This is a genomic window from Stenotrophomonas sp. STEN147 (genome assembly GCF_056757995.1).
The window spans coordinates 112,761-166,671 of record NZ_JBRRCG010000003.1 but is presented as its reverse complement, the minus strand read 5'-3'; the positions used below and the strand labels follow the sequence as shown (position 1 = coordinate 166,671).

At 67.6% G+C, this 53,911-nt stretch carries 60 protein-coding genes and 1 pseudogene (2 of these 61 only partly in view); 20 read left to right on the top strand and 41 right to left on the bottom strand.

Going from position 1 to position 53,911, the window contains the following annotated elements:
• Positions 1-64: the final stretch of an esterase/lipase family protein gene (locus ACVOKU_RS05660; RefSeq protein WP_481559357.1), read on the top strand. Its footprint begins 1,961 nt before the window's first position; the window shows 64 of its 2,025 coding nt (coding positions 1,962-2,025); its start codon lies beyond the left edge, outside the window; it ends in the stop codon at positions 62-64.
• 45 nt (positions 65-109) lie between these two features.
• Here the strand turns inward: ACVOKU_RS05660 and ACVOKU_RS05655 are convergent, their stop codons facing one another.
• Positions 110-1,477: an MFS transporter gene (locus ACVOKU_RS05655; protein WP_481559356.1), complete on the bottom strand. Its 1,368-nt coding sequence runs from the start codon at positions 1,475-1,477 to the stop codon at positions 110-112.
• Positions 1,478-1,558: 81 nt separating this feature from the next.
• Here ACVOKU_RS05655 and soxR point away from each other — a divergent pair, with 81 nt between their 5' ends.
• Positions 1,559-1,993: a redox-sensitive transcriptional activator SoxR gene (gene soxR, locus ACVOKU_RS05650; protein ID WP_253118890.1), complete on the top strand. Its 435-nt coding sequence runs from the start codon at positions 1,559-1,561 to the stop codon at positions 1,991-1,993.
• A 41-nt stretch (positions 1,994-2,034) separates the two neighbouring features.
• On the opposite strand, the gene ACVOKU_RS05645 is transcribed toward soxR, so the two are convergent.
• Positions 2,035-2,637 (bottom strand): short chain dehydrogenase, encoded by a 603-nt coding sequence (locus tag ACVOKU_RS05645; RefSeq protein ID WP_053519252.1) that lies wholly within the window; start codon positions 2,635-2,637, stop codon positions 2,035-2,037.
• Between the two features lie 100 nt (positions 2,638-2,737).
• On the opposite strand from ACVOKU_RS05645, the gene ACVOKU_RS05640 reads away from it, so the two are divergent.
• Positions 2,738-3,613, top strand: a complete 876-nt coding sequence (locus tag ACVOKU_RS05640; protein ID WP_481559355.1) for a LysR family transcriptional regulator — start codon at positions 2,738-2,740, stop codon at positions 3,611-3,613.
• 58 nt (positions 3,614-3,671) lie between these two features.
• Here the strand turns inward: ACVOKU_RS05640 and proC are convergent, their stop codons facing one another.
• Positions 3,672-4,493, bottom strand: a complete 822-nt coding sequence (gene proC, locus ACVOKU_RS05635; RefSeq protein ID WP_481559354.1) for a pyrroline-5-carboxylate reductase — start codon at positions 4,491-4,493, stop codon at positions 3,672-3,674.
• Positions 4,494-4,511: 18 nt separating this feature from the next.
• Positions 4,512-5,189: a YggS family pyridoxal phosphate-dependent enzyme gene (locus ACVOKU_RS05630; protein ID WP_128989763.1), complete on the bottom strand. Its 678-nt coding sequence runs from the start codon at positions 5,187-5,189 to the stop codon at positions 4,512-4,514.
• 87 nt (positions 5,190-5,276) lie between these two features.
• Here ACVOKU_RS05630 and ACVOKU_RS05625 point away from each other — a divergent pair, with 87 nt between their 5' ends.
• The 3 genes from ACVOKU_RS05625 (at position 5,277) to ACVOKU_RS05615 (ending at position 8,697) form a co-directional block, all read left to right on the top strand.
• Positions 5,277-6,314, top strand: coding sequence for a type IV pilus twitching motility protein PilT (locus ACVOKU_RS05625; protein ID WP_053519259.1), 1,038 nt, complete (start codon positions 5,277-5,279; stop codon positions 6,312-6,314).
• Between the two features lie 99 nt (positions 6,315-6,413).
• Positions 6,414-7,556: a PilT/PilU family type 4a pilus ATPase gene (locus tag ACVOKU_RS05620; protein WP_074900446.1), complete on the top strand. Its 1,143-nt coding sequence runs from the start codon at positions 6,414-6,416 to the stop codon at positions 7,554-7,556.
• A 157-nt stretch (positions 7,557-7,713) separates the two neighbouring features.
• The gene (locus ACVOKU_RS05615; protein WP_312554410.1) at positions 7,714-8,697 is read left to right on the top strand and encodes an aldo/keto reductase; all 984 of its coding nucleotides are present in this window, start codon (positions 7,714-7,716) and stop codon (positions 8,695-8,697) included.
• Positions 8,698-8,727: 30 nt separating this feature from the next.
• On the opposite strand, the pseudogene ACVOKU_RS05610 reads toward ACVOKU_RS05615, so the two are convergent.
• Positions 8,728-9,629: pseudogene (locus ACVOKU_RS05610) on the bottom strand (LysR family transcriptional regulator).
• A gap of 158 nt (positions 9,630-9,787) precedes the next feature.
• Between ACVOKU_RS05610 and ACVOKU_RS05605 the strand changes: the two are divergent.
• Positions 9,788-10,495: a YitT family protein gene (locus ACVOKU_RS05605; protein WP_053519265.1), complete on the top strand. Its 708-nt coding sequence runs from the start codon at positions 9,788-9,790 to the stop codon at positions 10,493-10,495.
• Positions 10,496-10,621: 126 nt separating this feature from the next.
• On the opposite strand, the gene ACVOKU_RS05600 is transcribed toward ACVOKU_RS05605, so the two are convergent.
• Positions 10,622-11,167: a DNA-3-methyladenine glycosylase I gene (locus ACVOKU_RS05600; RefSeq protein ID WP_481559353.1), complete on the bottom strand. Its 546-nt coding sequence runs from the start codon at positions 11,165-11,167 to the stop codon at positions 10,622-10,624.
• 89 nt (positions 11,168-11,256) lie between these two features.
• Between ACVOKU_RS05600 and ACVOKU_RS05595 the strand changes: the two genes are divergently transcribed.
• Genes ACVOKU_RS05595 through ACVOKU_RS05585 form a run of 3 tightly spaced genes read left to right on the top strand, consistent with a single transcriptional unit; the run spans position 11,257 to position 13,250 of the window.
• A complete protein-coding gene (locus ACVOKU_RS05595; protein ID WP_065182436.1) occupies positions 11,257-11,823 on the top strand; it encodes a YqgE/AlgH family protein in 567 nt (188 codons plus the stop codon).
• On the top strand, positions 11,816-12,283 hold the full coding sequence (gene ruvX, locus ACVOKU_RS05590) for a Holliday junction resolvase RuvX (RefSeq protein WP_074900459.1): 468 nt from the start codon (positions 11,816-11,818) through the stop codon (positions 12,281-12,283). The genes ACVOKU_RS05595 and ruvX overlap by 8 nt, the downstream gene beginning before the upstream one ends.
• A gap of 16 nt (positions 12,284-12,299) precedes the next feature.
• On the top strand, positions 12,300-13,250 hold the full coding sequence (locus tag ACVOKU_RS05585; RefSeq protein ID WP_074900463.1) for an aspartate carbamoyltransferase catalytic subunit: 951 nt from the start codon (positions 12,300-12,302) through the stop codon (positions 13,248-13,250).
• A 92-nt stretch (positions 13,251-13,342) separates the two neighbouring features.
• On the opposite strand, the gene ACVOKU_RS05580 is transcribed toward ACVOKU_RS05585, so the two are convergent.
• The 17 genes from ACVOKU_RS05580 to ACVOKU_RS05500 form a co-directional block, all read right to left on the bottom strand.
• Positions 13,343-13,834 carry an REP-associated tyrosine transposase gene (locus ACVOKU_RS05580; protein ID WP_065174527.1) on the bottom strand — a complete coding sequence of 164 codons (492 nt, stop codon included), beginning with the start codon at positions 13,832-13,834 and terminating at the stop codon, positions 13,343-13,345.
• A 101-nt stretch (positions 13,835-13,935) separates the two neighbouring features.
• The gene (locus ACVOKU_RS05575; protein WP_481559352.1) at positions 13,936-14,754 is read right to left on the bottom strand and encodes a carboxylesterase family protein; all 819 of its coding nucleotides are present in this window, start codon (positions 14,752-14,754) and stop codon (positions 13,936-13,938) included.
• A 70-nt stretch (positions 14,755-14,824) separates the two neighbouring features.
• Positions 14,825-15,091 carry a hypothetical protein gene (locus ACVOKU_RS05570; protein ID WP_481559351.1) on the bottom strand — a complete coding sequence of 89 codons (267 nt, stop codon included), beginning with the start codon at positions 15,089-15,091 and terminating at the stop codon, positions 14,825-14,827.
• A gap of 57 nt (positions 15,092-15,148) precedes the next feature.
• Entirely contained in the window at positions 15,149-16,510 is a 1,362-nt protein-coding gene (gene mgtE, locus ACVOKU_RS05565; protein WP_053519410.1) for a magnesium transporter, read from the bottom strand.
• A 460-nt stretch (positions 16,511-16,970) separates the two neighbouring features.
• Positions 16,971-18,740 carry a phosphoenolpyruvate--protein phosphotransferase gene (ptsP, locus tag ACVOKU_RS05560; RefSeq protein ID WP_481559350.1) on the bottom strand — a complete coding sequence of 590 codons (1,770 nt, stop codon included), beginning with the start codon at positions 18,738-18,740 and terminating at the stop codon, positions 16,971-16,973.
• 2 nt (positions 18,741-18,742) lie between these two features.
• Positions 18,743-19,012 carry an HPr family phosphocarrier protein gene (locus ACVOKU_RS05555; protein ID WP_053519412.1) on the bottom strand — a complete coding sequence of 90 codons (270 nt, stop codon included), beginning with the start codon at positions 19,010-19,012 and terminating at the stop codon, positions 18,743-18,745.
• Positions 19,005-19,397 (bottom strand): PTS sugar transporter subunit IIA, encoded by a 393-nt coding sequence (locus ACVOKU_RS05550; RefSeq protein WP_053519413.1) that lies wholly within the window; start codon positions 19,395-19,397, stop codon positions 19,005-19,007. The genes ACVOKU_RS05555 and ACVOKU_RS05550 overlap by 8 nt, the downstream gene beginning before the upstream one ends.
• A 136-nt stretch (positions 19,398-19,533) precedes the next feature.
• Entirely contained in the window at positions 19,534-20,418 is an 885-nt protein-coding gene (gene rapZ, locus ACVOKU_RS05545) for an RNase adapter RapZ (RefSeq protein WP_053519414.1), read from the bottom strand.
• A 27-nt stretch (positions 20,419-20,445) separates the two neighbouring features.
• Positions 20,446-21,396, bottom strand: a complete 951-nt coding sequence (gene hprK, locus ACVOKU_RS05540) for an HPr(Ser) kinase/phosphatase (protein WP_053519415.1) — start codon at positions 21,394-21,396, stop codon at positions 20,446-20,448.
• Complete coding sequence (locus tag ACVOKU_RS05535; RefSeq protein ID WP_053519416.1) at positions 21,393-21,845, bottom strand: PTS sugar transporter subunit IIA; 453 nt, start codon at positions 21,843-21,845, stop codon at positions 21,393-21,395. Before ACVOKU_RS05535 ends, hprK begins: the two co-directional genes overlap by 4 nt.
• A 21-nt stretch (positions 21,846-21,866) precedes the next feature.
• On the bottom strand, positions 21,867-22,184 hold the full coding sequence (gene hpf, locus ACVOKU_RS05530; protein ID WP_005415556.1) for a ribosome hibernation-promoting factor, HPF/YfiA family: 318 nt from the start codon (positions 22,182-22,184) through the stop codon (positions 21,867-21,869).
• A gap of 58 nt (positions 22,185-22,242) precedes the next feature.
• Positions 22,243-23,667 (bottom strand): RNA polymerase factor sigma-54, encoded by a 1,425-nt coding sequence (locus ACVOKU_RS05525; protein ID WP_481559349.1) that lies wholly within the window; start codon positions 23,665-23,667, stop codon positions 22,243-22,245.
• A gap of 40 nt (positions 23,668-23,707) precedes the next feature.
• Positions 23,708-24,427, bottom strand: a complete 720-nt coding sequence (lptB, locus tag ACVOKU_RS05520) for an LPS export ABC transporter ATP-binding protein (RefSeq protein WP_053519418.1) — start codon at positions 24,425-24,427, stop codon at positions 23,708-23,710.
• Positions 24,427-24,960, bottom strand: a complete 534-nt coding sequence (gene lptA, locus ACVOKU_RS05515; RefSeq protein ID WP_481559348.1) for a lipopolysaccharide transport periplasmic protein LptA — start codon at positions 24,958-24,960, stop codon at positions 24,427-24,429. The genes lptB and lptA overlap by 1 nt, the downstream gene beginning before the upstream one ends.
• 105 nt (positions 24,961-25,065) lie before the next feature.
• The gene (gene lptC / locus ACVOKU_RS05510; protein WP_053519420.1) at positions 25,066-25,641 is read right to left on the bottom strand and encodes an LPS export ABC transporter periplasmic protein LptC; all 576 of its coding nucleotides are present in this window, start codon (positions 25,639-25,641) and stop codon (positions 25,066-25,068) included.
• Positions 25,638-26,186: a KdsC family phosphatase gene (locus tag ACVOKU_RS05505; protein ID WP_053519421.1), complete on the bottom strand. Its 549-nt coding sequence runs from the start codon at positions 26,184-26,186 to the stop codon at positions 25,638-25,640. The genes lptC and ACVOKU_RS05505 overlap by 4 nt, the downstream gene beginning before the upstream one ends.
• Before the next feature lie 66 nt (positions 26,187-26,252).
• Positions 26,253-27,254 carry a KpsF/GutQ family sugar-phosphate isomerase gene (locus ACVOKU_RS05500; protein ID WP_481559347.1) on the bottom strand — a complete coding sequence of 334 codons (1,002 nt, stop codon included), beginning with the start codon at positions 27,252-27,254 and terminating at the stop codon, positions 26,253-26,255.
• 54 nt (positions 27,255-27,308) lie between these two features.
• Here ACVOKU_RS05500 and ACVOKU_RS05495 point away from each other — a divergent pair, with 54 nt between their 5' ends.
• From ACVOKU_RS05495 to ACVOKU_RS05485, 3 genes are read left to right on the top strand one after another with little or no spacing between them, the layout of a single operon-like run.
• Positions 27,309-27,539 (top strand): BolA family protein, encoded by a 231-nt coding sequence (locus ACVOKU_RS05495; protein ID WP_053519423.1) that lies wholly within the window; start codon positions 27,309-27,311, stop codon positions 27,537-27,539.
• A gap of 22 nt (positions 27,540-27,561) precedes the next feature.
• Positions 27,562-28,833 (top strand): UDP-N-acetylglucosamine 1-carboxyvinyltransferase, encoded by a 1,272-nt coding sequence (murA, locus tag ACVOKU_RS05490; protein ID WP_481559346.1) that lies wholly within the window; start codon positions 27,562-27,564, stop codon positions 28,831-28,833.
• The gene (locus ACVOKU_RS05485; RefSeq protein WP_053519425.1) at positions 28,830-29,141 is read left to right on the top strand and encodes a hypothetical protein; all 312 of its coding nucleotides are present in this window, start codon (positions 28,830-28,832) and stop codon (positions 29,139-29,141) included. The genes murA and ACVOKU_RS05485 overlap by 4 nt, the downstream gene beginning before the upstream one ends.
• A gap of 86 nt (positions 29,142-29,227) precedes the next feature.
• On the opposite strand, the gene ACVOKU_RS05480 is transcribed toward ACVOKU_RS05485, so the two are convergent.
• From ACVOKU_RS05480 to purM, 5 genes are all read right to left on the bottom strand, one after another.
• Positions 29,228-29,911: a DUF3108 domain-containing protein gene (locus ACVOKU_RS05480; protein ID WP_053519426.1), complete on the bottom strand. Its 684-nt coding sequence runs from the start codon at positions 29,909-29,911 to the stop codon at positions 29,228-29,230.
• A 2-nt stretch (positions 29,912-29,913) separates the two neighbouring features.
• On the bottom strand, positions 29,914-30,726 hold the full coding sequence (locus tag ACVOKU_RS05475) for a DUF3108 domain-containing protein (protein ID WP_481559345.1): 813 nt from the start codon (positions 30,724-30,726) through the stop codon (positions 29,914-29,916).
• Positions 30,727-30,793: 67 nt separating this feature from the next.
• Positions 30,794-31,453, bottom strand: a complete 660-nt coding sequence (gene purN, locus ACVOKU_RS05470) for a phosphoribosylglycinamide formyltransferase (protein WP_481559344.1) — start codon at positions 31,451-31,453, stop codon at positions 30,794-30,796.
• Positions 31,454-31,472: 19 nt separating this feature from the next.
• On the bottom strand, positions 31,473-31,961 hold the full coding sequence (locus ACVOKU_RS05465) for a hypothetical protein (RefSeq protein ID WP_053519429.1): 489 nt from the start codon (positions 31,959-31,961) through the stop codon (positions 31,473-31,475).
• A 19-nt stretch (positions 31,962-31,980) separates the two neighbouring features.
• Positions 31,981-33,039 carry a phosphoribosylformylglycinamidine cyclo-ligase gene (gene purM / locus ACVOKU_RS05460; protein WP_481559343.1) on the bottom strand — a complete coding sequence of 353 codons (1,059 nt, stop codon included), beginning with the start codon at positions 33,037-33,039 and terminating at the stop codon, positions 31,981-31,983.
• Positions 33,040-33,151: 112 nt separating this feature from the next.
• On the opposite strand from purM, the gene ACVOKU_RS05455 reads away from it, so the two are divergent.
• From ACVOKU_RS05455 to hda, 3 genes are read left to right on the top strand one after another with little or no spacing between them, the layout of a single operon-like run.
• The gene (locus ACVOKU_RS05455; protein ID WP_227255408.1) at positions 33,152-34,279 is read left to right on the top strand and encodes a DUF2066 domain-containing protein; all 1,128 of its coding nucleotides are present in this window, start codon (positions 33,152-33,154) and stop codon (positions 34,277-34,279) included.
• Positions 34,276-35,448 (top strand): AI-2E family transporter, encoded by a 1,173-nt coding sequence (locus ACVOKU_RS05450; protein WP_065174539.1) that lies wholly within the window; start codon positions 34,276-34,278, stop codon positions 35,446-35,448. The genes ACVOKU_RS05455 and ACVOKU_RS05450 overlap by 4 nt, the downstream gene beginning before the upstream one ends.
• On the top strand, positions 35,448-36,155 hold the full coding sequence (gene hda, locus ACVOKU_RS05445; RefSeq protein ID WP_053519433.1) for a DnaA regulatory inactivator Hda: 708 nt from the start codon (positions 35,448-35,450) through the stop codon (positions 36,153-36,155). Before ACVOKU_RS05450 ends, hda begins: the two co-directional genes overlap by 1 nt.
• Positions 36,156-36,594: 439 nt before the next feature.
• On the opposite strand, the gene murU is transcribed toward hda, so the two are convergent.
• The 4 genes from murU to ACVOKU_RS05425 all read right to left on the bottom strand — a co-directional run bounded on the left by murU (position 36,595) and on the right by ACVOKU_RS05425 (position 40,225).
• Complete coding sequence (gene murU, locus ACVOKU_RS05440) at positions 36,595-37,305, bottom strand: N-acetylmuramate alpha-1-phosphate uridylyltransferase MurU (RefSeq protein WP_481559342.1); 711 nt, start codon at positions 37,303-37,305, stop codon at positions 36,595-36,597.
• Positions 37,302-38,327: an aminoglycoside phosphotransferase family protein gene (locus ACVOKU_RS05435; protein ID WP_481559341.1), complete on the bottom strand. Its 1,026-nt coding sequence runs from the start codon at positions 38,325-38,327 to the stop codon at positions 37,302-37,304. The genes murU and ACVOKU_RS05435 overlap by 4 nt, the downstream gene beginning before the upstream one ends.
• A gap of 65 nt (positions 38,328-38,392) precedes the next feature.
• Positions 38,393-38,662 (bottom strand): GlsB/YeaQ/YmgE family stress response membrane protein, encoded by a 270-nt coding sequence (locus tag ACVOKU_RS05430; RefSeq protein WP_053516629.1) that lies wholly within the window; start codon positions 38,660-38,662, stop codon positions 38,393-38,395.
• Between the two features lie 69 nt (positions 38,663-38,731).
• On the bottom strand, positions 38,732-40,225 hold the full coding sequence (locus ACVOKU_RS05425) for a M20 family metallopeptidase (RefSeq protein ID WP_481559400.1): 1,494 nt from the start codon (positions 40,223-40,225) through the stop codon (positions 38,732-38,734).
• 198 nt (positions 40,226-40,423) lie between these two features.
• Here ACVOKU_RS05425 and ACVOKU_RS05420 point away from each other — a divergent pair, with 198 nt between their 5' ends.
• The 4 genes from ACVOKU_RS05420 to ACVOKU_RS05405 all read left to right on the top strand — a co-directional run bounded on the left by ACVOKU_RS05420 (position 40,424) and on the right by ACVOKU_RS05405 (position 43,547).
• Positions 40,424-40,750 (top strand): ComEA family DNA-binding protein, encoded by a 327-nt coding sequence (locus ACVOKU_RS05420; RefSeq protein WP_229765793.1) that lies wholly within the window; start codon positions 40,424-40,426, stop codon positions 40,748-40,750.
• A 338-nt stretch (positions 40,751-41,088) separates the two neighbouring features.
• On the top strand, positions 41,089-42,165 hold the full coding sequence (locus ACVOKU_RS05415; RefSeq protein WP_481559399.1) for a L,D-transpeptidase: 1,077 nt from the start codon (positions 41,089-41,091) through the stop codon (positions 42,163-42,165).
• A 16-nt stretch (positions 42,166-42,181) separates the two neighbouring features.
• Positions 42,182-42,907: a murein L,D-transpeptidase catalytic domain family protein gene (locus ACVOKU_RS05410; protein ID WP_346480717.1), complete on the top strand. Its 726-nt coding sequence runs from the start codon at positions 42,182-42,184 to the stop codon at positions 42,905-42,907.
• Between the two features lie 34 nt (positions 42,908-42,941).
• Entirely contained in the window at positions 42,942-43,547 is a 606-nt protein-coding gene (locus ACVOKU_RS05405; RefSeq protein WP_481559340.1) for a HutD/Ves family protein, read from the top strand.
• A gap of 54 nt (positions 43,548-43,601) precedes the next feature.
• Here the strand turns inward: ACVOKU_RS05405 and ACVOKU_RS05400 are convergent, their stop codons facing one another.
• The 9 genes from ACVOKU_RS05400 to ACVOKU_RS05360 all read right to left on the bottom strand — a co-directional run.
• A complete protein-coding gene (locus tag ACVOKU_RS05400; RefSeq protein WP_481559339.1) occupies positions 43,602-45,206 on the bottom strand; it encodes a sulfite reductase subunit alpha in 1,605 nt (534 codons plus the stop codon).
• A complete protein-coding gene (locus ACVOKU_RS05395) occupies positions 45,203-46,174 on the bottom strand; it encodes an FAD:protein FMN transferase (RefSeq protein WP_481559338.1) in 972 nt (323 codons plus the stop codon). The genes ACVOKU_RS05400 and ACVOKU_RS05395 overlap by 4 nt, the downstream gene beginning before the upstream one ends.
• Before the next feature lie 52 nt (positions 46,175-46,226).
• Complete coding sequence (locus ACVOKU_RS05390) at positions 46,227-47,030, bottom strand: DUF4198 domain-containing protein (protein WP_053516637.1); 804 nt, start codon at positions 47,028-47,030, stop codon at positions 46,227-46,229.
• Positions 47,031-47,145: 115 nt separating this feature from the next.
• Positions 47,146-47,664: a DUF2271 domain-containing protein gene (locus tag ACVOKU_RS05385; RefSeq protein WP_481559337.1), complete on the bottom strand. Its 519-nt coding sequence runs from the start codon at positions 47,662-47,664 to the stop codon at positions 47,146-47,148.
• A 31-nt stretch (positions 47,665-47,695) separates the two neighbouring features.
• Positions 47,696-48,334 carry a PepSY-associated TM helix domain-containing protein gene (locus tag ACVOKU_RS05380; RefSeq protein WP_481559336.1) on the bottom strand — a complete coding sequence of 213 codons (639 nt, stop codon included), beginning with the start codon at positions 48,332-48,334 and terminating at the stop codon, positions 47,696-47,698.
• Positions 48,335-48,449: 115 nt separating this feature from the next.
• Positions 48,450-50,870, bottom strand: coding sequence for a TonB-dependent receptor domain-containing protein (locus tag ACVOKU_RS05375; RefSeq protein WP_481559335.1), 2,421 nt, complete (start codon positions 50,868-50,870; stop codon positions 48,450-48,452).
• 147 nt (positions 50,871-51,017) lie between these two features.
• Complete coding sequence (locus tag ACVOKU_RS05370) at positions 51,018-51,416, bottom strand: hypothetical protein (protein WP_262100186.1); 399 nt, start codon at positions 51,414-51,416, stop codon at positions 51,018-51,020.
• Between the two features lie 164 nt (positions 51,417-51,580).
• On the bottom strand, positions 51,581-52,258 hold the full coding sequence (locus ACVOKU_RS05365; RefSeq protein WP_253118905.1) for a Fe2+-dependent dioxygenase: 678 nt from the start codon (positions 52,256-52,258) through the stop codon (positions 51,581-51,583).
• A gap of 51 nt (positions 52,259-52,309) precedes the next feature.
• Positions 52,310-53,911: the 3' portion of a catecholate siderophore receptor Fiu gene (locus tag ACVOKU_RS05360; RefSeq protein ID WP_481559334.1), read on the bottom strand. 723 nt of this gene lie beyond the right edge of the window; only the last 1,602 of its 2,325 coding nucleotides appear in the window; the start codon falls outside the window, past its right edge; the stop codon is at positions 52,310-52,312.

The following is a 53,911-nucleotide window of genomic DNA, read 5'->3' as shown; positions in this document are numbered from 1 at the left end:
GCTGGAAGTGCGCCGCATCCTGCACCGGGACATCGATGATGTGGGTGCGGCGGCCACGCCATGACCGCACTGATCGCCGGGCCACGCCCGGCCGAATCAACCGGTGGCGTTACACCCGGCGTGCAATCAGCGTGGACAGCAGAGCCAGGCCCAGGGTGATCGCCAGGCACAGCACGTAGCCGGTGTGCGGCCTGTCGTCCACGAACAGGGCAAACAGCGCGCCGGAGACGGCCAGTGCGGTGGTGACCGCCAGCGCCTCGCTCAACTGCAGCGCCGAAGTATTGGCTCCCTGTTCGTGAGGTGCCGAAAGGGAAAGGGTCAGTACCGAAAGACTGGCGTAGATCATGCCCATGCCGAAGCCGGTCAGCGTCCAGCCGATCAGGGCCACCGGCAGCGGTACCGTGCGGAACAGCACCGCCAGCGTGGCCGCGATACCGATCGCCATCAGCGGCGTTCCCGCGCGCAGCAGCTGCTGGCGTGACCAGCCATTGCGCTGGTGGCCCTGCAGCCACGACCCGGCGAACCAGCCCAATGCTCCCAGGCTCAACACCGCGCCGGCCCCGCTGGGTGACAGCCCGCGCTCGCGCTGCAGCAGCAGTGGCAGGTAGGCCTCGCAGGCGAAGAATGCCGCAGCGGCGATGCCGCGCAGGGCGATCACACTGGGCAGGCCGCGATGCAGGCGCAAGGTGCCGGCGGGCAGCAGCCGCTGTACGCAGAACAGCAGCGCGAGCATCGCCACAGCGATGCACAGCACTGCCGCCATCCCTTGCTGCTGCCCGCCGAGATACAGCAGCAGCGCTGCCAGCGACGCGCCGCTGGCCCAGCGCACCACCCGGCTGCGATTGCCGCTGTCGCCCGCAGGCGAGGGCTGCAGGCGTGACAGTGCAGGTCGCAGCAGCAATGCAGCGGGTAGCGCCAGCAGCGGCACGGCCAGGAACACCCAGCGCCAGCCCAGGTGCTGCACGATGAGCCCGCTCGCAGCCGGGCCGATCATCGACGGCACCACCCAGCCGGCGGAGAACGCTGCGAACACCTTCGGGCGCAGCGATTCGGGGTAGGTACGGCCGACCATCACATACAGCGAGACCGAGATCGCACCCGCGCCCAGGCCCTGCAGCAGCCGCCCGGCCACCAGTATCCCCATGTGCGTGGCCAGGCCGGCCAGCAGCAGGCCCAGCACGAAACACGCCAGGCCCCACCACAGCGGCCGCGCCGGCCCGTGCCGGTCGGCCCAGAGGCCAGCGAGTGTCATGCCGATGACGCTGGTGGCGAGGGTGCCGCCGAAGGCCAGCGCGTACAGGCGAAGCCCATCGAGCGCGGCGGCGACGGTGGGCATGGCCGCGGCCACCGCCAGCGCTTCGAAGGCATGCAGCGAGACCAGGGCGACCATGCCCAGGGTGGTCGCACGATAGCGCGCGGAGAGGATGGAGGTTTCGGCAGGAGGGGAGGCGTCGGCAGCGGATGGAGTCGGGGTCATGCGGAAAGTCTGGGAGGCCGCGCTTGTCATCCGGCGGCGAAGACCGCAGCATGACACCTGAACTATAGTTGAGGTCAAGCAATGGTGTCGCAGGAACTGAGTGTGGGTGAGGTGTCGCAGCGCAGCGGCGTGGCCGTATCCGCACTGCACTTCTATGAGCGCAAGGGCCTGATCAGCAGCCTGCGTACCTCGGGCAACCAGCGCCGCTTCAGCCGCGACGTGCTGCGCCGGCTGGCGGTGATACGCGTTGCACAGCGCGTGGGCATGCCGCTGGAGGCGGTGGCGCGCGCTTTCGAAAGCCTGCCGCAGGGCAGGGCACCGACCAAGGCCGACTGGGCCACGCTGTCTGCACGCTGGCGGACCGAGCTGGATGAGCGCATCCACATGCTGCAGCTGCTGCGTGACGAGCTGACCGGGTGCATCGGTTGCGGCTGCCTGTCACTTAAGCGCTGCCGGCTGGCCAACCCCGACGATGTCCTCGGGGAACGCGGTGACGGTCCGATGCGCTGGGGCTGAGGCCCCGGCACATCGGAGGGCGCGCCAGGCTGGATCATGCATCACCAGACGGTGATCGTTTCACCGCTCAGGATGCCTTCCACCGCGCGCTGGTACGCCAGTGCCGCGCGCTGGGCGGTCACCGCTTCAAAGCCGGGGAAGTAGGGCGCGTAGGCATCCATTGATTCGACCAGCACATTCGGGCTGACGACATTGATGCGCAGCCCGCGGGGCAGCAGCTCCAGGGCCGCTGCGCGCACGAATCCTTCCAGCGCGGCGTTCACCGAGGTTGCATTGACGCCATCGCGGATCGGCTGGGCACTGACGATGCCGCTGGTCAGGGTGATCGAGCCACCGGCGGTGAGGTGATGCTGGGCGGCCAGTGCCAGCCGTACCTGACCGAGCAGCTTGTCCTGCAGGCCGACGTTGAACCGTTCGGGCGTCATGTCACGCAGAGGACCAAAATGCAGTTTGCCTGTTGTGGAAATCACCGCATCGACCGCGCCGGTGCGGGCAAACAGTTCGTTGACGCTGGCATCGTCGGTCAGATCGACGCGCAGCGTGCCGCTGCTGCGCCCTGCGTCCAGGATCTGGTGCTGCTGGCCGAGCTGGCGCGCGACGGCCTGGCCGAGCGTGCCGGTGGCGCCCACGAGAAGAATCTTCATGACGGTTCCTTGCTTGGGGTAGATGAAGCGCAGTCTGCGCCGTGACGACGCGGTTTGGTAAGCCGCGTATGATTCGCTGATTACTAATCAGGAGTTAGCAATGGACATGCTGCGCTGCATGCAGGCCTTCGTCGCCGTGGCCGAGCGCGGGAGTTTCGCCGCTGCCGCCGAGCACCTGCAGGTGTCTGCGGTGATGGTGGGCAAGTACATCCAGCAGCTGGAAAGCCACCTCGGCACCGCGCTGCTGCAGCGGAACACGCGGCGGCAGCGCCTGACCGAAGCGGGCAGCGCTTATCTGGCCGGTTGCCGGCAGGTGCTGGAACAGGTGCAGCAGGCCGAGGCGGACGTGGCCGGCCTGCAGCTGCAGCCGCGCGGTGTGTTGCGGGTCAGTGCTCCCACCACCTGGGGCAGCTGCGTGCTGGCGCCCCGGTTGGCCGAACTGCTGCGTGCACAGCCGCTGCTGAACATCGAGCTGGATCTGAGCAATCGCCGGGTGGACCTGATCGAAGACGGCTTCGACGCGGCGATCCGGGTCGGTCCGCTGCCCTCGGCGGACATCGTGGCGCGTCCGCTGCCCCCCTATGCGATGAGCCTGTGCGCAGCGCCGTCGTACCTTCGCCGTCGCGGCACGCCGCGGACGCCCGCGGATCTGCAGGGGCACGATTGCCTGAGCCACCTGGCGTGGCGTGGCGGGCACGGTTGGCAGCTGGCCAATGGCGAGCATGTGGACTGGGAGGCACGGCTCACCAGCAATGACGGCTTCGCGCTGCGCGAGGCGGCCGTGGCGGGTGCCGGATTGATTCTGCAACCGACGGCGCTGCTGGCCACGGAGATCGCCGCGGGCCGGCTGAAACCGCTGCTGCGCGACCATCTGCCGGCGCCGCGGCCGATGCACCTGATCTATCTGCCGGACCGTCGCCCGCGCCCGCGCCTGCAGTGCTTCGTCGACTTCGTCATGACCACGTTGGGGCAATGAGCATCGGGGGAGATGGGTCAGATCCTTTACCCCGGCAGAGGGATCTGACCCCAAGGAATCAGTCGTTTGCCGCTGACAGTGCCTGGCCGCGCACCTGTGCGGCGCGCAGCGCGGCATCCACCAGTGCCTCGAAGCCGCCGGCCTGGAAGCTCTCGATCGCAGCCTGGGTGGTGCCGTTGGGCGAGGTCACGCGGCGGCGCAGCTCGGCGGGACTTTCGCCCGCTTCATCGAGCATGCGCGAGGCGCCCAGCAGCGTCTGCACCACCAGCGTGCGTGCGGCGTCGGCGGGAAGGCCCTGGGCGATGCCTGCCGCTTCCATCGCTTCGGCGAGCAGGAACACATAGGCCGGACCGCTGCCGGAGACAGCGGTGACCGAATCCATCAACGGCTCGCTGTCGATCCATACCGTGCGTCCGGCACTGGCCAGCAGGTGCTCGGCCTGGGCGCGCTGCGGTGCATCCACTGCCGGTGTTGCGTACAGGCCGGTGACGCCGGCACCGAGCAGCGCGGGCGTGTTGGGCATCGCGCGCACCACCGGCAACGTGCCGCCCAGCCAGCGCTGCAGCTGCGCGCTGGTGATGCCGGCGGCGATCGAGACCACCAGCGGCCGGTTGTCCTGCGCCAGCGGCTGCAGCGACTGGCAGACGTCGCGCAGAACCTGTGGTTTGACCGCCAGCAGCCAGGTCTGGCCCTGCGCGGCGGCCGCGCTGGCGCTGTCGTGGGTATGCACGCCGAAGTCGCCGGCAAGCGCATCGCGCACGGCGGCGACCGGCTCGGCCACATGGATGCGCGTGGCTGGTACGCCCTGGCGTATCAGGCCGGCGATCAGGCTGCGCGCCATGTTGCCGCCGCCGATGAAGGTGATGGAATCTGCTGCCATGGAAGTCTCCTCGGAATGTCAGGCCGGCCGCGGACGGGCGCCGAACAGGGCGGTGCCGATGCGCACCAGGGTGGCGCCTTCGGCGATGGCCTCGGTGTAGTCGCTGCTCATGCCCATCGAAAGGGTATCGACCTGCGGGAAGCGGTCGGCCAGTGTCTGGAAAAGTGTGCGCATGCGCACGAATGCATCGCGGCGGCGTTCCGCCTCCGGCCACGGCGCCGGGATCGCCATCAGGCCCCGCAAGCGCAGGCCGGGCTCGGCGGCGATGGCCTCCGCCAGGGCCTGGACGTCCTCTGGCGCGCAGCCGTGCTTGCTGGATTCATCATCGATGTTGACCTGGATCAGCACGTTCAGCGCTCCGCGCGCCGCCGGTCGATGGCGGGCCAGTGCGGTCACCAGCTTGGGACGGTCCACGCTCTGCACCCAGTCGAAATGCGTGGCCACCGCTTCGGCCTTGTTGGACTGCAGATGGCCGATCAGGTGCCACTCCAGGTCCAGGTGCTGCAGCGCCTGCATCTTGGCCAGCGCTTCCTGCACGTAGTTTTCGCCGAAGGCGCGCTGGCCCTGTGCAGCAAGGGCGGCCACGGCCTCGGCGGGTTGGGTCTTGGAGACCGCCAGCAGGCGCGGCGGCGCACGTCCGGCGGCCTCGGCCGCAGCGTGCAGGGTGCTCAGGATCTGGGGCAGGGCAGTGGCCACGTAACGCGTTCCAATCGATCAGGAGGCTATACTGCCGCCCGGGGAAAGATCCTTCCAGTCGAAGCCGTTATTGGGGAGTAGCCGCTCATGGATATCGCCGAGCTGTTGGCGTTTTCCGTAAAGAACAAAGCGTCCGACCTGCACCTGTCCGCAGGCCTGCCGCCGATGATCCGCGTGGACGGCGACGTTCGCCGCATCAACATCCCGGCACTGGACCACAAGCAGGTCCATGCGCTGGTGTACGACATCATGTCCGACAAGCAGCGCCGCGACTACGAGGAATTCCTCGAAGTGGACTTCTCGTTCGAGATCCCGTCGCTGGCACGTTTCCGCGTGAATGCGTTCAACCAGAACCGGGGTGCGGGCGCGGTGTTCCGTACCATTCCGTCGGAGGTGCTGACGCTTGAGGATCTGGCCTGCCCGCCGATCTTCCGCGAACTGATCCAGCAGCCGCAGGGCCTGATCCTGGTGACCGGACCGACCGGTTCGGGCAAGTCGACCACGCTGGCCGCGATGATCGACTACATCAACAAGAGCGAATACGGCCACATCCTCACCGTCGAGGATCCGATCGAGTTCGTGCACACCTCGCAGAAGTGCCTGATCAACCAGCGCGAAGTACACCGCGATACGCATGGCTTCAACGAGGCACTGCGCTCGGCACTGCGAGAAGACCCGGACATCATCCTGGTCGGCGAACTGCGCGACCTGGAAACCATCCGCCTGGCACTGACCGCCGCGGAGACGGGCCACCTGGTGTTCGGCACCCTGCACACCAGTTCGGCGGCCAAGACCATCGACCGCATCATCGACGTGTTCCCGGCCGGCGAGAAGCCGATGGTGCGCTCGATGCTGTCCGAGTCGCTGCGCGCGGTGATCTCGCAGGCACTGTTGAAGAAGGTGGGCGGCGGCCGTACCGCAGCGTGGGAGATCATGGTGGGCACGCCGGCCATCCGCAATCTGATCCGCGAAGACAAGGTGGCGCAGATGTACTCGGCGATCCAGACCGGTCAGCAGCAGGGCATGATGACGCTCGACCAGCACCTGCAGGATCTGGTCAAGCGCAGCCTGATCACCCGCAACCAGGCGCGCGAGTACGCCAAGGACAAGCGACTGTTCGAGTAAGGCAAGGCAGAAGCGGGCCCCGGTGCGCAACCGCGCCGGCGACTCCGCGATGTTCCGACGATCGACTGAAGCCTGGCACATGCCTCCTGGGAGCCTGCCGTGAACACCACCGCCACCACCATCGATTTCACCTCCTTCCTCAAGCTGATGGCGCACCAGCGCGCCTCGGACCTGTTCATCACCGCGGGCATGCCGCCGGCGATGAAGGTCAATGGCAAGATCGCGCCGATCACGCAGACCCCCCTGACGCCGCAGCAGAGCCGCGACCTGGTGCTGAACGTGATGACGCCGGCACAGCGCGAGGAGTTCGAGAAGACCCACGAATGCAACTTCGCCATCGGCCTGTCCGGTGTCGGCCGTTTCCGCGTGAGCTGCTTCTATCAGCGCAACCAGGTGGGCATGGTGCTGCGTCGCATCGAGACGCGCATCCCGACCGTGGAAGAACTGAGCCTGCCGCCGATCATCAAGACGCTGGCGATGACCAAGCGCGGCATCATCCTGTTCGTCGGTGCGACCGGTACCGGCAAGTCCACGTCGCTGGCAGCGATGATCGGCTATCGCAACCAGAATTCGACCGGCCACATCATCACCATCGAGGATCCGATCGAGTTCGTTCACAAGCACGAGGGCTGCATCATCACCCAGCGCGAGGTGGGCATCGATACCGACAGCTGGGAGGCCGCGCTGAAGAACACGCTGCGCCAGGCGCCGGACGTGATCATGATTGGTGAGGTGCGTACCCGCGAAGGCATGGACCATGCCATCGCCTTCGCCGAGACCGGCCACCTGGTGCTGGCGACGCTGCATGCCAACAACGCCAACCAGGCGATGGACCGCATCATCAACTTCTTCCCGGAAGACCGTCGCAACCAGCTGCTGATGGACCTGTCGCTGAACCTCAAGGGCGTGGTCGCCCAGCAGCTGGTGCCGTCCCCGGATGGCCGCTCGCGCAAGGTTGCGATGGAGATCCTGCTGGGCACGCCGCTGGTGCAGGACTACATCCGCGACGGCGAGATCCACAAGCTGAAGGAAGTGATGAAGGAATCGGTCCAGCTGGGCATGAAGACCTTCGACCAGAGCCTGTTCGAGCTGTACCAGGCCGGTGAGATCAGCTACGAGGATGCGCTGCGGTATGCCGATTCGCAGAACGAAGTGCGGCTGCGCATCAAGCTGAGCCAGGGCGGTGACGCGCGCACCCTGTCGCAGGGGCTGGACGGCGTGGAAATCTCCGAGATCCGCTGAAGCAGCAGGGGACGGCAGCCGGGCATCGCCCGGCGCCGCGGAACATCCCCGGATCGGCCGGATTCATGAAATCCAGTCATGACCGACTGCGGCGCAGCCGGTTCAATCCGAGGGGACCGCAGGCGTATCGTCAGCGCTCCCCCTCTGGAGCATGACAATGCAGACACGTGAACTCGGCCGCAGCGGCCTGAAGGTTTCCGCCCTCGGCCTGGGCTGCATGGGCCTGAGCCACAGCTACGGCAAGCCCGTGGAACTGGAGCAGGGCGTCGCGCTGCTGCACGCAGCCGTTGAGCGCGGGGTCACCTTCTTCGACACGGCCGAGGTGTACGGCCCGTACACCAACGAGGCCCTGCTGGGCAGGGCGCTGGCGCCGCATCGGGACAGGCTGGTGATCGCCACCAAGTTCGGTTTCCGCAATGCCCAGGCCGATACCGGGCTGGACAGCCGACCGGAAAACATCCGTGCCGTGGCTGAAGCCAGCCTCAAGCGCCTGCGTACCGACCACATCGATCTGTTCTACCAGCACCGTGTCGATCCCAACGTGCCGATCGAGGACGTCGCCGGTACCGTGCGCGACCTGATTGCCGAAGGCAAGGTCGGCCACTTCGGGCTCTCCGAAGCGAGTGCCGCCACCGTGCGCCGCGCACATGCCGTGCAGCCGGTGGCCGCGGTGCAGAGCGAGTACTCGCTGTGGTGGCGCGAGCCGGAGCGCGAACTGCTGCCGACCCTGCAGGAGCTGGGCATCGGCTTCGTACCGTTCAGTCCGCTGGGCCGGGGCTTCCTGACCGGTACGATCAATGCAGAGACCACGTTCGAGGCCGACGACTTCCGCAACACCGTGCCGCGTTTTGAAGTCGAAGCGCGCCGGGCGAACCAGGCGCTGGTGGACCGGATCAGCGCCATTGCCGCCGCCCGCGGTGCCACCCCGGCACAGGTGGCATTGGCCTGGCTGCTGGCGCAGGCGGACTGGATCGTGCCGATTCCGGGTACCACCAAGGTGCATCGCCTGGAAGAGAACCTGGGAGCGGTGGACCTGCAGCTGTCGAGCGAAGAACGGCAGCGCATCGCGCAGGCGCTGGATGAAGTGTCGATCGTCGGCGAGCGCTACAACGCCCAGCGTGCGGCGCAGGTCAAGGGCTGATCGTGGTGGGTGCGGGCCTTGGGCCCGCACTCATCGGTCCATCATCGGCCCGCGCAGGGCATCGAGCACCGTGCGCATCGCCAGGGTCACGTGGTGGCGCGAGGGGTAGTACGCGTAGTAGCCATCGAACGGCGGGCACCAGTCGTCCAGCACCGATTGCAGGCGGCCATCGTCCAGCATCGGCAGGACCTGGTCTTCCGGCAGCCAGGCCAGCCCGCTGCCGGCCAGTGCCGCGCTGCGGGTCATGCCCATCGTGTTGAAGGTCCACTGCCCGCTCACGCGCACGCTCAGTTCGTGGCCATCCTGGCCGAAGTCCCATGGCATCAGTCCGCCATGGGTGGGCAGGCGCAGGGTGATGCAGTTGTGGCTGGCCAGGTCGTGCGGATGCGCGGGGGCGGCGTGCTGACGGAAGTAACCCGGGGCACCGACCACGCGCATCCGCAGCGGGGGCTGATGGGCACGGCGATCATGTCGCGTGCCAGGCGCTCGCCGAGGCGGATGCCGATGTCATAGCGCTCGGCGACGATGTCGGCCAGGCCATAGTCGGTGGTCAATTCGATCTTCAGGTCGGGGAAGCGCTGCAGCAGGGGGGCCAGCCGCGGCCACGCCAGATACTCAGCGGCGTGGCCGGTGGCGTTGATGCGGATGGTCCCGGCGGGGCGGTCGCGGTACTCGGCCAACGCGGCCAGTTCGTGCTCGATCTCGGCCAGGCGTGGTGCCAGCGTGGCGAGCAGGCGGGCGCCAGCCTCGGTGGTGGAGACGCTGCGAGTGGTCCGGGTCAGCAGGCGCACCCCGAGCCGCTCTTCGAGGCCGCGCATGGCGTGGCTGAGCGCGGACTGCGAGACACCCAGCTGGGCGGCCGCGCGGGTGAAGCTGCCCTCGCGGGCGACGTGGACAAAGGCCTGCAGGTCGTTGAGGTTTTCGCGCGGCATGCGGGAATGATACGGCGCCGCCGCTGCCCGCTGCCGCGCAGGCTGATGCTTTCCGGGGAGCCCTCAGGCAGGGCGGCGCATCCAGCTGAACGATTTCATCTGCAACTGTCATGCGGATCGTGTCTAATACCGCCTCCCCCCGCTGTCCCCCCACCCGCATGTCCCATCCTTCCCATGGCCCCGCGCCGTGCGACGACGCTGACGGCCACCTGGTCACCGCCGGTCCGTTGACTCCGCCGCCGGACAGCGCCGGTACCACCGCCGACGAAAAAGCGCTGCGCCACTCGGTGGCCGAGGACGTGCAGGGCATGGTGCTGGCGACGATGGTGGCCTCGCTGGGCCTGGCCATCTTCGCCAAGGGTGGGCTGATGATCGGCGGCATGGCCGGCATGGCCTTCCTGCTGCACTACTCCATGGGCTGGAACTTCGGGCTGGTGTTCGTGCTGGTCAATCTGCCCTTCTACTGGGTGGCGCTGCGGCGCATGGGCTGGGAATTCACCCTGAAGACCTTTGCCGCGGTTACCGCCTGCGGCGTACTGACCGATCTGCTGCCGCGCTGGATCGATTTCTCGCATATCCATCCGCTGTACTCGGCGATCGTCGGCGGCGCCCTGTCGGGGCTGGGCATCCTGTTCTTCATCCGCCACCGCGCCAGCCTGGGCGGCATCGGCATCCTGGCGGTCTACCTGCAGCGCACCCGTGGCTGGAGCGCCGGCAAGGTGCAGATGTCCTACGATGCCTGTCTGATGATCGCCGCGTTCTTCGTGCTTTCGCCGTCCAAGGTGATGTATTCGGCGATTGGCGCGGTGGTGCTCAGCCTGGTGCTGATGTTCAACCACCGGCCCGGCCGTTACATGGGCGTGTAAGCGCGCCTTCCGCGTTCGCCGGGCATGGCCCGGCGCTACCGGAACCGGTACGTGGTAGCGCCGGGCCATGTCCGGCGGATGCAGATCAGCAGGTGGTAGCGCCGGGCCATGCCCGGCGGATGTGGTTCAGCGGGCGACGGCCTGCAGCCACGGCGGTGACAGCTTCAGCAGCCGCGCATGCACCGGGCAGTCCGCGGCGTGCGCACCCGGCAGGTAACCCAGGCTCATCAGGAATTCGCCGGTGATCTCGCCGCCGGTGAAGCGGAAGGTCTTCTTGAACAGCTTCACCCAGTCAGCCTTGCTGCGTGGGTGATGCGCGTCCAGCCAGGCGGCGAAGCTGCCGTGGTCCGCACGCAGCTGCTGGATCACCTGTGCGTTGTGGATCGCGGCAAGCACCTTCAGGCGGTTGCGGATGATGCCCGGGTCCGAGAGCAGGCGCTCGATGTCCTGCCCGGCATAGGCCGCGACCCGGTCCACGTCGAAGGCATCGTAGGCCGCGCGGAATCCTTCCCGCTTCTTCAGGATGGTCTCCCAGCTCAGGCCCGCCTGGTTGATCTCCAGCACCAGCCGCTCGAACAGCTCGCGTTCGTCGCGCTGCGGGAAGCCGTACTCGTGCGCGTGGTAGTAGTCGTGCACCGGGTGGCCGGGGGCGATCAGGCAATATCCGGACAAGGCGAACTCCTGCGGTACGGGGTGGTCATTATGCGCGCCGTGACCGGCAGGTGCAGGCATCGGGGGCGGCCAGCGGCTAGAATGGCGGCATGCCCGCAACTCCCACTTCCCTTGCCGATCACCTGCTCGTCGCGCTGCCGTCGCTGCTCGACGCGACCTTTGCCCGCAGCGTCGCGCTGATCTGCCAGCACGACGAGAACGGGGCGATGGGCGTGCTGGTCAACCAGCCGTCCGAGTACACGCTGGGCGAGGTGCTGTCGCAGATGGACATCGCCACCAGCGATGGCGACCTGCAGGCGCGCATGGTGCTCAACGGGGGGCCGGTGCATCCCGAGCGCGGGTTCGTCATCCACGACGATGCGCGGCCCTGGGATTCCAGCCTGACGGTGGGCGATGGCCTGTACCTGACCACGTCGCGCGACATCCTCGAAGCCATGGCCCGCGGCGAAGGCCCGGCCAATGCGGTGGTGACCCTTGGCTGCGCCGGATGGGGCGCCGGGCAGCTGGAAAGCGAGCTTTCCGAGAACAGCTGGCTGACCGTGCCGGCCGACGCCGAACTGGTGTTCCAGCTGCCGCTGGAGCAGCGCTGGCAGGGCGCGGCCTCGCGCATCGGCGTGGATCTGTTCCGGCTCACCGATTACAGCGGCCATGTCTGAGCCGGCCGGTCTCCGTCGCGATGGCACCGTGCTCGGCTTCGATGTCGGCGCGCGACGGATCGGCGTGGCCATCGGCAGTGCCTTCGCCGCGCACGCGCGTGCCGTGGCGGTGGTCGACGTGCACGGCAACGGCCCGGACTGGGCGGCGATCGAACGCCTCATCAAGGAATGGAAGCCCGATGGCCTGGTGGTCGGCGATCCGCTGACGCTCGACGGCCAGGACCAACCCAACCGCAAGCGCGCGCAGGGCTTCGCCCGCCAGCTGCGGGAACGATTCAAGCTGCCGGTGGTGATGATCGACGAGCGCTCAAGCTCGGTGGAAGCCGCCCGCCGCTTCGCCGTCGAGCGCGCCGAAGGGCGCAAGCGCCGCCGTGATGCGGCCGCGCTTGATGCGGTGGCTGCGGCGGTGATCATCGACCGCTGGCTGTCCTCGCCGGACGACGCCACTCCCATTCCCTGACTGCACGATTCCCGCCATGACCGCCCAGCAACTCGATGCCTCCGGCCGCCTGCGCCACCTGCTGACTCTTGAGGGCCTGCCCCGCGACACCCTGCTGCAGCTGCTCGACCGCGCGGGGCAGATCCGCGACGCGGCGGTCGGCCGCGTCGGCAACAAGCGGCACGTGCTGGCCGGTTCCGCGGTGTGCACGCTGTTCTTCGAACCGTCCACCCGCACGCGCAGTTCGTTCCAGCTGGCCGCGCAGCGCCTGGGCGCCGACGTGCTGAACTTCGATGCGTCGACCTCGTCCACGCGCAAGGGCGAAACCGCCTGCGATACGCTGCGCAACCTGGAAGCGATGGGCGTGCGCGGTTTCGTGGTGCGCCATCCCGATGATGGTGCCGTGGCCGCACTGGCCGAAGCGGCGGGCGAGGGCACCGCCCTCATCAACGCCGGCGACGGGCGCAGTTCGCACCCCACCCAGGGCCTGCTGGACATGCTGACCCTGCGCCAGGCCAAGGGTCCGGATTTCTCGAAGCTGAAGGTGGTGATCGTCGGCGACGTGAAGCACTCGCGCGTGGCCCGCACCGACCTGCACGCACTGCGCACGCTGGGCGTGGGCGAGATCCGCGTGTGTGGCCCGCAGTCGCTGCTGCCGGACGACGAAACCCTGAAGGGCTGCGTGGTGGGCGAGGATTTCGACGCGATGCTGGAAGGGGTCGACGCACTGATGATGCTGCGCCTGCAGCGCGAGCGCATGGAAGAAGGGCTGGTGCCGTCGCTGGAGCAGTATCACGACCAGTACGGCCTGACCCGCGAACGCCTGGCCCGCGCCGGCAAGGACGCCGCGGTGCTGCACCCCGGCCCGATCAACCGCGGCGTGGAAGTGACCGACGATGTAGCCGATGGCCCACAGTCGTGGGTGCTGCGCCAGGTCGCCAACGGCGTCGCCGTGCGCATGGCCGTGCTGGAAACCCTGCTGGGCTGACCACCCGCTCTGGTAGGTGTCAGCCTTGGTTGACACACTTACCGCGCGGCTTGTCCGCGCACCGCTCTGGTAGATGCCAACCTTGGTTGGCACTATCCATCCGCGCCCAAGTTGTCGAGCGGATCACACGAAGCGCCAAGCTCCCATTCGCACCATGCATGGGGATATTGCCCAAGCCGCGTCGTCAGCCCGGCCCTGATCGGATTTCCCATCAGATACATCGCATGCCGGTGCAACGATTCGTCAGAGCGGATCGCATGATCGTGATAGCAGGCCTGCCAGAAGCGCCCGACTCGCCCCAGCAACCGGTTTACCTGCTGGGCGGTGCGCGACTTGAAACGCTTCATGACGGTTTCCAGCGTTCCCGCACGTAGTTCGACCAGCCAGTGGATGTGGTCGGGCATGACCACGTACGCAATCGAGCGGGTGAAGCCTTCCTGATCCAGTCGCTGGAATTCGCGGACTGCCAAGGCGGCCGCTGCGGCGTTGGTGAAGAGCGGCGCGCGGTCATGGACGACGGTGGTGAGGATATAGCTGAGGCCGATGCTGGAGCGACGACCGAGCAGGAGACGTGTGTTCTGCATGGAGCAAGCATGGACGGGCCTGCTTCCAGTGAACATCGGGGAATGGGTTGGTTTCAGGTAGGCCAGTGCCAACCAAGGTTGGCAACTACCGAAGCTATGGCTCAGCGCTTCTGCGCGAACAACCACGCCCACATTGCCGGGTCGGCGTAGGTAGCATCCCAGGCGTTATGGTTGCCTTGCGGATACTCGGTGTAGCGTACGTCGGCGGCGCCGGTGGCCTGGAACGCGGCGTGCAGGCGGCGGTCGTCGTCCGGTGGCACCACATCGTCAAGCGCCCCATGGAAGATCCAGATCGGCGTGTGCCGCAGGCGCTGTGCAATCGCGGCATACGGATCGGCTTCGTTGGCGACCTGCTCCACGAACAGGGTCGGCCGCACCGCGCGGGGGGCCAGCACCGCGCCGCAGACCGGCACGATCGCCGCGAAGCGGCGCGGGTCATCCAGTGCGATGTTCCAGCTGCCGTAGCCGCCCATCGACATGCCGGTCAGGTACTGCCGGGCCGGGTCGGCGCCGAACTCGGCGAGGGTGGCGTCGAGTGCGGCCAGGGCCACCCGGTTGTTGCGGCCGCTCCATTCCTCGTGCCCGGGAACCTGTGGGAACACCACCAGCGCCGGGAAGTCGCGGTGGTTGCGCAGGTACGGGCCGAGCCCGGCGTGGGTCTGCTTCACGCCATCGCCGCCACGCTCGCCAGAGCCGTGCAGGAACAGGATGACGGGCACATCGACCGGCGCGGCCCCCTGCTGCGACGGACCACGCGGCTGCAGGCCCGCCGGAATGAACACCTGGTAATAGGCCGTCCGGCCATCCACCTTCACCGCACGCGCCTCGAAGCGTCCGTGCGTCCGTTCGGCGGTGCTGGCGCAGCCTCCTACCATCAGGACCAGCAGCAGCGGCAACCAGCGTGCAAGCAGACGAACCATGAGCGCGTTTCCTGATCTGGAATCGTTTTCATGGTAGTCCAGTCGCGCCTGGCCGGCATCGTGCAGCGCGTCACTCGGGCCGGGGGGCGCTGGCGACGATGTCCAGCTGCTCCTGCGCTTCAGCGTTGCCTTCGGCGGCGGCGGCCCGTACCTGTGCCAGATCCGGGTGCAGCACCACCAGCAGCGGGTTCTCGCACACCGGGCAGTCGTACTCGGTGGCGTCCTCGTCCAGCTCCATCACCATTGCCCGCGAACTGCCCTTCCATTCGCATGCGGCGCAGGTGTGCAGCTGCTCGCGCCAACCCGGCTGGAAGTAGTTTTCGATCGTGGTTGCCATGGGGTGTTCCAGTGGGAATGGGCCCCGCGCCCCGACTGGGGGCAGGGCGCAGGTCGGTCAGTGCAGCAGCACCAGGGTGGCCAGGCCGAGGAAGGTGAAGAAGCCCATCGAATCGGTCACGGCGGTCAGGAAAATACCGCTGGCCAAGGCCGGATCGAAGCCGAAACGTTTCAGGGTCAGCGGCACCAGCACACCGGCCAGCGCGGCGAACAGCAGGTTGAAGGTGAGCGCGATGGCGATCACCGCCGACAACCCCGGCGAATGGAACCAGGCCAGCACGATCAGGCCCAGCACCGAACCCAGCAGCAGGCCGTTGAGCAGGGCCACCCGCACTTCCTTCCACAGCAGGGTGCGTGCATTGGATGCGCCCACCTGGCCCAGCGCCAGGCCGCGCACCATCAACGCCAGCACCTGCGTGCCTGCGTTGCCGCCGAGGCCGGCGACGATGGGCATGAGCACCGCCAGCGCCACCAGCTTGTCGATCGTGCCTTCGAAGTGACCGACCACGCTGGAGGCGAGGAAGGCGGTACACAGGTTCACCGACAGCCACATCAGGCGACGGCGCATCGCGCGCCACACCGGGCTGAACAGATCCTCGTCCTCGTCCAGGCCGGCGGCGCCCAGCGCCTGGTGCTCGGCCTGGCCACGGATGATGTCGACCACGTCATCGATGGTGATGCGGCCGACCAGGATGTTGTTGTCGTCCACCACCGGCGCGGAAATCCAGTCATGGTCGGAGAACTGACGGGCGACCTCCTGGTCGCTCTCGCCGACATCGATCGCCGGCTGTTCGTCGTCGATCAACCGGTTGATCGGCGTGGTGTCTTCATGGGTGACCAGCGCTGCAAGCGAGACACGGCCAAGATACTGATGGCGGCGGCTGACCACGAACAGGTGGTCGGTATGATCCGGCAGTTCGCCGCGTAGGCGCAGGTAGCGCAGCACGACGTCGACGTTGACGTCGGCGCGCACGGTCACCACGTCCGGGTTCATCAGGCGGCCCGCGCTGTCCTCGGGGTAGGACAGGACCTGCTCGAGGCGCTCGCGGTTCTCGCGGTCCATCGACTTGAGGACTTCGTCGATGACCGTGTCCGGCAGGTCCTCGACCAGATCGGCCAGGTCGTCGATGTCCAGGTCTTCGACCGCGGCGATGATCTCGTCCGGGTCCATGTCCGCGAGCAGGCTCTCGCGCACGTCGTCGCCGACGTGGACCAGCACCTCGCCGTCATCTTCCGGATCGACCAGGCCCCATACGACTTCGCGCTTTCCCGGCGGCAGCGATTCGAGCAGGTTGCCGATCTCGGCGGGGGCCAGGGTATTGACCAGGCGACGCACCGGTCCCAGCCGGCCGCTGTCCAGTGCATCGGACAGCATCCGCAGTTGGCGCGCAGTCTTGTCGTGGCGTACGGCTTCAGCCATCGCAGCTCCCGCGGGATAAGAAAAGCCGTGATCCTGGCAAGGATGCGGCAACAGGGGTGTTCAGCGCGTCATTATCGCAAGGGGATGTTTCAACGCATACCCCGGTGTCTGCGGCCAGCGGGGTCCATGAATTCCGCCGGGCATGGCCCGGCGCTACCGGGAAGGTGCACGCGGTGGTGCGCCGGCCACGCCCGGCGAGCGGGATGCATGCGATGGTAAAGCCGGGCCATGCCTGGCGAGCGGAATGCACGCGGTGGTAGCGCCGGGCCATTCCCGGCGAGCGGAATGCACGCGGTGGTAGCGCCGGGCCATGCCCGGCGAGCGGGATGCACGCGATGGTAGCGCCGGGCCACGCCCGGCGAGCGGGATGCATGCGATGGCAGCGCCGGGCCACGCCCGGCGAGCGGAATGCACGCGATGGTAGCGCCGGGCCATGCCCGGCGAGCGCGCAGCGCGGCGGTCAGGGCGTATCGGCCACCAGCGCCAGCCAGCGCTCGATGCCGCGACGGTCGCGCGCGGCCAGCAGCTTCGGAGCGCGGGCGCGCAGGGATGCCAGGTCGGCCTCGCGGATCGCGCGGCGGACTTCCAGCAGCGTGCCCGGATGCAGGCTGAACTCGGTCAGGCCCAGTGCCAGCAGCAGCGGCGCCATGCGTGCGTCCCCCGCGATCTCGCCGCACACCGCCACCGGCACACGATGGCGCGCGCCGGTCTCGATCACCATCTGCAGCAGGCGTAGTACCGCCGGGTGCAGCGGCGAGTAGAGTTCGCCCAGCGCCTCGTTGTTGCGGTCGGCCGCGAGCAGGTACTGCACCAGGTCATTGGTGCCGATCGACAGGAAGTCGACCAGGTCGATGAAGCTCTCCAGCGCAAGGGCAGCGGCGGGTACTTCGATCATCGCCCCCAGCGGCACGTGGTCGGCCACCATGTGCCCTTCCGCGCGCAGTTGTTCGGACAGCTTGAGCATGCGCCGGCGCACGGCCAGCAGCTCTTCGCGCGTGCTGATCATGGGCACCAGCACCCGCAGCTTGCCATAGGCCGAGGCGCGCAGAATCGCCCGCAGCTGGGTGTCGGCCACTTTCGGCCGTGCCAGCGACAGGCGCACGCCCCGCAGGCCAAGCGCCGGGTTCTCTTCGTTGCTCAAGGTCAGGCCGGTGCGATCCGCTTTGTCCGCCCCCAGATCGAGGGTGCGGATGGTCACCGGCCGCCCGCTCATGCCCAGCGCGGCGTCGCGGTAGGTCCGGAACTGTTCCTCCTCGTCCGGCAGCTCGTTGCGCTGCAGGAACAGGAATTCCGTGCGGTACAGACCCAGTCCCTGCGCGCCGAGGGCGTGGGCCTGGGTTACGTCCTCCAGCGATTCGGCGTTGGCCAGCAGGGCGATGTCGACCTGGTCGCGGGTACGGCTGGGTTTGCTGCGCAGGCGCCCGAGCTCCCGCTGCTCGCGGGCGTGTTCCTTCAGCCGTGCGCGATAGTCACGCAGGTTGTCGGCCTGCGGGTTGACGGTGATGCTGCCGTCGGCGCCATCGACGATCAGCACGTCGCCATCGGCAACGCGGCTGAGCAGCTGCGGAACGTTGACGATCAGGGGCAGGTGCAGACTGCGGGCGAGGATGGCGCTGTGCGACAGCGCGCTGCCGGCGGCGGTGACGATGCCCACGACGCCCTGTGCCTGCAGCTGTGCCAGCTCGGACGGCGCGATGTTGTCGCAGACCAGGATCTCGCCGGCCAGACCCTTCATCACCGGCGCGCGCTCCGGCTGCAGGAAGGCGTGAATACGGCCGATCACATGATCCAGGTCATCCATGCGGCTCTTCAGGTAGGCATCGTCCATGCCATCGAAGACCTTGGCCAGGCGGTCGCGCTGCAGGCGCAGGGCGTATCCGGCGCTGTACGGGCCGCTGCGGATCAGCTCATCCAGGCCGAACAGCAGCTCCGGGTCGTCCAGCAACAGCGCGTGCAGATCGAGGAATTCGCCTACTTCCTGGTTCAGTGCGCCATGCAGGCGCTGCCGAAGCTCATGCATCTCCGCGCGCGCGGCATCCACGGCGTGATGCAGGCGCGTCAGCTCGGTTTCGATCTGCTGCGGTGCCACGCGCTGTTCGGCAACGTCCAGCGCATGCGGCAGGCGCACGCGTGCACGTCCCATCGCCGAACCCCGCGCAGCGCCATGACCCGCCAGCAGCTGGACCGGCCGTTGGCCGGAAGGGATCTGGCCAGCGCGGGCGCGCGGCACGATCAGCTGTCCTCGTCGAAGCGGCGTTCGAACAGGTCGACCACCGCGTCCATCGCGGCGGCTTCGTCTTCGCCACTGATGCGCACGGTGACCGGGGTGCCCTGGCCGGCAGCGAGCAGCATCACGCCCATGATGCTCTTGGCGTTGATCTCGCGGCCCTTGGCAGCCATGGTCACGTTGCACCGGAACGGTGCCAGGGTCTGCACCAGCTTGGCGGTGGCCCGGGCATGCAGGCCCAGGCGGTTGCTGACGGTGAGTTCTCGTTCAAGCATCGTCGACTATCGCTCCATTACGGGTACCCGCCGCAGCGGTGGCGGGCAGTTGATCCAGTCCCTGTTCCGGATAATTCATCACCCGCAGCAACATCGGCAGGCTCAGCGCCGACACCCGGCGAACCGGGGTCCCCAGCCGGGCCAGCTGCCCGGCAAGGTTGGCGGGGCTGGCGCCGTACAGGTCGGTCAGGATCAGCACGCCTTCTCCACCATCTACCCGCCGCAGCGCGGCCGAGGCGAGGGGGAGCAGAGCATCCAGGTCTGCGTCGAACGGTACTTCGAAAGCTTCGGTCTTCAACGGCAGCTGCCGCAGGAGCCGGGTCGCCACGTCAAGCAGGGCGGCGCCGACCCCGGGATGTGTTACGAGGAGAATGCCACAGGTCATTACTGCACGTTAACAGGTCAAGGTGAATTGGCGATAGCCGCAGATGAGGGGCACTGTGTCCCGTATTCAGCGTCACCCGCCTGCTGGCCCATCCCGCCTCTCCGCGGGGCGGTCGGGCGCACCCCTGACGGGCCTCTCAATCCTGCTCGCGGTGATAGGTGGCCACGTCTTCCCAGCCCATTTCGCGGGCATGCCGGGCCATCCGTTCGGCCAGATAGACCGAGCGGTGCTTGCCGCCGGTGCAGCCGAAGGCCACGGTCACGTAGCTGCGTGTGCCGTCGCCCAGCTTCGGCAGCCAGGTGTCGAGAAACCCCATCAGCTGTGCGAGGTAGCACTGCACGTCCGGCTGGGCTTCCAGGTAGTCGCGCACGCCCGGCTCGCGGCCACTGAGCGCACGCAGCTCGGGATCCCAGTGCGGATTGGGCAGCACCCGCGCATCGAAGACGAAATCCGCTTCGGCCGGCACGCCACGCTTGTAGGCGAACGATTCGAACAGCAGCGACAGGCGGGTTGCGTGGTCCAGCGTGAACTCGGTGATGATCCGGCGGCGCAGCTGGTGCACGTTGAGCGCGCTGGTGTCGATGATCGCGTCGGCCTCCTGGCGCAGCGGTGCGATCAGTTCGCGCTCGCGGGCGATCGCTTCCGGCAACGACAGACCGAGCTGGCTGAGTGGATGGCGGCGACGGGTGTCGGCGTAGCGCTTGAGCACCGCCTCGTCGCTGGCTTCAAAGAACAGCACCTTGGTTTCCACGCCAGCATCGGTGGCCAGTTGCCGCCAGTTCGCCAGCTGGCTCAGGTCGGCCTGGCCGCGCACGTCGATGCCGACCGCCAGCCGGCGCGGAGCGGCGCCGTCATGGTGGGCCAGCAGGCTGCGCACGAAGTCCGGCAGCAGCTGGATCGGCAGGTTGTCCGAGCAGTAGTAGTCCTGGTCCTCGAACGTCTTCAGGGCGACGGATTTACCCGAGCCGGACAGGCCGCTGACGATGATCAGGGTCGGGGCGGTGGGGGCAGCGGTGCTCATGGACAGACTCTTCGAAGGCCAGGGAAATCAGGGTGTTCGCCGTTCCAGCAGGTTGCTGTGGCGCGCGATGAACATCGCAGCCGGGTCGATGCCCTTGGTCCGCAGGATATGCAGGCGGGTGGCCGCCTCGGTCAGCACGGCCAGGTTGCGGCCGGGCATCACCGGCAGCGTGATCAGCGGCACGTCCAGGTCCAGCACATGGCGGGTACCGGAATCGCCGGTCAGGCGTTCGTAGCCATGTGGAGTGGGCTCGGTCATCGGCTTGGTCAGGTGGACGATCAGCCGAAGGTACTTGTTCTTCTTTACAGCCGTGTCGCCGAACATCTCGCGCACGTTCAGCACGCCCAGGCCGCGTACTTCCAGCAGGTCCTGCAGCAGTTCCGGGCAGGTGCCGTCGAGCACGTCCGGCGCGATCTGGGTGAATTCAGGTGCATCATCGGCCACCAGGCGGTGGCCACGGCTGAGCAGTTCCAGCGCCAGCTCGCTCTTGCCCGACCCGGCTTCGCCGGTGATCAGCACGCCGATGGAGTAGATCTCCATGAACACGCCGTGCAGGATCACGCGCGGCGCCAGCGTGCGTGCCAGGTGGTAGGAAAGATGATTGAGCAGTTCGTGGCCGCGCTTGGGAGATACCCACAGCGGCGTGCCCGACTCATCGGCGGCCGCGCGCAGGTCTTCCGGACAGGGCTGGTTGCGGGTGATCACCAGCGCCAGCGGGTGCGACTGCATGAGCTTTTCGATCGTCTCCCAGCGCTGGCGCGGTTCCAGCGCGTCCAGCCAGGACAGTTCCTCGGTGCCCAGGATCTGCACCTTGTTGGGGTAGATCGCATTGAGGTAGCCCGCCAGCGAGGGCCGGCGGGAGACGGTGTTGCCGGCCTCGAGCTCGCGCTTCTCGCCGGATTTTCCCGCCACCCAGCGCAGGCCCAGGCGTTCGCGCTGCTGTTCGAACAGTTCGCGTGCGGTGATGCTGGTATTCATGCGGCACTCGCCGGGGGCGTGAGATCCAGGGCCTGACGCAGTGCCCGCGCGTCGCCGGCGGCGCGCAGCGCCTCACGGATGGCGGGGGCGGAGAACAGTTCGGCCAGTTCGGACAGCAGCATCAGGTGCTGATGGGTGTAGTGGGCCGGAACGGCCATCGCGAACACCAGGTCGACCGGCTCGTCGCCCCCGAAGTCGACGGGGGTCTCCAGTCGCAGCAGGGCGCCGCGTGGGCGGTCCAGGGTCGGCGCGCGGCCATGCGGGATGGCGATGCCGCAACCGATCGCGGTGCTGCCCAGCGCCTCACGCTGGCACAGGTTCAGATAGATCTGTTCGGCATTGGCCTGGCGGCAGGCCAGCAACCCGGCCGCGGCCTTGAGGACGCTGTCGCGGTCGGTGGCCGTGCAGAGCTGGGTCTGCACGGCCGCCAGGAGGTCAGTCAGGGGCATGTCTGCGGGGAACGGTGGCGATCAGCCGCCATTGTCACCCACCGGCAGCGGTGCGTGCTGCTGTTTTTTCTCCTTGTGCTTGATCACCAGGCGGTCAAGCTTGTCCGCCAGCAGGTCGATCGCGGCATACATGGTCTGGCCGCCGGCCTCGGCGTGCAGGGTCTGGCCGGGAATGTTGAGGCTGGCGTCGACGTGGTGTTCGGTCTTCTGCAGCTTGAGGGTCACCCGCGCTTCGCAGTGCTGGTCGAAGTGCTTTCCGATCCGGGCCAGCTTCTCCTCTACATAGGACTGCAGGGCCGGGGTGACTTCGACGTCTTTGCCAAACGTTTCGATGCGCATCGGGTTTCTCCTGTGTTCGGATGTGCCAATGAACCTCTCCGCCGGGCGCGGCGGTGCGTCAAGCGATTCTGACCCTTTCGTGCGAGGCGGAGATGTTCATGGCTTCACGATACTTCGCCACGGTGCGTCGCGCCACTGGAATTCCCGACGATTTGAGCAGGTCAGCCAGCTTGGCGTCAGAAAGGGGCTTGCGTGGGTTTTCGTCATCGATCAGGCGCCGGATCATCGCCTGGATGGCGGTGCTGGATGCCTCACCGCCGCCTTCGGTATCGATGCCCGATGCGAAGAAGGCGCGCAGCGGCAGGGTGCCGCGTGGGGTCCGGACATGCTTGCGGGCGATCGCCCGCGAAATGGTGGATTCGTGCAGGCCCAGTTCGGCGGCGATCTCACGCAGGGTGAGCGGGCGCAGTGCCTGTTCGCCGAACTCCAGGAAACCGGACTGCTGCAGGATCAGGCAGCGCACCACCCGCAGCAGGGTCTCGCCACGCTGCTGCAGGCCTTTCAGCAGCCAGCGCGCCTCCTGCAGCTGGGCGCGCAGGTAGCCGGCGTCGGCCTCACCGCAGCGGCGGATCATCTGTTCGTAACCGCGGTGGATGACTACCTTCGGCCCGGCGTGACCGGCCAGCGCGGCGCGCCACACGCCGTTCTGCCGCCAGACGACTACGTCCGGCACCACGTAGGTGTCCTGCGACAGCGGCGCGATCTGGGTGCCCGGGCGCGGGTCCAGTGACCGCAGCAGGGCCACGGCGGTCTCGACGTCGGCCAGGGGCTGCCGGAGTTCATGCGCCAGCCCGGCCACGCCGCTGCGCGGCAGCCGCTCCAGCGGCCCGGCAGCGACCTGTCGTGCCAGGCCGAGGCCCGGTGTGTCGGCCGCCAGTACGTCCAGTTGCAGCTGCAGGCATTCGCCCAGACTGCGTGCCGCTACTCCGACCGGATCGAAGCGCTGGATCTGGTGCAGTACGGTGAGGATCTCGTCCTCGCCGGCATGGATCGCCGGCAGCAGGGTCTCGGCGATGGTGGACAGCGGTTCGCGCAGGTAGCCATCGTCGTCCAGGGCGTCGATCAGGGCAGCCCCGATGCTGCGGTCGCGTGCGGACAGGTGCGACAGGTGCAGCTGCCACAGCAGGTGGTCGGCCAGGGTCTCGGTTTCGGCCACGCGTTCGGCGGCGCTGCCGCTGTCGTCATCGTCGTCGAAGCTGCCGCCACTGCCGGCGGTGCTCCAGTCCGGTTCGGCCGATGCCCAGTCGTCCTCCTGGCCGGCGTCGGCACGTTCGGGCGGGGCGTCATCGCCGTTGCCATCGTCGCCGGCAGCGGCATCGCTCTCGTTGCCTTCGGCCCAGTCCAGCAGCGGATTGCTCTCCACCGCCTGGGCGATCTCCAGTTCCAGCTCGGTGCTGGACATCTGCAGCAGCTTGATCGCCTGCTGCAGCTGGGGCGTGAGCACCAGCTGCTGTCCCAACGATGTCTGCAGCCGAGTCTTCATGCCTGTGCCGAAGAGGGGGAATGGAACCCGGCAGCTGCGGTCACAGCTTGAACGAGTCCCCAAGGTAGACGCGACGTACGTCGGCATTGTCCAGGATCGATTCCGGCGAACCCTGGGCCAGTACGGTGCCCTCGGCGAGGATATACGCGCGGTCGCAGATTCCCAAGGTCTCGCGCACGTTGTGGTCGGTGATCAGCACACCGATGCCACGCTGCTTGAGGTGGGTGACGATGCGCTGGATCTCGCCGACCGAGATCGGATCGACACCGGCAAACGGTTCGTCGAGCAGGATCAGCCGGGGCTGCGCCGCCAGCGCGCGGGCGATCTCGCAGCGGCGGCGCTCGCCGCCGGACAGGCTGGCGCCAAGCTGTTCGGACACATGCCCCAGCTGCAGTTCGTCCAGCAGGCTGTTCAACTCGCGCTCGCGGCCAGCCGAATCCAGATCCTCGCGCAGTTCCAGCACCAGGCGGATGTTGTCGGCCACGGTCAGCTTGCGGAACACCGAGGGCTCCTGCGGCAGGTAGCCCACGCCTTGTTTGGCACGGGTGTACATCGGATCGCCGGTGATGTCCTTGCCATCGAGCACGATGCTGCCGGCATCGGCGGCGACCAGGCCGACGATCATGTAGAAGCAGGTGGTCTTGCCGGCACCGTTGGGGCCGAGCAGGCCGACCACTTCGCCCGCTTCGAGGGTGAGCCCGAAGTCCTTGACGACCTCACGTTGCTTGTAGCGCTTGCGCAGGCCCTTGGCGACGAGCATTACTTGCGGCTCCCGGCCGGCTGCGCCGGCGTGGTGGTGGCGGCAGGCGTCTTGTTCTTGGGCGGGATCACGGTGCGCACGCGGCTGCCGTCGCCGCCGGAGTTCATCTCGCCGGTACGGGTGTTGTAGACCATGCGCTGGCCGGCGTTGGTACCGCGTGCGCTGGTGACCTTGTAGTTGCCGGTGAGGGTGATGATCTCGGTCTTGATGTCGTAGTCGATGCGGTCGGCGAGCGCATCCATCCAGGTGCCGTCATCGAGCTGCTGCTTCAACTTCGCCTGCTTGCCGGTGAACACCACGCGCACCGGGTCGCCGTCCTTGAGATAGATCTCCGCTTCGGACGAGCGCAGGTCCAGCGTGCCCTGGGTGATGATCACGCCCTGCGAAAATACGGTCTTGCCGTCGCCGGTGAGCATGCCGTTCTGTGCACCGGCATCGATGTTCATGGGCTCGTTGCGGTCGGTCGACTTCGCCTGCGCGAGGGCGGGGACAAGAAGACTGAGTGCGAGCATGGCTGCAAAGGGGATCTTCATCGGGGTCCGTTCTGCCGGTGGTGGCTGCCCGGTCAGGAGGGCAGCGGCGGGTGGGGGCTGCCGGCGCCGCGCCTGTCCAGGGACGTCGCGGGCCGGGCGGCGGAATCAGCGTCTGGGCGTGTAGCGACCCTTGGACTGGCTGAGGAAATGATACGTGTTGTTCTTCGAATCCACCTCGAACCCGACGCCGGACTGCTCCATGCCCGGGCGGGTCATGGTCACCAGGGCGTCGGTCCGGGCCCGGCTCTCCTTCGGGAACACGTCCAGGTGGTCGGTGCGGAAGGTGGTCGGCACGACGCCCGGGGCAGCCGGACTGTCGCCCGCCACCTTGCCGCGCAGCTTCAGTTCGTCACCCTTGGCACTCAGCCAGCCGGTCTCCGCGCGCAGGGTCCAGTGCCTGCCGTCCTTGTCGGGCATCTCGAACAGCGGCGTGGCGATGTTGATGGTCTGGTCACCGCGCTGCCGCTCCAGCCGCGGCGCGCGCAGGGTGGTCGATTCCTTGCCCTGCTCGTCCAGGGCGACGATCTGGAAGTCGTGCAGGATGTAATCCACGCCGACTTCCTGGCCGCTCTGGGCCGGGCCCTTGTCGCGGTTGCGCAGCGCGGCCCAACTGCTGAGCAGGGCCGCCAGCAGCAGGCCGATGCCGAGCACGGTGCGCCAGTTCACGGTCGGTGCGTTCATGCGCCGTACCTCGCCAGGACCGACGCGACATGACCCTGCGCGGCCAGCAGTACGTCGCACAGCTCACGCGCCGCGCCGCGCCCGCCTTCGGAACGGGTCTGCCAGTGCACGCGTTCGGCGATCCACGGATGGGCATTGGCCGGCGCCACGGCCAGGCCGACCGCACCCAGGGGCGCCAGATCGGGCAGGTCATCGCCGAGGAAGGCGACCTGTTCCAGACCGATGCCGCGCTGGGCACACAGGGCCTGCACGCTGGCCAGCTTGTCGCCCACGGCGATGTGGGTATCAATGCCGAGATCGGCACCGCGCCTGAGCGCGGACTGGCTGTTGCGCGCGGTGATCAGCACGGGGTGGATGCCGTGCTGCTGCAGCAGTTTCAGGCCCAGGCCATCCTGCACGAAATACGCCTTGCTCTCGTTGCCGTCCTGGTCGTAGTACAGCCGACCGTCAGTGAGGGTGCCGTCCACGTCGAAGCAGGCCATGCGGATCCGCGCCGCAGCGGCATGCAGGTGGGCAGGGAAGGCGGGCAGGGGGGACCAGGGCATCAGGACGTTGGACTCGATCAGGGCAGGTGTGGGGTTACAGACTGAATGGGGTCTACGGACTGTCGGTTAAACCACCCGGGCCCGCAACAGGTCATGAATGTTCAGGGCGCCGACGGCGCGGCCCTGGTCATCGACCACGATCAGCCCGTTGATCTGCTGGGTTTCCATCTGGCGGGCGGCCTCCACCGCCAGCTGGTCGGCTCCGATGGTGCGGGGGTTGCGCGTCATCACGTCGGCGATCTTTGCCGTGCGCACGTCCAGCGCACTGTCCAGCGCCCGGCGCAGGTCACCGTCGGTGAACAGGCCGATCAGCACGCCCTCGGCATCGACCACGGCGGTCATGCCCAGGCGCTTGCGGCTCATCTCCACCAGGGCCTCGCTGAGGCTGGCGCCGGCATCGACCTTGGGCAGATCGGCACCGGTATGCATGACGTCGGTGATATGCAGCAGCAGGCGGCGGCCGAGGCTGCCGGCCGGGTGCGAGCGGGCGAAATCGTCAGCGGTGAAGCCGCGCGCGTCCAGCAGGGCCACCGCCAGCGCGTCGCCCATCGCCAGCGAGGCGGTGGTGCTCGAGGTCGGAGCCAGCGCCAGCGGGCAGGCCTCGGCCGGCACGCTGACGTCCAGGTGGACGTCGGCGGCGGTCGCCAGGCTGGACTGCGGGCGGCCGGTCATGGAGATCAACACGTTGCCCTGGCGCTTGAGCACCGGCAGCAGCATCAGCACTTCGTCCGATTCGCCCGAATAGGACAGGGCCAGCACCACGTCGGCTTCGGTGATCATGCCCAGGTCGCCATGGCCGGCCTCGCCCGGGTGCACGTAGAACGCCGGGGTACCGGTGGACGCCAGGGTTGCGGCGATCTTGCGCGCCACATGGCCTGACTTGCCCATGCCGGTGGCGACCACCCGCCCGCGGCTGCCCAGGATCACCTGGCAGGCCCTCTGGAACGGCTCGCCCAGGCGCTCGGCGACCGCCTGCAGTGCCTGCTGCTCGATCTCGAACACGCGGCGGCCGCTGGCCACCAGGGCGGCCGGCTCGACGGAACGGGGGGGCGGGAGGGACTCGGCCATGCGGACGCCACGCAGCGGAAGTAGAATGAGGGTTCATTTTATTAGGAAAGCCCGTTGGACGCCGACACCATCCGCAACCTGATCGAAACCGGCCTGCCTGGCGCCCGCGCCGATGTGCGGGGCGACGATGGCGTGCATTTCGAAGCGACCGTGGTCTGCGACGCCTTTGCCGGCAAGATGCCGCTGGCACGCCACCGCATGGTCTATGCCACGCTGGGCGACCTGATGGGCGGCGCGATCCACGCGCTGGCGCTGAAAACCGTGACCCCGGCCGAAGCCGGCTGAACCGCAGAAGATCCCGAACCCCATGGCCAAGATCGTTGTGACCGGCGGCGCTGCGCTGCACGGTGAAGTGAGCATCTCCGGCGCCAAGAACGCCGTCCTCCCCATCCTCTGCGCGACCCTGCTGGCCGATGAGCCGGTGGAGATCACCAACGTGCCCCACCTGCACGATGTGGTCACCACGGTGAAGCTGCTGGGCGAACTGGGCGCCAAGGTCACCATCGACCAGGGCACGCTGTCGCGCGGCAGCGCGATCGTGGTCGACCCGCGTGCGGTGAACCAGCACGTGGCGCCGTACGAACTGGTCAAGACCATGCGTGCGTCGATCCTGGTGCTGGGTCCGCTGCTGGCCCGTTTCGGTGCGGCCGAAGTGTCGCTGCCCGGTGGCTGTGCCATCGGCTCGCGTCCGGTCGACCAGCACATCAAGGGCCTGCAGGCGCTTGGTGCCGACATCGTGGTCGAGAACGGATTCATCAAGGCTTCGGCCAAGCGCTTGAAGGGTGGCCACTTCACCTTCGACATGGTGAGCGTGACCGGTACCGAGAACGTGCTGATGGGCGCGGTGCTGGCCGAAGGCACCACCATCCTCGACAACTGCGCGATGGAGCCGGAAGTGACCGATCTGGCCCACTGCCTGATCGCTCTGGGCGCGAAGATCGAAGGCCTCGGCACCGCCCGCCTGGTGATCGAAGGCGTGGAGCGCCTCTCCGGTGGCCGTCATGAAGTGCTGCCCGACCGCATCGAGACCGGCACCTTCCTGGTGGCCGCCGCGATGACCGGCGGCAAGGTCACGGTCAACCGTGCACGTCCGAACACCATGGACGCGGTGCTGTCCAAGCTGGTCGAGGCGGGTGCCCGGATCGAGACCACCGAGGACAGCATCACCCTGGACATGCAGGGCAAGCGGCCGAAGGCGGTCAATCTGACCACCGCGCCGTATCCGGCATTCCCGACCGACATGCAGGCGCAGTTCATGGCGCTCAACTGCGTGGCCGACGGCGTCGGCGTGATCAACGAAACGATCTTCGAGAACCGTTTCATGCACGTCAACGAGCTGCTGCGCCTGGGCGCGGACATCCAGGTCGAAGGCCATACCGCGATCGTGCGTGGCAGCGAGCACCTGAGCGGCGCGCCGGTCATGGCCACCGACCTGCGTGCATCGGCATCGCTGATCCTGGCCGGCCTGATGGCCAGCGGCGATACCACCATCGATCGCATCTACCACCTTGATCGCGGCTACGAGAACATCGAAGAGAAGCTGTCTTCGCTCGGTGCCACCATCCGGCGCGTGTCATGATCCTTCGCGGAAAATTCAGCCCGCGTCGCAAGGCGCTGCTGGCGCTGGTGCTGATCGTGCTGGCGTGGCTGGGGTATGCCTGGTACGCCGATATCGCCATCACCCGCGGCATCGAGCAGAAGGACATGGACTGGAACGGTGACGGCACGGTGTCGCGTGACGAGATCATCCAGTCGTTCTATGCCGTGTCGGTGAACGACAGCCAGGAAGGCAACCGCCATTGCCGCACGTTCGTCTGGCGCGGAAGCGGCGAGCAGATCCGGGTGGACTGCCGCACCGAGTTCAAACCGGCCGAAGAGAAGAAATGAAAAACGCCCGCGCAAGCGGGCGTTTTCCTTGTGCGGGGCCGGGGTCAGAGCCCATCCCCGAGGGGATGGGATCCGACCCCCGGCACTCAGTTCATCGATCGGATGGTCAGGTCCAGCGCGTCGCGGCCGCTTTCCCGCTGCAGCATGCGCGCCGGCACCGGAAACTCCGGCACGATCCAGGCGATCAGCTCCTTGTTGCCGTCGGCACGCGACACCTTGGTCGCCTCGTAGCTCTTGCCGCCCACGGTGATCGATTCCTTGCCGATCACGCGGTAGGTCATGTTCTTGATCCGGCCCTCGTCGACCATGCGGTAGGTCAACGGCTTGCCGGCTGCCAGGTCGCGGGCGATGGCCAGATTGATCAGCAGCGCATCCATGTCGCCGGCCTTCAGGGCGATCGGTCCGGCGCGGTCCGGCTTGATGTCGCCGGTCCAGGTGGCCTGGTTGCTGGTCCAGTTGTAGTTGGCCTGCACGTTGCGCTTCTTCACCAGCAGCGCCGAGCGGTCCTGGCTGCTGAGCGGACGCAGCTGGCCGCGCACTTCCTCGAACACGGTGCTCTGGCTCAGGTCGGCCAGCTGGTTCTTCACCTGCAGGCTGTAGCGCCACTTGTTGCTGCCTTCACTGGCCAGCGTCATGGTGCCGTTGGCCTGCATGCCCATGTAGCTGGCCAGATAGTCGGCCTTGAACGGCTCCAGGGCCATCGCCGGCAGGCTGGCCATCGACAGGGTGGCAGCGGCGATCCACGTCAGGGGGCGGGACAGGGTGTTCATGCTCAGACTCCTTGGTATTCGATCAGGCGGAGATCGACGCGGTCTTCGCCATCTTCGCGTTGCAGGATGCGCACCGGGGTGGGGACACCGTTGGCGATCCAGAGAATGGTTTCGTTGTTGCCGCCGTTGCTGCGGTATACCCGCAGCGCGTTGTAGGACAGGTCGCCGACCTCGACGTTCTCGGTCTGCGGCGCGGCCTGGTAGTCGTGCTGGCGCACCTTGCCCATGTCGACGTAGCGGTAGTGCATGGCCACGCCCGGGCGGGCATCGCGCATGATCGCCAGGTTGATCAGCAGGGCGCTCTGATCGCCGGGCTGCAGCGGAATGGGCTGCGCGCGATCCTTTTTCACATCGCCGGTCCACTGCGCGGTGCCGGCCTGCCAGTTATAGGTGCCGACGGCCTTCTTGCCCAGGAACAGGCCCTTGCGCACCGTGCTCTGGCTCAGCGGCGCATAGACGCCGCCGCGCTCCTCGAACACGGTGCTCTGCTCGATGTTCAGGCCGAGCACGCTGGCAAAGCCGCGGCGGCCCACCACCTGCATGTCCACCCGCCACTGGTTGCCGCCGGTATGGGTGACCTGCATGGTGGCATCGCCGGCCTCCTTGCCCTTGTAGAACGCCTGGTAGGTCGCGGTGAACGGCTGCAGCGGCGGCGGTTCCCAGGCCAGCGCGGGCAGCATGGGCACGGCCGGCGCGGCCGGGGCCTGCGACGGAGCTGCCGGGTCGGCAGAGGGCTGTGCCTGGCCCCAGCCCACGCCAGGCAACACGGCAAGCGACAACAGCAGGGGCGTGCACAGCAGCGTCGTGGTCTTCATGGGGGACAGGGGCCGCAGGAGTGGGGCAGGATGCCAGCCCCGCAGTCAGCGGGGCGTGTGCAGAACGTTATCGGTTCAGGTTTCCGGCGGAATCTAGGGCCAGCGGCCTAAACAGGGGGTGACCGTCGAAGATCGCCTGTCCTTCCCGTTCAGCCAGCCGGCCATCGCACAGCAGCTGCAGGCTGGCGATCAGCAGCGGGTGTTCCACCGCCAGCACGCGCTCGGCAAGGGTCTGTGCATCGTCGCCTGCCAGCACCGGCACGCGCGCCTGCGCCAGCACCGTACCCGCGTCCAGCTCCGGCACCACCAGATGCACGCTTGCGCCATGCTCGGCATCGCCGGCTTCCAGCGCCCGGGCGTGCGTATGCAGGCCCTTGTACAGCGGCAGCAGCGACGGGTGGATGTTGACCAGGCGACCGTTGAAGCGCTGCACGAAGCCAGCGCCGAGAATGCGCATGTAGCCGGCGCAGACGATCCAGTCCGGAGCGGAGACGGCAACCGCATCTCCCAGGGCCAGCTCGTAGGCGGCACGATCGCTGAATTCCTTCGGTGCATGCGCCCAGCGCCGGGAAGGATCGACCCGCTGCAGGGCCGCGGCATCGGGTCGGTCGGAGAACACGCCCACCACCTCGGCCGGCAGGCGGCCCGACGCGATGGCATCCAGGATGGCCTGCAGGTTGCTGCCGCGCCCGGAGGCGAGCACGGCGATGCGGCGGGGTGCGTTCATTACCGGCAACCCAGGCGGTTCAAACGCTTGCCGACGGAGTGTCGAACACGGCTTTCACCTGGGGGCGGAGCAGGGCGATCAGGGTGAACACCCCCAGCACCGTGCCCACCGGGGTGAACAGGCAGGACAGGCCCGCCACCACCAGGCACAGCACGTAACGGCGGCGCTGCGCCAGGCAGCGCCCGGCGTAGGCGACGAAGGCCCCCAGGGTGACGCCGCCCACCACGATCACGCTGCCGATGATGGTGAACATCCAGCCGAACATCCGCTGCTCGGCGGGCGATGAGGGCTGCCCCTCCGAGCTCAGCGGCAATGCCCCGGTCAGGGCGCTCACGCCCAGCACGATGTGGATGATGAAGATCAGCGAGAACAGTGCGATGAGCGCACCGACCACATAGTGTCCGATGGACAGCGCCCGCAGATGGCTGGCGTCCTGCGGGCCGAATACGGGTGCCGTCAGCAGCGGCGGCGGCACCGGGTTCGAGGGGGATGGGGGCATTGCGTCCATGCGGGCTCCTCTGCAGGGGTCAGGCGATGCGGACGCGCTCGGCGCCTTCGGTGGTGACGACCTGGCCGATGGTCCAGTGATCCAGGCCCTGGGCCGTGACCGCGGCGGACACCGCCTCGACCTGGTCCGGCGCGACGATCAGCACGAAGCCGATGCCGCAGTTGAACGTGCGCCACATTTCGCTGTCGGCGACCGCGCCTTCCTTCTGCAGCCACTGGAACACCGGCGGCAGCGCCCACGAGGCCGCCTGGATGTCCAGGCCGAGGCCGTCCGGGACCACCCGGATGATGTTCTCGGTCAGTCCGCCACCGGTGATGTGGGCCATGCCGTGGATGGCATCGCCATGCGACTTCAGCAGCGACAGGATCGGCTTGACGTACAACCGGGTCGGGGCCATCAGCGCGTCGACCAGCTTCACGCCGCCTTCCAGCTCAAGATCGGCCGGACGCCCGGCGCGGTCGTAGATGCGGCGGACCAGCGAGTAGCCATTGGAGTGCGGGCCGGACGAGGCGATGCCGATCAGCACATCGCCGGCCGCCACGCTGGCGCCATCCTTCAGTTCGCTCTTTTCCACCGCGGCCACGGTGAAGCCGGCCAGATCGTACTCGCCCGGGGCATACATGTCGGGCATTTCAGCGGTCTCGCCGCCGATCAGTGCGCAGCCGGCCTCGGTGCAGCCGTTGGCGATGCCGCCCACGACCGCCGCGGCGGTATCCACGTCCAGCTTGCCGGTGGCGAAGTAGTCCAGGAAGAACAGCGGCTCGGCGCCCTGCACCAGCACGTCGTTCACGCACATCGCGACCAGATCGATGCCGATCGTATCGTGGCGGTTCAGCTGGTGGGCCAGCTTCAGCTTGGTGCCGACACCGTCGGTACCCGACACCAGCACCGGTTCGCGGTACTTGTTGGACAGGTCGAACAGGGCGCCGAAACCGCCCAGGCCGCCCATCACTTCCGGACGGAAGCTGCGCTTGACCAGGGGCTTGATCCGCTCGACCAGCTCGTTGCCGGCGTCGATGTCGACGCCCGCGTCACGGTAGGTGAGGGGGGAGGGGGCGGAAGACGGGGTGTTGGTCACGGGCGTCGGCGCTGGCAGGGGTTGAACGGGCGATTTTAACAGGCCGCATTGGCGCACAGGCCGTATTCGGGCAACAATTCCCCCCGGATACGTCGAGCCAATGGATGTCCTGATGCGCCGCAGCCTGATTCTCACCCTGCTTCTTGCGTTGAGCCTGCCGGTGGCCACGATGGCCCAGAGCGGCCTGCGCACCGAGGGGGATGTCGCCACCGCCAGTGGGGCCTACGAGGCCGAAGTGCCGGTCAACAGCCAGGCCGAGGCCGACCGCAATGGCGGGCTGGCACGCGCCCTGAGCGTCGTGCTGGGCAAGCTGTCGGGCGACCGCAGCGTGATGTCCCGGCCCGGCGTGGTGCAGGCCCTGCGCAATGCCAAGGATTACGTGGCCAGCTACGACTACAAGCAGGACCAGAGCGTCAGCGCCAGCGGTGCGCCCAGTTTCCGCACCCTGCTGGTGGCCCGTTTCCGCGAGGACGACGTCGATTCGCTGGTCGCCGCGCTGGGCCTGCCGCTGTGGCCGCAGCCCCGACCGAAGCCGGTGCTGTGGCTGGCCGTCGATGACGGCAGCGGCCCGCGCCTGGTCAGCGTGCAGCAGGCCAATGCCGCGCGCCCGCTGCTGAACCGCGCCATCGAGCGCGGCTACAAGCTGGGCCTGCCCAGTGGGGGCGCTGCCGAACAGGCGCTGGCCGGTGCCATCTGGCGCCAGGACAGCGCCGCCGTGGCCCGCGCCTCTTCGCGCTACTCGCCGCCGATGCAGCTGATCGGCAAGCTCTACCGTGCCAATGGCGGCTGGCAGGCGGACTGGGTGTTCGTCGACGATGGCCGTGAACTGAACAGATGGACCAGCAAGGACGCCAACGCCATGCGCGCGATGGCCGCGGGCGCCGACGGCGCGGCCGACGCGCTGGTCAAGCGTTATGCCAAGGCGGGTGTGGCCACCGGCCAGGCGGGCAGCTACCGGGTGGTGGTCACCGGCATCAACAGTGCCGATGACTACCTGCGACTGGCCGCGGGCCTGCGCGACGTGCCGGTGGTGCGCAATGTCACCCCGCTGCATGCCAGCGCGGGCCGGCTGGAGCTGACCGTGGAAATGACCACCGGCCTGGCCGGCTTCAACCGCATGCTGGGTGACAGCGGCGTGCTGGTTCCAAACGCCCCGCTGCCTGCCCTTCCGACACCGATCGATGACACCACCGGCGTGCCGGTGCAGGCGCCGGTCAGCAACGAGTACCGACTGCGATGACCCTGACGCCGGAAGCTGAAATCGCGCAGTTCCTGCGCCGGGTCAAATACATCCTGCTTGCCGGCCTGATCGGCTGGATCGTGTGGCTGCTGGCGCCGATCCTGACGCCATTCGTGCTGGCGCTGGCGCTGGCCTGGCTGGGTGATCCGCTGGTGGACCGCATCGAGGCCACCGGGCGCTCGCGCATGACCGGCGTGGTGCTGGTGTTCGTGGCCATGGTGCTGGTGATCGTCGCCGCGCTGCTGGTGCTGGTGCCGATGATCGAAAAGCAGATCACCACCCTGGTGGCGGCCGTGCCGCAGGCGCAGGCCTGGCTGATGCAGACCGGCATTCCGTGGTTCGAGCAGAAGACCGGCCTGGAGGTGATGCAGTGGCTGGACCCGGATCGCCTGATCGAATGGGTGCGCAGCCATTGGCAGCAGGCGGGCGGCTTCGCCAAGACCTTCATGGGATATGTCTCGCGCTCGGGCTTCACGATGGTGACCTGGGTGGTCAACATCCTGCTGCTGCCGATCCTGGCGTTCTACTTCCTGCGCGACTGGGACAAGCTGGTGGAGCGCGTCGCCTCGGTCATTCCGCGCAACCACATCGGCACCATCACGGCGCTGGCGCGCGAATCCAACGAGGTGCTGGGGGCCTTCATCCGCGGCCAGTTCCTGGTGATGCTGGCACTGGGCGTGATCTATGCCGGCGGCCTGTCGCTGGTGGGGCTGAAGCTGGGGCTGCTGATCGGCATGATCGCGGGCCTGATCAGCTTCATTCCGTACCTGGGCGCGACCACCGGCATCCTGATGGCGATCATCGCCGCGCTGGTGCAGGCGCAGGGCTTCGACCTGAAACTGCTGATACTGGTCGGTGTGGTGTTCACGGTCGGCCAGTTGCTGGAGAGCTATGTACTGACGCCGCGCATCGTCGGCGACAAGATCGGCCTGCATCCGGTGGCGGTGATCTTCGCGGTGATGGCCGGCGGCCAGCTGTTCGGCTTCCTCGGCATGCTGCTGGCGCTGCCGGTGGCTGCCGTGTCCAACGTGCTGCTGCGCTATGCGCACCAGCGCTATCGGCAGAGCGATCTTTACGCGGGTGAGAAATCGGCGATCGTGCTTGACGGTGTGGTCGAGCCGCCCCACATCATCCTCGACACGAACGACAAGGGCCCCGACCTGAAGTGATGGGTGTGCCGCAACTGCCGCTGGCCCTGCACTACCCGCGGGACCAGCGCCTGGAGACCTTCATCGGCGCACCGGATGGTGCGCTGGCGCAGCTGCGCGCGATCGCGGTCGGTGCCAGCCACGACTGGGTCTACCTGGAAGGCGCGGCAGGCACGGGCAAGACGCATCAGGCGCTGGCGATGTGTTCCAGCGCCGAGCAGGCCGGGCGGCTGCCGACCTATGTGCCGCTGGCCAGTGCGGCCGGCCGTGTGCGTGCAGCGCTGGAGGGGCTGGAGGCGCGCGAGCTGGTCGCGCTGGACGGACTGGACGAGATTGCCGGCAACCGCGAGGACGAGATTGCCCTGTTCGATTTCCATAACCGTGCGCGCGCTGCCGGCGTGACCGTGCTCTACACGGCGCAGAAGGCGCCGGGCGAACTCGGACTGGTGCTGCCGGACCTGCGCTCGCGGCTGGGCCAGTGCGTGCGGGTGCTGTTGCAGCCGCTGGACGAGGAAGGACGCGCGGCGGTGCTGCGCGAGCGCGCGCTGCGACGGGGGCTGGCCATCGACGAGGCGGCGATCGAGTGGCTGCTGTCGCACACCGGGCGCGAGCTGGGCGGGCTGATCACGTTGCTGGACTGGCTGGACCGCGAATCGCTGGCGGCCAAGCGTCGGATCACCGTGCCGTTCCTGCGCCAGGTGCTGGAAGAAGGCCGTCCTCGCTACTGAGGTTGGGGTTTGTTTTGCAGGGCTGCCGCCCTGCACCCGCCGAAGCCAGAGCAACGTCAACGTCAAACGCGGGCTTCCTGAGGGGAGGCGGGGTGGCTCAGGTTGCGGGGGACGGCGCAAGCAGGTTCCCGCAATCTGCCGGGACTGCGTACTGCACTGTTGTTGGTGGGTGTCGACCTTGGTCGACACGGTAGATCCACGCGTAGCGTGGATGCGCTTTCGCTTCGCGAGCGAAGCGACCCGCTTCTGCTTTTCTTTCTTTCTTCCGTGGCTGGACGCGCAAGGAAACTGTCAGAGGCCGGGCGGGTGGGCCATGCAGGGGCGTTGGCGCCATGGATGGCGCCATCGAGCTTACAGGGACGTACTTGCAGCGTCCCCTGCATGGCCCACCCGCCCGGCCGAACACGGCTTTTGATTGGAGCGACCAACCACGAGGGGCTCAGCCGTTCGCCGCCAACTCAACATCCAGCGCGCGCAGGCGATCCACCGTGCCGACGTCGGTCCAGCGCCCGCGATGGTGCTGCCCCGTCATCAACCCCTGCGCCATGAAATGCTTCTGCAGTGGCACCACCGAGAACTTCGGCGGCAGCCGCTCGCTGCCCGGCGCATCGCCAATCACCGCGCGCCAGTCGGCCACGATTGAAGGGCGGTACACGCCGATGCCGGCATAGGTCAGGCACGTCCCTTCGCGGTCGTGGTGCAGCAGGCCCTGTGTGTCCAGCCGGTAATCACCGTGCGGATGCTGCGTGGGGTTGTCGACCAGCACCAGATGCGCCTGGCCCCGCGGCTCGCGCGGTAGTGTGGCGAAATCGAAATCGGTCCAGATGTCGCCGTTGACCACCAGGAACGGATCCTCACCCAGTGCCGGCAGGGCATTGAGAATGCCTCCGCCGGTCTCCAGCGGGGTATCGCCTTCATGCATGAAGTGCAGGCGCACACCCCATCGGCTGCCATCGCCAAGCATCGCCGGGAATTGTTCCGCCAGCCATGCGGTATTGACCACGATATCGCGCACGCCGCAGGCGGCCAGGCGCTCCAGGTGCCAGACGATCAGCGGCTTGCCGGCCACTGCGAGCAGCGGCTTGGGTGTGTGCAGGGTCAGCGGGCGCATGCGTTCGCCCAGGCCGGCGGCGAAGATCAGCGCCTTCATCGGGCCACGCGCATCGGTGTGCCGAGCTCGGCCAGCGCCGGCTTGATGCGTGTGTCCAGCAGCTGCCGCAGGGGGGCCAGCTCGCGGTAGCGCGGCAGTACTTCGTCCAGATAGGTGATGAAGCGCGGCGCATCGTCCAGGTAATGACCCTTGTTGTCGCGGTAACGCAGGCGGCAGAACAGGCCCAGGATCTTCACGTGGCGCTGGATGCCCATCCAGTCCGCGTCACGCAGGAAGGTCGCACGGTCGGGCACCGGCAGGCCCGCAGCGTGCGCGCGCGCGTGGTACTGCGCGAGCCACTCGTCCACGCGCTGCAGCGGCCAGCTCAGGAACGCGTCCTTGAACAGGCTCACGGCATCGTAGGCGATCGGGCCCCGCACCAGGTCCTGGAAATCCAGCACGGCCGGACCGTCGGCAACGGGCATCAGATTGCGGGGCATGTAGTCGCGGTGGGTCATCAGCTGCGCCTGGCCCAGTGCGTTGTCCATCAACCGGCGATGGACGAGCTGCAGGCCCTCGATTTCGCCGCAGTCCAGCTGCAGGTTGAGATGGCGCTGCAGAAACCATTCGTCGAACAGGCCGGCATCGCGCTGCAGCAGGGCTTCGCCGAACTGGCCGAAGTCGGCCGGCACCGGGATCGCCTGCAGGCGCAGCAGCTGATCGATGGCGCGGCCGAACCATTCGTCGGCGTTGCGCTCGTCGAGGATTCTCGCCAGGGTCGGACCGCCGAGATCCTCCAGCAGCAGGAAGCCGGCGTCCAGATCCTGCGCAAGCAGGGCCGGCACACGCAGGCCGTGGTCGTGCAGCAGGCCGCGCATGCGCAGCCAGGGACGGGGGTCTTCCAGTCCCGGCGGAGCATCCATCACGATGTGGCTGCCGCGTGTACCGGTGACGCGCCAGTAGCTGCGCATGCCCGCATCGACCGAGGCACGTTCAACCACGGCCTCTGCATCGCCAAGCTGGACACGGGCCCACTGCAGTCGCTGCGCGCTGCGCTGGGGATCGGAGGCGGGTTCGGTCATGCGGGCATATCCGGGCGCGCGGGGCGCGCCGACGTCGGGGACAGGAAGGGAAAGGCGGGGCCGTTTCAGCGGCGACCGCTGAACAGGCGCAGGATCGCCAGCACGGCCACCGCGCCGACCACGGCACCGAGGAACCCAGCCGGTTCGCCCGGGGCGTACCAGCCCATGTACTGACCAAACCAGCCGGCCAGCAGGGCACCGAGGATGCCCAGCACGATGGTCAGCAGGCAGCCCATGCGGTTGTTGCCCGGCATGAAGAAGCGCCCGAGCAGGCCGACGAAGAAGCCGACCAGCAGGATGTACAGCCAGCTGCTGCTGCCGAACAGACCATTCATGCGTGTGCGTTCCGCTTGAGAAGAACGCAGCCTAGCAAGGCCGGGCTGCGTCCGTCACGGTGTGCCGGATCAGCAGCAGCCGTGGTCGCCATGGCGCGTGCCGCTGTCGGCGGCCACCGGCGAACCACTGGTCTCGCCACGCAGGCTGGCGGCGTAGTGCTCGCTGATCACCTTGGACACGCAGGCGGTGACCTTCTTGCCCATCGGAATGTGCAGGAACTCGTTCGGGCCGTGCGCGTTCGAGTGCGGGCCAAGCACGCCGGTGATCATGAACTGGGCACCGGGGAACTTCTCGCCCAGCATGCCCATGAACGGAATCGAGCCGCCTTCGCCCATGTACATCGCCGGCTTGCCGAAGAAGGTCTGGCTGGCTTCGTCGATGGCCCGGGTCAGCCACGGCGCCATGGCCGGGGCATTCCAGCCGGTGGAGGCCTTTTCCAGATCCAGGGTGACCTGCGCGCCGTTCGGCGGATCGCGCAGCAGCGCTTCTTTCAGCAGTTCGCCGCAGGTCTTGCCATCGGCGGTGGGCGGCAGGCGCAGCGACAGCTTCACCGAGGTCTGCGGGCGCAGCACGTTGCCGGCCGATTCCAGCGACGGCATGCCGCCGATTCCGGTGACCGACAACGCCGGACGCCAGGTGCGGTTGAGCACCAGCTCGGTGAGGTCTTCGTTCATCGGGCGCAGGCCATCGACCAGCGGGAACTTCTCGAAGATGGCCGTATCGACCACTTCGGCGGCACGCTTGGCCTGTTCCTGGCGCTCGGCCGGGATTTCCACGTTCATGCCGTCGATCAGGATGCGGCCGGTGTCTTGGTCCTCAATGCGCGACAGCAGCTGGCGCAGCAGGCGGAAGCTGGACGGCACCACGCCGGAGGCATCCCCGGAATGCACGCCTTCGTTGAGCACCTTGACGGTGAAGTTGCCCCCGGTGAGGCCGCGCAGCGACGTGGTGCACCACAGCTGGTCGTAGTTGGCGCAGCCCGAATCCAGGCAGACCACCAGCGACGGCTTGCCGATGCGGTCGGCCAGATGATCCACGTAGGCGGGCAGGTCGTAGCTGCCGGACTCTTCACAGGCTTCAATCAGGACCACGCAGCGCGCGTGCGGCAGGCCCTGGGCCTGCAGGGCCAGCACGGCGGCCAGCGAACCGAAGATCGCGTAGCCATCGTCGGCGCCGCCGCGTCCATAGAGCTTGTCGCCACGCAGAACCGGGGTCCACGGGCCCAGGTCGTCGTCCCAGCCGGTCATTTCCGGCTGCTTGTCCAGGTGCCCGTAGAGCAGGATGGTGTCGTCGCCGGTTTCCGGGCCGGTGGCGGGAATTTCCAGAAGAATCAGCGGGGTACGGCCTTCCAGGCGCACCACTTCGACCTTCAGGCCCGGCAGCTCCTGTGCCTTGGCCCAGGTCTCCATCAGGGTGACCGCCTGTTCCATGTAGCCGTTCTGCACCCAATTGGCGTCGAACATCGGCGACTTGTTGGGAATGCGGATGTAGTCGACCAACTGCGGGACGATTTCGCTGTCCCACTTGTCATTCACGAATTGGCCGAGCTTGGCGCTGTCCATCTGAAACTCCGGTTGCATGGCTGATCCGGCCATTCTACGCCTGCGCCGGGGGTAGGGTTTTTCCTACATCACGTCGGGTATTTGGCTGGCTTTTAGAAATCCACGAAACCGATAGTCTGTGTGTATGTGGTGACGGACACTGTTCCTACCGACGGGATTGCCGGTCGGGGCGGCCAGAACCACAAGGAGTTATACGTCGTGCCTTGGTTAGTCGTGTTGAGGGCACTGGTACTGGCAATGGGGATCGCAGGGGCGCATGCCGCCGAACCGATCGACATCAACCGGGCCGATGTCCAGGCGCTGCAGCAGGGATTGACGATGGTCGGAGCCAGGAAGGCTGCGGCGATCGTCGAGCACCGGCGCAGACACGGGCCCTTCAAGCGCGTCGAGGATCTGACGCAGGTGAAGGGGATAGGGACAGTGATCGTCGAACGGAATCGACAGCGGATCACCGTAGGCGACAGGCTGTTGCCCGCGGATCCGGTACCCGGATCGGTACCGGTGCGGACCGTACCAAGGCGTTGACAACAGGAATCGTCGGGACCCGCAGGAGGCCGGTCCACCGGGCACCGCCAGGGAGGCTGTGTTCACCGACCGTCGCAGGATGCGGCACCAATCACCAGGATGGTGGCATCACAGACCTGTGGAAGGGGCTGAGATACAAGCAGGACAGACGCGGCCGCGTGCAGGATGCATCGCCACCCCCACTTCGCAGGACGCGCGGGGGAGGCAGCAGGCCGACAAGGACGTGACGATTGCCCGGTACGACACAGGGTTGTGTCGCCGGGCATTCTCTTTTGGCGCGTTCGCTACGGCGCGATGGTGTACGGTGACCGCTTCGCATGGAATGGAACCTCCGCTGGATGCGTCTGCACCGCCCGTCCCTGATGCTTTCCCTTGTGCTGGCACTGCCGCTGACCGTGCAGGCCGCGCCGCCGTCTTCGCACTCGACCGACCCGTCCGGGCCGGTCGCCGCCGAACGCGGGCCTACTGATCTCAAGCCGGGCGAGTTCCTCTGGCATCCGGAGATTTCCCCGGCCGGCCCGATCGTGCTGGTCGTCAGCCTGGACGAGCAGCGCGCCTACGTGTATCGCAACGGGATCGCCATCGGGCTGACCACGATCAGTTCGGGCAAGGCGGGACACGAGACGCCGACCGGGGTGTTCACGATCCTGCAGAAGGACAAGGACCACCGCTCCAACCTCTATAACAGCGCACCGATGCCGTACATGCAGCGGCTGACCTGGGACGGCATCGCCCTGCATGGCGGCAGCCTGCCGGGGCATCCGGCCTCGCATGGCTGCGTACGGCTGCCGCAGGCGTTCGCGCAGAAGCTGTTCAGCGAGACCCGGCGCGGCGATACGGTGGTGGTGGCCGATGCCAAGAGCGCGCCGATGACGTTGGCCTATCCCGCCGTACTGGCGCCGGTCAACGCGCGCGGCGAGGCCCTGCCCGAGACCGGCGACGGCGGTGTGGCGGCGGCCTGGTGGAACGACAGCGCGGCGCCGGCCGGGCAGGTCGGCATCCTGGTCAGCCTGCACGACCAGCGGCTGTACGTCCTGCGCGACGGCGTGATGATCGGCGAATCGCCGCTCAAAGCCGATGCGCTGCCAGCCTTCCAGGGCACCACGCTGTTCGTGATGGGGCAGGGCTACAGCGATGTTCCCAGCCCGCTCGATGCGAAGCAGCGCCTGCATCAATGGACGGCCTATCCGTTGCTGGGCCAGGACCGCGCACAGGCGACCCCGGACCTGTTGGCCACGCCGTCGCTGCCATTGGCGCTGCCGGCCGATTTCGCCCGGCAGCTGTACCAGGTGCTGGTGCCGGGCACGACGCTGCTGGTGACCTCGCTGCCCGCCGTGCGCCCAAGCCCGGCTGAATCCGGCCTGCAGCCGGTCTTGGAATCCGAGCCGACAGGGTCCACTCTCACAGGCAACTGAGTCCTGTGTCCCGTCCATGACTGCATCCCGCCTGTGCCGGCTGGCCACGCTTGGCCTGCTGGCAACCTCGGCCAGCGCACCCGCGTTGGCGCAGACGCCCGCCATCGCGACCCGTGCCGAGGATCTGGCCGCCCTGCTGGCACGCACCGCGCCGAAGGCCGATCGCCATGTGCTGCAGCTGGCGGCGCAGGCCATGCGCTGCGCCCTGTTGCGACCGGAACTGGGCATCAGCGGCGAACGCCTGAGCGTGATTGACTATTCGCGGCCCTCCACCGAGCCGCGCCTATGGGTGTTCGACCTGGCGCAGCAGCGGCTGTTGTTCGAGGAATGGGTGGCGCACGGCCGCAACAGTGGTGAGAACCGGACCGAGCATTTTTCCAATCGCGACGGCAGTTACATGTCCAGCCTCGGTGTGTTCACCGCGCAGGAAACCTACATGGGCGGCAACGGCTACTCATTGCGGCTAGCCGGGCTGGAACCGGGCTTCAACGACCGCGCGCGCGAGCGTGCGATCGTCATCCATGGCGCCCCGTACGTGAATCCGGCGACCGCACAGCTGCAGGGTCGGCTGGGCCGCAGCCTGGGGTGTCCGGCGGTGCGGCTGTCGGTGGCCAGGCCGCTGATCGACGCGTTGCGTGGTGGCACGATGGTGTTCGCCTATTACCCCGACCAGGACTGGCTGAAGCACTCGCAGCTGCTGGGTGGCCAGTGCGGCGCGCAGGGTACGGTCGCCACGCGCTGATGCGCGATTGCACGTGGCGTGGTGCAATGCACGCATGGATATCGATGCGCTGCTGAAGACACCGACCCAGGTGATTGCCCGCCTGGATTACCGCCGCGAACGCTGGCGCAATGGCCTGGGCTGGACCCGCGAAATCCTGCGGCTGCCGTCGCACGGGGACGACTGGGCCCTGCGCCTGTCCGTGGCGGAGATCGAACAGGATGCCGCGTTCTCCGCATTTCCGGGCGTGGAGCGCGAACTGGTGCTGCTGCAGGGCAACGGTGTGCGTCTTCGCTTCGCCGATGGCCGGGTGGCGGAGGTGCTGCCGCCGCATGGTCGCGTGCGCTTTGCCGGCGAAGAGGCCCTGCACGGCGAACTGGTGGACGGCACCACCCATGATTTCAACCTGATGTGGAAGCGCGGGCAGTTGCACGCCGAGCTGCTGCACCGGCCGCTGGTGGGGCCGATGTTCTTCTTCTGCGAGCCGGGCGTGGCGTGGGCGCTGCACCTGCTGGCGGGCGAGGCCGGCTTTGCCGCGGACAGTGGCTTGCCGCCGATGCAGGCAGGCGACACCGCGTGGCTGGCGGCCGGCGAGCGCCAGCGGCATGCGCTGCAGGGCAGTGGCGAGCTGCTGGCGATACGGGTGAGCGCCGCGGACTGATGATTCGCATGCGCCGATGGGCATCATCCGCGCATGCGCTCGGCACTGCCTGGGCTAATACACATCACGGCGGTAACGGCCGGCCACCAGCAGGGCCTCCTTGCCCGCAACACCCAGCACCTGCTCGATCACTGCATCCACCGCCGGGGCCATGCCCTGCATGCTGCCGCAGACCAGGATCGTCGCGCCTTCATCCACCCACAGCCGCAGTGTTGCTGCTTCGGCCAGCAGCCGGTCCTGCACATAGCGATGCGCACCGCCATCGCGGCTGAACACTGCATCCAACCGCGCCAGTGAGCCGTCGGCGAGCATTCCCTGCAGTTCGTCACCGAAGTGGAAGTCGTGGGCGGCGGTGCGCTCGCCGAACAGCAGCCAGGTACGACGCGCACCCTGCTGGACACGTTCGTGCAGGTGTGCACGCAGGCCGGCGATGCCGGTGCCGTTGCCGATCAACAGCAACGGCACGTCGGCGGCCACGCCATGGAAGTTGTCGTTGCGGCGCAGCCGCAGTTGCACCGGCTCGCCGATGACCGCGTGATCGCACAGCCAGCCGCTGCCGATGCCAGGCGTGCCGTCCGCGCGCAGCTGGCGACGCAGCAGCAGCTCCCCCGCGCCATCGGCCATCACCGAGGCGATCGAGTATTCGCGATGCGGCAGCGGCTGCAGGGCCGCCAGCAGGGCGGGCAGATCACCCGGTGGCACCAGCGAGGGCAGGTGCGAGCGTTCGACACGGGCCAGCAGCGTCTGACCGTCCTCGAGCACCGTCTGCGGATCGAAACCCTGTGATTCCAGCCAGGCCCGCGCGCTGTGCCGCGCGTGCTGCGGGCCGATCTCGGCGATGTCACCGGCCTGCCACTGCACGTTGTTGCCTGCCGGTGGCTGCAGGCGCAGCCAGTACACCGGTCCGCCCTGGCTGCCGGGATTGAGGTGCCGGCGTTGCAGCAGCGTCCACGGCTGATATTCGGCCGGGCTCCAGTCGGGCAGTTCGCTGGCGCCACCGGCGAGTTGTCCGAGCAGTTGCTGCCAGTGCCGCAGTGCAGCGGGATCGGCGTTGTCGACCTCTATGGCGTCGAACAGGGCATGTGCGCCGTGCTGGCGCAGCCAGTCGTCGAGCTGGTGACCGAAGGCGCAGAAGTGACCGTAGCTGCGATCACCCAGGGCGAGAACGCCGTACGAAAGATGCTGCAGCGATGACGGCAGGGCCATCACATGGCGCAGGAAGGGTACGGCGTGATCGGGCGGGTCGCCTTCGCCGGTGGTACTGGCGATGAACAGTGCACGCTGGCTGCCGGCCAGCAAGGTGGCGTCGACCTCATGCAGACCGCGCACACGCACCGGCACGCCGGCACCACGCAATGCCTCGGCACTGCGTTCGGCCAGTTCGCGGGCGAAGCCGGTCTGGCTGGACCAGACCAGCAGGATCGGCGCGCCGTCGCCAGAGGCAGCATCGTCGCGCGGTCGCCCACGCCACCACAGTGTGGTGCAGACCAGCGCATACAGCACGGTGGCGATGATGGCGATCTGCGATTGCCGTGCCGGGGGTGCGCCCTGCCACCAGGCTTCGCCGAGATGCAGTCGCAGCAGCGCCCAGGCGATCAGCGCCAGCAGGATCAGTACAAGCGCGTTGCCGAGCAGCGCGCGCGACGGCCGTGCGCTCATGCGTCCCGCTCGTCGAGCAGGCGCTGGAAGGCGCTGCTGAGAAACTCGTGCGGGCCATCCGCTGCGCGATGCAGGTAGCGTGCGGCCAGTCCTTCGCGTTCGGCCAGCGCCATGCCGTGCTCGCGGCCGAGTACGGTGAGTGCGGTGGCCCAGGCATCAGCATGCATCGCGTCGTCGGCGACCACCGTCACCGCCGCTGCAACCTGGCGTACCGGCCTGCCGGTGCGCGGGTCGAGGCTGTGGCTGTAGGCCTCGCCATCGGCCTGATAGTGATGCCAGCGATCGCCGGAGGTAGCGACCGCCTTGCCGTCCAGCGCCAGCACCCGCGGTGGTGTTTTGGCGTGCGCGTCTTCTTCCGGCGCCGATTCCACCAGCACGCGCCACCGTTGGCCATCGGGCTTGCGGCCGTAGCCGGCCAGTTCGCCACCGACCTCGATCAGTGCAGCAGCGATGCCCTGATCGCGCAGCCACGCGGCCACGTGATCGACGCCGAACCCCTTGGCGATCGCAGAGAGATCCAGTTCCAGTCCGCCGGGCTGCAGCAGCGCATCGCCGCGCCATTGCAAGCGCTGCCAACCGCAGCGCTCGCGCGTGGCCTGCACGGCGGCGGCATCGGGTTGGCGGCGTTCGCCGGCATGTGCACCGAAACCCCACAGTGCCACCAGCGGACCGATGGTGGGATCGAACGCACCGTCGCTGGCGGCAGCGATGGACCGCGCGCAGGACAGGACGTGACGGGTTTCGGCAGGCAGGGTGCACCACTGGCCTGCATCGGCGCTGTTGTAGCGGCTGAGGTCCGAGCCGGCGTCCCACGTACTCATCTGCGCGACCACATCATCCAGGCGCGCCTGGATGCCGGCGTGCAGCGGGTGCAGGTCGCGCTGGCGCGGCGCGACCAGCGACACGCTCCAGGTGGTGCCCATGGTGGTGCCGCCGAGGCGGGCGATGTCGAGCAGGGAATCGGTCATGACGGGGCGTGGCGGCTGCGATGCCGGGGCGTGCCCGGCATCGCGGTCCCCATTACTGCGGCAGCACTTCCAGCGTGGCCACGTAGCTCAGGCGACGCTTGGCGGCCTGCTTCACCGAGGTCTTGTTGTCTTCAGTGCCGGTTTCCAGCCAGTACATGCCGGCTTCCGGCCAGGTCACCTTGATCTCGCCCTTGGCGTCGCTGGTCACCTTCAGTTCGTCCTGCGCGTTGCGGTAGCGGGTGGCGCCGCGCACGATCTCGAAGGCCAGCCCGGCCGTCGGCTTGCCATCGACCAGCACGCGGAAGGTGGCTTCCTCGCCGGCGAACAGGTCGTTCGGGTGACCGACCGCAACCAACTCGATGCCGCGGTTGGTCGGCTTCAGCGCGGTATCGTTCGGCGCGCCATTGGTCACGAACGTCTCCACGCGGCCGACCGACTGGCTCACTTCCAGCTTCTCCGCGTCCTTGGGCAGTTCGCCGAAGGTGGCGGCGGTACCGCGCCAGCGCTTGCGCTCGCCGTTCTGTTCGTAGGTGGCGAACAGGCCGTCATTGACCGACGCGATGCGGTAAGTGCCCTGCTGCTTCAGCTCCAGATCGAACACGCTGCGGTACTTGCCGGTCGAGGCGTTCTGCGGCTGCACGCTGCTGCCGTCCGGCGCGGTGATCACCAGCGATTCCAGGCGCAGCGGCACGTGGTTGAAGTAGAACAGGTCGTTGGAGACTGCACCATCAACAGTGATCCACGGCGCATTGCCGGCGATCACGGTCTGCGAGGGCAGCAGCCAGGCCTTGTGGGCGAGTGCGGAAAAGGGAAGGGCAGCGGCCAGAGCGGCGGCGAGGACGAGCGTGCGCTTCATGGGGAAGACTCCAGGGACGTTGGGTGGGTGAGGGCAGAGCCCTCCTGTGGAAGGGGGCCGACCCCGGGGTCGGACCCCTTTCCAACGGAAAGGGCTCTGACCCCGGCTCAGGCGGTTACGGTTTGATGGCGAGGGTGACCTGGCCCAGTTCGGTGGCGCCCTGCGCCTTGCCGTTCTGTGCGGTGGTGGCCGGCCAGGTGAAGGGGATTTTCAGCAGTTCGCGGCCACCGACTTCGCGCACTGCTTCCACCACCAGGGTGTAGTTGCCCGGGGCCAGCTGCTTCAGCGCCGGCTGCCTGTCGTTGAACGACAGCGCGTGCTTGCCGACCGGACGTGTCGGGCCGGTCACGCCGTCCACCGGCACCTGCAGGGTGCGGCCGCTCTTGCGCCACCACTGGCGCAGGTCGGGCAGCCACTTGGTGCCGTGGCCTTCACTGTTGCTGGTCTGCTGGTACCAGACCGACAGGTTGGCCGCGACTTTCTGGTCGGCGCCTTCCAGCCACACGGCCACATACGGGCGGTGGTATTCGGCCACGTTGAGCTTGGGCACCTCGACGTTGATGTCGAGCGTGGCGGCATAGGCCGGCGAGGTGGCCAGCAGGCCGCTGAGGGCGATGGTCAGGGTGACGCGCATGGGGCGGCTCCGGTGAAGGGGATTCGATGGTTCAGTGGATCAGCAGCAGGGCGATCAACAGCGGGATCATCAGGCCCAGGCCGACCAGCGGCCAGGTCATGCGCCGCTGCCGTGCATGCAGGTGCAGCAGGAACAGGCCGGTGATGCAGAACACCAGGCAGGCCACGGCGAAAAGGTCCAGGAACCAGCCCCACGCCGGGCCCGCGTTGCGGCCCTTGTGCAGGTCGTTGAGGTAGGACACCACGCCGCGGGAGGTTGACTCGTATTCCACCGCGCCGGTTTCGCGATCGATGCTGAGCCAGGCGTCGCCGCCGGGGCGTGGCAACGACAAGTAGATCTCCTCGGCCGACCACTCGGCTGGGCGACCGCCGATGGCGATGCCCAGCTGCGTATCCAGCCATTGCCGGGCCGGGCGCGGAATCGGCGCGTTTCCGTCTTCGCGCGTGCCGAGCTGGCCGAGCAGATCGGCCGGCAGTTGCAGCTGCTGGTTCTGCACCTGGGGCTTGGCTTCGATCTTCGCTGCGTGGTTGAGGGTCAGGCCGGTCACCGCGAACAGCAGCATGCCGATCAGGCACACCGCCGAGCTGATCCAGTGCCACTGGTGCAGCGTCCGCAGCCAGAAGCCGCGGCTCTGTTGCTGTTGCACGTTGGAGGGAGCGGAACGGCTCACGACGGGATTCAGGACGGATGCGGACTGCGCATTACATCATTGATGAGAATAGCTCGCAATTGCGTATCGTTCTGTATCCCGGTGCCGGCCACGGCCGGCACCGGTCAGGGTCGCCTCAGAACTTCGCGTTCAGCGAGATCCAGTAGCTGCGGCGCTGGTCCTTGGTTGCGTAATCGTCCACGCAGCTGAACTCGCTCTGGCTGATCAGCAGGCACGACTGCGAGACGAAGTCCTTGTCGAGCAGGTTGTTGACGCGTGCGTTGACGGTCAGCCATGCGTTGGCCTTCCAGCTGCCGCCGAGGTGGAAGATCGTGTAGTCCTCGTAGACGCGGTCGTAGCTGTTGCCGGCCGCATCGAGGATCGTATCGCGGTAACGGTCGTAGCGGCCTTCGCCGATCAGCGACAGACTGACCGCGTCGCTGACCTGCCAGTTGAGGCTGGCGTTGGCCATGTGCCTGGCCGGCATGGTGCCACTGATCGGCAGTCCCTTCTGCGGGCCACTGGTCTGTTCGCTGCGGGTCCAGGTGTAGTTGCCTCGCAGCTGCAGGGTTTCCAGCAGATCGACGTGCGCGGCCAGTTCGGCGCCACGGGTTTCGGCCTTGTCGATGTTCACGCTCTGGGTGAAGGTGCTGTAGCCCAGCGAGGCCCAGCCGGGCCCTATGTCCACGCAGTAGCCGCTGCCGGCCGGAGCCACTTCGCAGTTCGGGAAGGTGCCGCCGCTGGCGATCTTGTCGTCGAACCGGTTGAAGAAGCCGGTGACGTTGAAGCCCCAGCGCTCGCCTTCGTAGTAGGCAGCCAGCTCGTAGTTGGTGCTGGTTTCCGGCTTGAGGTTCGGCGAACCCACCAGCGGCAGCACGCCCTGCCCACCGAAGCCGGTGATGCCCGGGAACAGCTGGTCCGGGCGCGGTGTCTTGTAGCCGGTGCTGACACCGCCCTTGAAGGTCCATGCGTCGCTCGCATTCCACACCAGGTAGCCGCGCGGGCTGACATGGCTGCCGAACACGTTGTGGTCGTCGTAGCGCAGGCCGAAGGTCGCCGTGAGGGTATCGGTCAGTGCCCAGTTGTCCTCCGCGAACAGGGCCCACATGCGGTGCTTCTGCCGGGTGTTGCTGCGGTAGCCGGCGCCATCCATGCCGAACACGCCGTCGACCATGTCGGTGTCGTTGTACTGTCCGCCAACGGTCAGTTTGTGCGCGCCGAAATCGAGGTCGAGCATCGTGTCGAGCACGTAACCCTCAAGCTCCATCGTGCGCAGCGGACGTGGCAGGAACGCCTGCAGGCGCGCCATCTCGCTCGCGTCGAGGACCGACAGCGCATTGCCACGACCGGCCGCACAGTGGTTGGCGGCGCCGGTGCGGCGGCAGACGTCATTCCACAGCGTCTGCAGGTTGGCGCGCTCGTCCAGGGTCAGTGGCAGCGAACGGCCGAGGTTGCTGCTCTTGCTGTGGGTCAGCGAGGTCTGCCAGGTGCCGAAGCTGTAGCGGCCCTGATGGGTCAGCGAGACCTGGTCACGCTCATAGCGCTGGTAGGCGGTGTAGCCCACGCGCGGCTGCACCACGCGGCGGGTGATGGTGCCGCCGCCATCCGGATCGGGGATGACCGCATTGCCGACGCGCCACAGGCTGGCCAGGCTGTCGAGCGTGCCGGTCTGGCCCTCGCTGTTGTCGTACTTCTGCCGCGACACGTCGTAGTCCAGCCACAGTTCATGGTCGTCATTGACGTGGACGTTCACGCGCACGCCCGTGTTCCAGTTGGTGTTGGCCACCGACTTGCCGCCACCACCGAAACCAATGCTGCGTTCCCACAGGGTGCCATCGGGCAACGGCAGCGCATCCCATTCCGGATTGGAGGCCTTCGCATCGTAGTAGCTGCCGCGCACGGACAGGCCCAGGCGGTCCTTCAGCAACGGACCAGTCAGGTACACGTCGGTGCTGCGGGCATCGCCGAACTGGTCGTCCTGCTGCACGGTGAAGCCCTGGGTCAGCGCGCCGTGCCAGCTGTCCTGGTTGCGGCGGGTGATGATGTTGATGACACCGCCCATCGCATCCGAGCCGTACAGCGTGGACATCGGGCCGCGCACCACTTCGATGCGCTCGATCGCATCCAGCGGTGGCAGGTAGGAGAACTGTCCACCACCGAAGTTGTTGGGATACAGCTGGCCGACGTTGCTCTGGCGGCGGCCGTCGATCAGTACCAGGGTGTATTCCGAGGGCAGGCCACGCATGGAGACGGTGGCGCGGCCATTCTTGTCGGTGGCTTCCAGGCCGACGTCGATGCCTTCCACATCGCGCAGCGCATCGACCAGGCTGGTGTAGGGGCGCTTGCTCAGTTCCTCGCGGCTGACCACGCTGATGCTGGCCGGGGCATCGGTGATCTTCTGTTCGAAGCCGGAGGCGGTGACGACCACCTTGTCCAGGGTCTGCGGCGCTCCGGCGATCTCTGCATGGGCGAAAGCAGGGGCCGCCATCGCTGCCAGCACGGCGCTGGTCAGCAGGGGGCGGGACAGGGACGAACGGACACGATGGCGCTGGGCCATGGCAGATACCTCGAAAGATGCAGAGAGGTGCGATGCCGGGCGCGGAGCGCGCACGGCAGGCAGGGAAAGCCCGGTCAGGGGCGGCAGGGATGAATCAGGCAGCGGCGTGTGGACGCGACCGCGCAGGCGGTCACGTCGGGCCGTGGATCAGGCGAGCGGCGGCGCCTGGCCGCGTTGCTGGCGACGCCCGGGCGCGTCGGCCCAGGGCGTGTCCGGAGCGGCCAGCGGCCAGTCCGGGCGCACACCGGGCATGGCCGGCGTGGCGGGTACGAGTTCACGTTCGGTACGCAGCCACTGGCTGGCCAGCAGCAGCGGCGGCGCCTTCTCGGCCGCTTTTACCGGGGCGGAGGCACAGCGGCGCAACTTGGCCGGGGCTTCTTCCTGCAACGGGCCTTCGCCGCCACGTTCTTCCAGCGGCATCTGCAAGGTCATCGCTGTGGCCGGGTGCGGCAGCAGCGGCAGGGTGCCCAGCAGCAACGCCAGCATCGCCACCCATGCCAGCAGGCTGGCCAGCGCGGGACGCTGGCCGCGCATGGCGGTGCCCATCTTGCGATGGATGAGTGGGCGAGGGCGGAGCGGGCGCAGCAAGCGGGGATCCCCAGATGGTTTGCCGGCAGCGGCCAGCATCAACGGGGCGTGATTGTAATGAGAGCTGTTAGCGGATGCAAATGAGAATGATTGCTAAAGTGCAGAGGGGCGGGCTGGAGGACTCAGACCTCGCTCCAGCGTCGCAGCAGGTTGTGATACACGCCGGTCAGCTGCAGCACCGCCTCAGCGTCGCCTCCGGTCTGTCGCAGGCGCTCGATGGACGTGTCCATTTCCCACAGCAGGCGACGCTGTACATCGTCGCGGACCATGCTCTGCACCCAGAAGAACGACGCCACGCGCGCGCCCCGGGTAACAGGATTGACCTGGTGCAGGCTGCTGGAGGGATAGACGATCAGGTCGCCGGCCGGCAGCTTCACCTCGTGCTCGCCGTAGGTGTCGCTGATGATCAGCTCGCCGCCGTCGTACTCGTCCGGCGCCGACAGGAACAGGGTGCAGGAGATGTCCGAGCGCAGCTGCTCGCCGTTGCCCAGGTTCATCACTGCGCCATCGACGTGGAAGCCGTAGGTGCCGCCGCCGCGGTAGCGGTTGAAGCGTGGGGGGAGGATCTTCAACGGCAGTGCCGCAGCGAAGAACAGCGGGCTGCGCCGCAGTGCGGCGAGCACGCCGGCACCCAGCTCGGCTTTCACTGGTGACGCGTCAGGCAGCTGTTCGTTGTGCTTCACCTGCGCACCCTGGGCACCCACGGTCTCGCGGCCATCGGTCCAGTCGGCGGTGTCCAGTTGCTGGCGGACCTGTGCCACTTCATCAGCGGTGAGCACGTTGGGAATGTGCAGCAGCATGGTGTTGCCTCGTCGTTGCGCGGGGGAGCCGGGCTCCCCCGCGCCAGGACATCAGAAGCGGATGTCCGCGCTGAGCAGGAAGGTGCGCGGGGCACCCGGGGTGTAACGGTAGCCGCTCTTGTTGATGCTGGCCACGTAGGCCTTGTCGAACAGGTTGTAGCCGTTCAAGCGCAGCGAGATGTTCTCGTTGACCGCCCACGACACCACGGCGTCGTACACCACATAGGACTTGGTGAATGACGGCGTGCCGACAGCACCGTCGGTGCCACGATGCATGCCGGCGGCGTAGCGCACGCCACCCCCGACGGTGATGCCGTGGGCCAGCGTGTAGCTGGTCCAGCCGGTGAACGTATCGTCCGGCGTGTACGTCAGGTTGGTGGTGCCGTCGGCAGCGACCTTGGCGCCTTCCTTCACTTCGGTGTCGAGGTGGCTGAAGCCGGCCGACACCGACCAGTTGTCGGTCAGGCGGCCCACGGCGGACAGCTCCACGCCCTTCACGCGCTTGCTGCCGGTCTGGGTCGGGTTGCCGGCGTCGTCGAGCACGGTGGTATTGATCTCGTTGTCGACGTCGGTCTGGAACAACGCCAGGTTGACGGCCAGTGCATCCTCCAGGAATGCCCATTTGCTGCCGACCTCGAAGGTCTTGGCCTTCTGCGGGTCCAGCTTGGGGTTGTCGGCGCTGCTGGCCGAGCTGCTCAGCTGGAAGTTGGCACCGCCCGGGGGCTGCTGCGAGATCGCGTAGTTGGCATACACGCTGACCGTGTCTCCCACCTTGTACAGCGCGCCCAGCTTCCAGTTCAACAGCGTGTCGGAGGCCTCCAGCGTGGGGTTGCGCAGTACGGTGCCGGCCGGATTGCTGCCGCAGGCGGGGCCACCACGGCCGCCGCAGACCGAGGCGCTGGCGTACTCGGTCTTGTAGTGGTCGGCACGCACGCCGGCAGTCAGCAGGAAGCTGTCGCCGAATGCCAGCGTGTCGAACAGATACGCCGAGGACGTGGTGGTCTTGCCGTGGGCATCGGCGCCGTTATGCGCCCAGGTCAGCCCGGTCACGTTCCAGTCCGGGTCGTACAGGTTCGCGGCAGGCCAGCTGGTGCCGCCGGTGGCCGCCTGGCCGTAGCTGTCCAGTTCTTCGCGGGTGAACTCCAGGCCTGCGCTCAGGGCATGGCCGATGGCGCCGGTGCTGAAGTCGGCCCGCAGGTTCAGCTGGTCGGTCAGGATGGTGTTGCGCTGGTCCTTGAAGGTCGGCAGGCTGCGCGCGATCGTGTAGGTCGAACGGTCGGCGGGGTTGGTGTAGCCGATGTTGCCGGTCGGACGACCATTGGCGCCGAGCGCGCCGGTACCCATGAAGGCGGTGAGCAGGTAGTCCTGCTCGGTGCGGCCCCAACGCGCGGTATTGGTCAGGCGCACGCTGTCGTTGAAATCATGTTCGAAGCGGAACGTGGCCATCTTCGCGGTCACGTCGTCGTGGTCGGCGCGGGTACCGTAGAAGTTCTCCGGATCCACCGGATGCCCGGCCAGGGCTTCGAGTGTCGGCTGCGGCGTCCAGCCCGGCAGCCCCAGGGTCGGCACGCCGCCGTCGGGCACGTTGTCCTGCTTCACGTACAGCAGGTTGAGGTAGTAGCGGGTCGCCGTGCCCAGGCCGAACGCCAGCGA

Coding starts and splice junctions, on each gene's coding strand:
- ACVOKU_RS05430 (WP_053516629.1), bottom strand. CDS start 38,662: ATGAATGGTCTGTTCGGCAGCAGCAGCTGGCTGTACATCCTGCTGGTC.
- rapZ (WP_053519414.1), bottom strand. CDS start 20,418: ATGAGCACCGCTGCCCCCACCGCCCCGACCCTGATCATCGTCAGCGGC.
- lptC (WP_053519420.1), bottom strand. CDS start 25,641: ATGAACGCACCGACCGTGAACTGGCGCACCGTGCTCGGCATCGGCCTG.
- ACVOKU_RS05480 (WP_053519426.1), bottom strand. CDS start 29,911: ATGAACACCCTGTCCCGCCCCCTGACGTGGATCGCCGCTGCCACCCTG.
- ruvX (WP_074900459.1), top strand. CDS start 11,816: ATGTCTGAGCCGGCCGGTCTCCGTCGCGATGGCACCGTGCTCGGCTTC.
- ACVOKU_RS05585 (WP_074900463.1), top strand. CDS start 12,300: ATGACCGCCCAGCAACTCGATGCCTCCGGCCGCCTGCGCCACCTGCTG.
- lptA (WP_481559348.1), bottom strand. CDS start 24,960: ATGAAGATCCCCTTTGCAGCCATGCTCGCACTCAGTCTTCTTGTCCCC.
- purN (WP_481559344.1), bottom strand. CDS start 31,453: ATGAACGCACCCCGCCGCATCGCCGTGCTCGCCTCCGGGCGCGGCAGC.
- ACVOKU_RS05405 (WP_481559340.1), top strand. CDS start 42,942: ATGGATATCGATGCGCTGCTGAAGACACCGACCCAGGTGATTGCCCGC.
- ACVOKU_RS05525 (WP_481559349.1), bottom strand. CDS start 23,667: ATGAAGACTCGGCTGCAGACATCGTTGGGACAGCAGCTGGTGCTCACG.
- ACVOKU_RS05450 (WP_065174539.1), top strand. CDS start 34,276: ATGACCCTGACGCCGGAAGCTGAAATCGCGCAGTTCCTGCGCCGGGTC.
- ACVOKU_RS05390 (WP_053516637.1), bottom strand. CDS start 47,030: ATGAAGCGCACGCTCGTCCTCGCCGCCGCTCTGGCCGCTGCCCTTCCC.
- ACVOKU_RS05500 (WP_481559347.1), bottom strand. CDS start 27,254: ATGGCCGAGTCCCTCCCGCCCCCCCGTTCCGTCGAGCCGGCCGCCCTG.
- ACVOKU_RS05415 (WP_481559399.1), top strand. CDS start 41,089: ATGCGTCTGCACCGCCCGTCCCTGATGCTTTCCCTTGTGCTGGCACTG.
- ACVOKU_RS05555 (WP_053519412.1), bottom strand. CDS start 19,012: ATGCTTGAACGAGAACTCACCGTCAGCAACCGCCTGGGCCTGCATGCC.
- ACVOKU_RS05375 (WP_481559335.1), bottom strand. CDS start 50,870: ATGGCCCAGCGCCATCGTGTCCGTTCGTCCCTGTCCCGCCCCCTGCTG.
- ACVOKU_RS05615 (WP_312554410.1), top strand. CDS start 7,714: ATGCAGACACGTGAACTCGGCCGCAGCGGCCTGAAGGTTTCCGCCCTC.
- ACVOKU_RS05365 (WP_253118905.1), bottom strand. CDS start 52,258: ATGCTGCTGCACATTCCCAACGTGCTCACCGCTGATGAAGTGGCACAG.
- ACVOKU_RS05625 (WP_053519259.1), top strand. CDS start 5,277: ATGGATATCGCCGAGCTGTTGGCGTTTTCCGTAAAGAACAAAGCGTCC.
- lptB (WP_053519418.1), bottom strand. CDS start 24,427: ATGCTCGTCGCCAAGGGCCTGCGCAAGCGCTACAAGCAACGTGAGGTC.
- ACVOKU_RS05655 (WP_481559356.1), bottom strand. CDS start 1,477: ATGACCCCGACTCCATCCGCTGCCGACGCCTCCCCTCCTGCCGAAACC.
- ACVOKU_RS05425 (WP_481559400.1), bottom strand. CDS start 40,225: ATGGACAGCGCCAAGCTCGGCCAATTCGTGAATGACAAGTGGGACAGC.
- ACVOKU_RS05570 (WP_481559351.1), bottom strand. CDS start 15,091: ATGGCAACCACGATCGAAAACTACTTCCAGCCGGGTTGGCGCGAGCAG.
- ACVOKU_RS05385 (WP_481559337.1), bottom strand. CDS start 47,664: ATGCGCGTCACCCTGACCATCGCCCTCAGCGGCCTGCTGGCCACCTCG.
- ACVOKU_RS05465 (WP_053519429.1), bottom strand. CDS start 31,961: ATGGACGCAATGCCCCCATCCCCCTCGAACCCGGTGCCGCCGCCGCTG.
- ACVOKU_RS05395 (WP_481559338.1), bottom strand. CDS start 46,174: ATGACCGATTCCCTGCTCGACATCGCCCGCCTCGGCGGCACCACCATG.
- ACVOKU_RS05535 (WP_053519416.1), bottom strand. CDS start 21,845: ATGCCCCTGACTGACCTCCTGGCGGCCGTGCAGACCCAGCTCTGCACG.
- ACVOKU_RS05595 (WP_065182436.1), top strand. CDS start 11,257: ATGCCCGCAACTCCCACTTCCCTTGCCGATCACCTGCTCGTCGCGCTG.
- ACVOKU_RS05640 (WP_481559355.1), top strand. CDS start 2,738: ATGGACATGCTGCGCTGCATGCAGGCCTTCGTCGCCGTGGCCGAGCGC.
- soxR (WP_253118890.1), top strand. CDS start 1,559: ATGGTGTCGCAGGAACTGAGTGTGGGTGAGGTGTCGCAGCGCAGCGGC.
- ACVOKU_RS05475 (WP_481559345.1), bottom strand. CDS start 30,726: ATGAAGACCACGACGCTGCTGTGCACGCCCCTGCTGTTGTCGCTTGCC.
- ACVOKU_RS05435 (WP_481559341.1), bottom strand. CDS start 38,327: ATGACCGAACCCGCCTCCGATCCCCAGCGCAGCGCGCAGCGACTGCAG.
- murA (WP_481559346.1), top strand. CDS start 27,562: ATGGCCAAGATCGTTGTGACCGGCGGCGCTGCGCTGCACGGTGAAGTG.
- ACVOKU_RS05645 (WP_053519252.1), bottom strand. CDS start 2,637: ATGAAGATTCTTCTCGTGGGCGCCACCGGCACGCTCGGCCAGGCCGTC.
- ACVOKU_RS05580 (WP_065174527.1), bottom strand. CDS start 13,834: ATGCAGAACACACGTCTCCTGCTCGGTCGTCGCTCCAGCATCGGCCTC.
- hprK (WP_053519415.1), bottom strand. CDS start 21,396: ATGAATACCAGCATCACCGCACGCGAACTGTTCGAACAGCAGCGCGAA.
- ACVOKU_RS05485 (WP_053519425.1), top strand. CDS start 28,830: ATGATCCTTCGCGGAAAATTCAGCCCGCGTCGCAAGGCGCTGCTGGCG.
- hda (WP_053519433.1), top strand. CDS start 35,448: ATGGGTGTGCCGCAACTGCCGCTGGCCCTGCACTACCCGCGGGACCAG.
- ACVOKU_RS05550 (WP_053519413.1), bottom strand. CDS start 19,397: ATGACCTGTGGCATTCTCCTCGTAACACATCCCGGGGTCGGCGCCGCC.
- proC (WP_481559354.1), bottom strand. CDS start 4,493: ATGGCAGCAGATTCCATCACCTTCATCGGCGGCGGCAACATGGCGCGC.
- ACVOKU_RS05455 (WP_227255408.1), top strand. CDS start 33,152: ATGCGCCGCAGCCTGATTCTCACCCTGCTTCTTGCGTTGAGCCTGCCG.
- ACVOKU_RS05410 (WP_346480717.1), top strand. CDS start 42,182: ATGACTGCATCCCGCCTGTGCCGGCTGGCCACGCTTGGCCTGCTGGCA.
- ACVOKU_RS05400 (WP_481559339.1), bottom strand. CDS start 45,206: ATGAGCGCACGGCCGTCGCGCGCGCTGCTCGGCAACGCGCTTGTACTG.
- ACVOKU_RS05575 (WP_481559352.1), bottom strand. CDS start 14,754: ATGGTTCGTCTGCTTGCACGCTGGTTGCCGCTGCTGCTGGTCCTGATG.
- ACVOKU_RS05605 (WP_053519265.1), top strand. CDS start 9,788: ATGTCCCATCCTTCCCATGGCCCCGCGCCGTGCGACGACGCTGACGGC.
- hpf (WP_005415556.1), bottom strand. CDS start 22,184: ATGCGCATCGAAACGTTTGGCAAAGACGTCGAAGTCACCCCGGCCCTG.
- mgtE (WP_053519410.1), bottom strand. CDS start 16,510: ATGGCTGAAGCCGTACGCCACGACAAGACTGCGCGCCAACTGCGGATG.
- ACVOKU_RS05370 (WP_262100186.1), bottom strand. CDS start 51,416: ATGGGCACCGCCATGCGCGGCCAGCGTCCCGCGCTGGCCAGCCTGCTG.
- ACVOKU_RS05505 (WP_053519421.1), bottom strand. CDS start 26,186: ATGCCCTGGTCCCCCCTGCCCGCCTTCCCTGCCCACCTGCATGCCGCT.
- murU (WP_481559342.1), bottom strand. CDS start 37,305: ATGAAGGCGCTGATCTTCGCCGCCGGCCTGGGCGAACGCATGCGCCCG.